The 44,311-nt window shown below is 36.9% G+C and carries 40 protein-coding genes; 14 read left to right on the top strand and 26 right to left on the bottom strand.

Translation table 11 applies throughout. The features are described 5' to 3' along the window. Nucleotides 1–117 precede the first annotated feature (117 nt). From M0Q51_11985 to M0Q51_11955, 7 genes are all read right to left on the bottom strand, one after another. On the bottom strand, nt 118–1,113 hold the full coding sequence (locus M0Q51_11985; protein ID MCK9400697.1) for an NUDIX domain-containing protein: 996 nt from the start codon (nt 1,111–1,113) through the stop codon (nt 118–120). After that, nucleotides 1,110–1,973, bottom strand: a complete 864-nt coding sequence (locus M0Q51_11980) for a class I SAM-dependent methyltransferase (GenBank protein ID MCK9400696.1) — start codon at nt 1,971–1,973, stop codon at nt 1,110–1,112. The genes M0Q51_11985 and M0Q51_11980 overlap by 4 nt, the downstream gene beginning before the upstream one ends. Before the next feature lie 108 nt (nt 1,974–2,081). Then, nucleotides 2,082–3,233 carry an ATP-binding protein gene (locus tag M0Q51_11975; protein ID MCK9400695.1) on the bottom strand — a complete coding sequence of 384 codons (1,152 nt, stop codon included), beginning with the start codon at nt 3,231–3,233 and terminating at the stop codon, nt 2,082–2,084. A 489-nt stretch (nt 3,234–3,722) separates the two neighbouring features. Beyond that, nucleotides 3,723–4,724 carry an insulinase family protein gene (locus tag M0Q51_11970; GenBank protein MCK9400694.1) on the bottom strand — a complete coding sequence of 334 codons (1,002 nt, stop codon included), beginning with the start codon at nt 4,722–4,724 and terminating at the stop codon, nt 3,723–3,725. Next, on the bottom strand, nt 4,690–6,420 hold the full coding sequence (locus M0Q51_11965) for an insulinase family protein (protein ID MCK9400693.1): 1,731 nt from the start codon (nt 6,418–6,420) through the stop codon (nt 4,690–4,692). Before M0Q51_11965 ends, M0Q51_11970 begins: the two co-directional genes overlap by 35 nt. Nucleotides 6,421–6,710: 290 nt before the next feature. Further along, nucleotides 6,711–7,646 carry an aldo/keto reductase gene (locus tag M0Q51_11960; protein MCK9400692.1) on the bottom strand — a complete coding sequence of 312 codons (936 nt, stop codon included), beginning with the start codon at nt 7,644–7,646 and terminating at the stop codon, nt 6,711–6,713. 398 nt (nt 7,647–8,044) lie between these two features. Then, nucleotides 8,045–8,509 carry a mobile mystery protein A gene (locus M0Q51_11955; GenBank protein MCK9400691.1) on the bottom strand — a complete coding sequence of 155 codons (465 nt, stop codon included), beginning with the start codon at nt 8,507–8,509 and terminating at the stop codon, nt 8,045–8,047. 360 nt (nt 8,510–8,869) lie between these two features. Between M0Q51_11955 and M0Q51_11950 the strand changes: the two genes are divergently transcribed. Next, nucleotides 8,870–10,267 (top strand): T9SS type A sorting domain-containing protein, encoded by a 1,398-nt coding sequence (locus M0Q51_11950; protein MCK9400690.1) that lies wholly within the window; start codon nt 8,870–8,872, stop codon nt 10,265–10,267. A gap of 360 nt (nt 10,268–10,627) precedes the next feature. Here M0Q51_11950 and M0Q51_11945 read toward each other — a convergent pair whose 3' ends face one another. From M0Q51_11945 to M0Q51_11935, 3 genes are read right to left on the bottom strand one after another with little or no spacing between them, the layout of a single operon-like run. Next, complete coding sequence (locus M0Q51_11945; GenBank protein ID MCK9400689.1) at nt 10,628–10,819, bottom strand: hypothetical protein; 192 nt, start codon at nt 10,817–10,819, stop codon at nt 10,628–10,630. 7 nt (nt 10,820–10,826) lie between these two features. Continuing rightward, the gene (locus tag M0Q51_11940) at nt 10,827–11,981 is read right to left on the bottom strand and encodes an RHS repeat-associated core domain-containing protein (protein MCK9400688.1); all 1,155 of its coding nucleotides are present in this window, start codon (nt 11,979–11,981) and stop codon (nt 10,827–10,829) included. A gap of 23 nt (nt 11,982–12,004) precedes the next feature. Next, nucleotides 12,005–12,559 (bottom strand): ORF6N domain-containing protein, encoded by a 555-nt coding sequence (locus M0Q51_11935; GenBank protein MCK9400687.1) that lies wholly within the window; start codon nt 12,557–12,559, stop codon nt 12,005–12,007. 727 nt (nt 12,560–13,286) lie between these two features. Between M0Q51_11935 and M0Q51_11930 the strand changes: the two genes are divergently transcribed. Continuing rightward, on the top strand, nt 13,287–13,733 hold the full coding sequence (locus M0Q51_11930) for a hypothetical protein (protein MCK9400686.1): 447 nt from the start codon (nt 13,287–13,289) through the stop codon (nt 13,731–13,733). Nucleotides 13,734–13,843: 110 nt separating this feature from the next. Here the strand turns inward: M0Q51_11930 and M0Q51_11925 are convergent, their stop codons facing one another. From M0Q51_11925 to M0Q51_11915, 3 genes are all read right to left on the bottom strand, one after another. Beyond that, the gene (locus M0Q51_11925) at nt 13,844–13,987 is read right to left on the bottom strand and encodes a hypothetical protein (protein ID MCK9400685.1); all 144 of its coding nucleotides are present in this window, start codon (nt 13,985–13,987) and stop codon (nt 13,844–13,846) included. Between the two features lie 95 nt (nt 13,988–14,082). Then, complete coding sequence (locus tag M0Q51_11920) at nt 14,083–14,226, bottom strand: hypothetical protein (protein ID MCK9400684.1); 144 nt, start codon at nt 14,224–14,226, stop codon at nt 14,083–14,085. A gap of 104 nt (nt 14,227–14,330) precedes the next feature. Continuing rightward, nucleotides 14,331–14,843: an ORF6N domain-containing protein gene (locus M0Q51_11915; GenBank protein ID MCK9400683.1), complete on the bottom strand. Its 513-nt coding sequence runs from the start codon at nt 14,841–14,843 to the stop codon at nt 14,331–14,333. A 291-nt stretch (nt 14,844–15,134) separates the two neighbouring features. On the opposite strand from M0Q51_11915, the gene M0Q51_11910 reads away from it, so the two are divergent. Then, complete coding sequence (locus tag M0Q51_11910) at nt 15,135–15,431, top strand: hypothetical protein (protein MCK9400682.1); 297 nt, start codon at nt 15,135–15,137, stop codon at nt 15,429–15,431. A gap of 7 nt (nt 15,432–15,438) precedes the next feature. Here the strand turns inward: M0Q51_11910 and M0Q51_11905 are convergent, their stop codons facing one another. From M0Q51_11905 to M0Q51_11895, 3 genes are all read right to left on the bottom strand, one after another. Beyond that, nucleotides 15,439–16,542 carry an aldehyde dehydrogenase family protein gene (locus tag M0Q51_11905; protein ID MCK9400681.1) on the bottom strand — a complete coding sequence of 368 codons (1,104 nt, stop codon included), beginning with the start codon at nt 16,540–16,542 and terminating at the stop codon, nt 15,439–15,441. A 133-nt stretch (nt 16,543–16,675) separates the two neighbouring features. Continuing rightward, complete coding sequence (locus M0Q51_11900; GenBank protein MCK9400680.1) at nt 16,676–17,716, bottom strand: toll/interleukin-1 receptor domain-containing protein; 1,041 nt, start codon at nt 17,714–17,716, stop codon at nt 16,676–16,678. Between the two features lie 197 nt (nt 17,717–17,913). Then, a complete protein-coding gene (locus M0Q51_11895) occupies nt 17,914–18,099 on the bottom strand; it encodes a hypothetical protein (protein MCK9400679.1) in 186 nt (61 codons plus the stop codon). Nucleotides 18,100–18,767: 668 nt separating this feature from the next. Between M0Q51_11895 and M0Q51_11890 the strand changes: the two genes are divergently transcribed. Next, nucleotides 18,768–19,508 (top strand): hypothetical protein, encoded by a 741-nt coding sequence (locus tag M0Q51_11890; GenBank protein ID MCK9400678.1) that lies wholly within the window; start codon nt 18,768–18,770, stop codon nt 19,506–19,508. Between the two features lie 446 nt (nt 19,509–19,954). On the opposite strand, the gene M0Q51_11885 is transcribed toward M0Q51_11890, so the two are convergent. The 3 genes from M0Q51_11885 to M0Q51_11875 all read right to left on the bottom strand — a co-directional run bounded on the left by M0Q51_11885 (nt 19,955) and on the right by M0Q51_11875 (nt 21,285). Beyond that, nucleotides 19,955–20,347, bottom strand: a complete 393-nt coding sequence (locus M0Q51_11885; protein ID MCK9400677.1) for an endonuclease domain-containing protein — start codon at nt 20,345–20,347, stop codon at nt 19,955–19,957. 406 nt (nt 20,348–20,753) lie between these two features. Further along, nucleotides 20,754–21,125, bottom strand: a complete 372-nt coding sequence (locus M0Q51_11880; GenBank protein ID MCK9400676.1) for a type II toxin-antitoxin system VapC family toxin — start codon at nt 21,123–21,125, stop codon at nt 20,754–20,756. Continuing rightward, nucleotides 21,112–21,285 (bottom strand): hypothetical protein, encoded by a 174-nt coding sequence (locus M0Q51_11875; protein ID MCK9400675.1) that lies wholly within the window; start codon nt 21,283–21,285, stop codon nt 21,112–21,114. Before M0Q51_11875 ends, M0Q51_11880 begins: the two co-directional genes overlap by 14 nt. A 621-nt stretch (nt 21,286–21,906) precedes the next feature. Here M0Q51_11875 and M0Q51_11870 point away from each other — a divergent pair. Further along, complete coding sequence (locus M0Q51_11870) at nt 21,907–22,875, top strand: beta-lactamase family protein (protein MCK9400674.1); 969 nt, start codon at nt 21,907–21,909, stop codon at nt 22,873–22,875. 345 nt (nt 22,876–23,220) lie between these two features. Here M0Q51_11870 and M0Q51_11865 read toward each other — a convergent pair whose 3' ends face one another. Continuing rightward, on the bottom strand, nt 23,221–23,613 hold the full coding sequence (locus tag M0Q51_11865) for an endonuclease domain-containing protein (protein MCK9400673.1): 393 nt from the start codon (nt 23,611–23,613) through the stop codon (nt 23,221–23,223). Between the two features lie 336 nt (nt 23,614–23,949). On the opposite strand from M0Q51_11865, the gene M0Q51_11860 reads away from it, so the two are divergent. Then, nucleotides 23,950–24,564 carry a DUF6448 family protein gene (locus tag M0Q51_11860; protein ID MCK9400672.1) on the top strand — a complete coding sequence of 205 codons (615 nt, stop codon included), beginning with the start codon at nt 23,950–23,952 and terminating at the stop codon, nt 24,562–24,564. Further along, the gene (locus M0Q51_11855; protein ID MCK9400671.1) at nt 24,561–25,175 is read left to right on the top strand and encodes a hemerythrin domain-containing protein; all 615 of its coding nucleotides are present in this window, start codon (nt 24,561–24,563) and stop codon (nt 25,173–25,175) included. Before M0Q51_11860 ends, M0Q51_11855 begins: the two co-directional genes overlap by 4 nt. Before the next feature lie 108 nt (nt 25,176–25,283). Here M0Q51_11855 and istB read toward each other — a convergent pair whose 3' ends face one another. From istB to M0Q51_11835, 4 genes are all read right to left on the bottom strand, one after another. Further along, nucleotides 25,284–26,045 (bottom strand): IS21-like element helper ATPase IstB, encoded by a 762-nt coding sequence (gene istB / locus M0Q51_11850; protein MCK9400670.1) that lies wholly within the window; start codon nt 26,043–26,045, stop codon nt 25,284–25,286. A 2-nt stretch (nt 26,046–26,047) separates the two neighbouring features. Continuing rightward, nucleotides 26,048–27,586: an IS21 family transposase gene (gene istA, locus M0Q51_11845; GenBank protein MCK9400669.1), complete on the bottom strand. Its 1,539-nt coding sequence runs from the start codon at nt 27,584–27,586 to the stop codon at nt 26,048–26,050. Between the two features lie 679 nt (nt 27,587–28,265). Further along, nucleotides 28,266–29,939 carry a pentapeptide repeat-containing protein gene (locus tag M0Q51_11840; GenBank protein MCK9400668.1) on the bottom strand — a complete coding sequence of 558 codons (1,674 nt, stop codon included), beginning with the start codon at nt 29,937–29,939 and terminating at the stop codon, nt 28,266–28,268. A gap of 74 nt (nt 29,940–30,013) precedes the next feature. Beyond that, nucleotides 30,014–31,141, bottom strand: coding sequence for a PIN domain-containing protein (locus M0Q51_11835; protein MCK9400667.1), 1,128 nt, complete (start codon nt 31,139–31,141; stop codon nt 30,014–30,016). 453 nt (nt 31,142–31,594) lie between these two features. Here M0Q51_11835 and M0Q51_11830 point away from each other — a divergent pair, with 453 nt between their 5' ends. Next, nucleotides 31,595–32,773 carry a site-specific DNA-methyltransferase gene (locus M0Q51_11830; GenBank protein ID MCK9400666.1) on the top strand — a complete coding sequence of 393 codons (1,179 nt, stop codon included), beginning with the start codon at nt 31,595–31,597 and terminating at the stop codon, nt 32,771–32,773. On the opposite strand, the gene M0Q51_11825 is transcribed toward M0Q51_11830, so the two are convergent. Both M0Q51_11825 and M0Q51_11820 read right to left on the bottom strand, forming a co-directional pair. Then, the gene (locus M0Q51_11825) at nt 32,759–35,236 is read right to left on the bottom strand and encodes a hypothetical protein (protein ID MCK9400665.1); all 2,478 of its coding nucleotides are present in this window, start codon (nt 35,234–35,236) and stop codon (nt 32,759–32,761) included. The genes M0Q51_11830 and M0Q51_11825 overlap by 15 nt on opposite strands. A 23-nt stretch (nt 35,237–35,259) precedes the next feature. Beyond that, a complete protein-coding gene (locus M0Q51_11820) occupies nt 35,260–35,502 on the bottom strand; it encodes a hypothetical protein (GenBank protein MCK9400664.1) in 243 nt (80 codons plus the stop codon). A gap of 621 nt (nt 35,503–36,123) precedes the next feature. On the opposite strand from M0Q51_11820, the gene M0Q51_11815 reads away from it, so the two are divergent. The 6 genes from M0Q51_11815 (at nt 36,124) to M0Q51_11790 (ending at nt 44,212) form a co-directional block, all read left to right on the top strand. Next, nucleotides 36,124–36,894, top strand: a complete 771-nt coding sequence (locus tag M0Q51_11815; GenBank protein ID MCK9400663.1) for a hypothetical protein — start codon at nt 36,124–36,126, stop codon at nt 36,892–36,894. A gap of 446 nt (nt 36,895–37,340) precedes the next feature. Then, complete coding sequence (locus tag M0Q51_11810; protein ID MCK9400662.1) at nt 37,341–39,818, top strand: DUF3987 domain-containing protein; 2,478 nt, start codon at nt 37,341–37,343, stop codon at nt 39,816–39,818. A 503-nt stretch (nt 39,819–40,321) separates the two neighbouring features. Then, nucleotides 40,322–40,882, top strand: coding sequence for a hypothetical protein (locus tag M0Q51_11805; protein ID MCK9400661.1), 561 nt, complete (start codon nt 40,322–40,324; stop codon nt 40,880–40,882). A gap of 75 nt (nt 40,883–40,957) precedes the next feature. Next, complete coding sequence (locus tag M0Q51_11800) at nt 40,958–41,332, top strand: hypothetical protein (GenBank protein ID MCK9400660.1); 375 nt, start codon at nt 40,958–40,960, stop codon at nt 41,330–41,332. Between the two features lie 588 nt (nt 41,333–41,920). Next, on the top strand, nt 41,921–43,480 hold the full coding sequence (locus M0Q51_11795; protein MCK9400659.1) for a recombinase family protein: 1,560 nt from the start codon (nt 41,921–41,923) through the stop codon (nt 43,478–43,480). 366 nt (nt 43,481–43,846) lie between these two features. Continuing rightward, nucleotides 43,847–44,212, top strand: a complete 366-nt coding sequence (locus M0Q51_11790) for a JAB domain-containing protein (GenBank protein ID MCK9400658.1) — start codon at nt 43,847–43,849, stop codon at nt 44,210–44,212. Nucleotides 44,213–44,311: the final 99 nt, after the last annotated feature.

Here is a 44,311-nt window from a genome sequence, read left to right as displayed (position 1 = left end):
GAAGTCCCCTCGTGTATCGATATAATGAAGAAAAAGAAGAAAGTATATAAATGATTATTAGGAGGATGAATGGCCGAACTTCGGGGAAGCTAACATCATCCTTCATTTCCCGGGATCTTATTCTTCTTCATAACCCTTTGTGACATAAAAAGAAGCCCGGTCAAAGAATAGAACCATCCTTCTTTCCAATTCGAGGGACATATAGATATCTATAGTCTTTGTCCAGACCTGGTGTGATAAAGCAAATTCCCATATATGCTTTCTGATGAGGCTTAGTGCGCTAAGCACTTCGCTTAGCTTGAAGCCTTCCTCCTTTCTTAGTTTTCCAAGGTTCCTGTAATAGTCCCTGATCTCCTGGTCGCCATAGGTACCCCCGAGCCATTTGCTGAACTGCCCGATGACTTTCATAAACCTCTCATAGGTCCTGTTTTCATCAGAATTACCATAAGTGGGAGTGGTCTTGTTGCTTTTTACATCGGCAAGCCATTGCCGGCCGATGGTTTCGGCATTTTTCTCAATGAGCCTGAGCAGTTTGTCGGAGAGATAATCTTCTCCTTTGGCCCCAGCAAACCCGGCTGACCTGGAAAATGAATCGATAATGGCCCAGTACTCTTGTTTTGAGCGTAAATAAGCCGAGATTGCTCTTGTATTTGATGCAAATGCCAATTCAGGCATTTTATTGAACGGGAAAAACCCGACCTCTACCGCATCATCTCCCGGGGCAATATTCCCGCCTATCTGCTCGGCCTCAAATGTGATAAAAATCAGGTCGCCGTACATTTTACTATAGCCGGAAACCACATCTGTCAGGTCGATAATTTTGCCATGTATTCCGGTTTCTTCCAGAAGTTCTCTCAGGGCGGCAGCTTCGATACTCTCGCCGGTTTCAGCGAAACCCATGGGCAGGCACCATTCCCCTTTATTGGGATCATGTTTTCTTTTTACGAGCAGCACATTCCGGTCATTAACGACAATAGAAGAGACAACCGGCAAAGGATTATCATAAAAGAATTTTTTACAATGCTCACAATAATCCCTGAGTACTTCACCTTCAGGCCTGATCTTCAAATGCTGGCCGCAATAGGGGCAAAATTTCCGTTTGGCAGGTTTCATTCTTTATTTATATTCAACGGCTTGGAACAGACAAATATGGTATCATCCTTTGTGATATGGAAGCATCCTTCCAGGTCGACCAGGTTTTTAACCGTATTCAATATTTTATCGGTAAGTTTTTTCTCATTACCTTTCCCGGAAGGAATGAAAAATGGTATCTTAAAACGGAAATATTCGACAAATTTGCCGAAATCCGAACGGTCGAATAATATTTCGCTGCGGAATTCTTTACGTCTTACAATCCTGAAGAAAGGGGAAAGCACATCATTACCGTTATAATCGCAAAACCGGTTGATCAGCATTTCATAAGGAAGCAGGCTATCGTATGAAAAATTCTCAGAAGCCAGGATTTCTTTGACAAGATAAGTAAGCTCCTTCATATGAGGGCAGGAATGTGTAATGACAACGAGCAGCCCATGGTCTTTCAGAATCCTGGAAATGTGATGGATATGCTCTGGAAAGAAATAAAGGGCATAACTGCAAAGGATCAGATCGTAGGTTCTTTCATTGAAGTCGTTAATGATGGAAATATCTTCAGAGATGAATTTACCTTTAATCCCGGCCTTTTCCGCTGTCGCAAGGTAATATTTCCTGTATTTTTCATGCAGGTCGATACCGGTTACTTCAGCTTTCCGGCTTAGCCTTCCGGCCAGTCCGCCAGTAAAAAAACCAAAACCGCATCCTATATCGAGGATCCTGGTGAAACCCGTAAAGTCAAGCCCCTTCAATGCCTCTTCCCTGACATCTAAATTGGTGGTCAGTTGGTCACGAATGATGCCGGAGACAAGCAGGTGTGATGAAACATCGCGGAACACCTCAGCCAGTTCACCTGTATGATTATTTGATAATTGATTGTGCATTTGATGGTTGCAGGTTGAATGCTATTGAATTTTATGTGGAAGATATCACAAATTAATGATATACCCGGGTGAAAAGAGATTTTGCTGCTCCCCGAAGTTGGGGAATATCTATATCTGATATAATACTTCTCCAAAATTCTCAGGGTTGACGGTCACGAATTCGGGGTTCGAATAAGCATCAATAAAATCAGCAGGCAGTTTGCCCTGTTTTTTAGGTGACCATTTGAACTCAAAGGCTCTGTATAGACCCTGGTTTTCCTCGATGTAATCGATTTCTTTCTGGCTATAAGTTCGCCAGAAAAATGACTGAATGGGTTGGAGATTATGATATCTAAGATATTTCATTCTTTCAGATACACAGAAGTTCTCCCATAATTTGCCATGATCATCCCTGTATTCAAGAGTATTAGTATTTTGGATCAGGATATTTCTTATTCCGATGTCCCAGAAATAAATCTTACGTGTTTTACCGACTTCGGTTCTCAGGTTCTTTCTCAATGCCTGTAACCTGAAGAGAATGAAATTATCTTCCAGAAGCTTTATATACCGCTGAATAACTGTCTGGTCAACCTGCAGTTTTCCAGCCAGTTCTGTAAAAGATACTTCACTGGAAACCTGGAAGGCCAGTAGTTTTAGCAAGTCAAGAATAATCTCAGGTTTTTTCAATTGTTGAAAAGTAAAAATATCTTTGAATAAATAACTTGAGGCTATTTCATTCAGGTTCTCCAAGGCTTGACGGTCATCCTCAAGAATAACCGAAGGGTAAGTACCGAAACGCATGATCCTGTTTACTGTACGCCTGGTATCCATTTTTGACTGACCAGCTGCAAGTTCTTCGAAAGTAAATGGATACAATTGGTAAACGATCTTTCTTCCGGTCAAAGGCTCGCTGACCTGACCTGAAAGTTCAAAACTTGAGGACCCAGTTGCAATTACTTGTAGATGAGGAAATTCATCATGAAGTATTTTCAAAACCATGCCGATATTCCTGATCCTTTGTGCCTCATCCAGGACGATCAATTGCAGGTTTTTTACGATGTTTTCAATGTTCCCGGCATTTTCATATGAAAAAACGGATTGTACATCAAGGTAATCGCAATTAAAGTATTCCTTGATCAGATCAGTTCCGGCAAGAATTTCCTTTACCAATGTAGTTTTGCCGACCTGCCTGGCTCCATATATGATGATGACTTTCCGGTTTTGCCCGGCAGAGGATATCCTGTCTATAATGCTTTTTTGTATGGTTCTCTGAATGATCATGCATTCATTTTGTACAAAGATACAAAATATAACAAGACACAAGTCATGTAATTTATTAAAAAAGCATGAGATAAATCATCTAATTCAAATCCTGGAACCTGATAGTAAATTTCTGGCCAGCAAATGATCCTTAATTATATCTGGCTAATGATTTTTCCAGTCCCCGCCGCAACAAATTGCCCACCTCATTCCATTGATATTAGCAATAATGAGGGTGGTCAGTTTAAATAATGGCTTTCAGTAGCCCTTTTTTACCTTCTTTACCGGCGTGAAAATGTATTATAAAGTTCACTGTATTTCATCCTGATAAGTAAAAAGTAAGAGTAATATATTTATTACTTATTTTCATAAAAAAACTAAGTAAGTGCAAAAATTTTCAGGCGATCTAAATTTTTTTTGAAGGAAACTGAATTAAGCTAAGGCGGGAATATCAAGGCTTTTGAAAGGTGGTAAAAAGAAAAAGCTGGTTAAAAAACCAGAATAATACAGTTATCTGAAAATATCTTCTTTACTTACTTCAATTACATTTCCGTAAGAACTCATCCAATCCGTCCCTATAATGCTCTTATCACCGATAATGGTTGTAATGGACGGTTTTTTATAAAACTGACCATTATAAAAATCCACAATTTCATCAAAATTCATTTTCTTATAAATTTCAACCCATTGCTTTCTGGGATCGGTGGTATAGTTTTTCTTGTAATAGCTTGCAACCGATTCAGAAACAGACCGGAATCCGGGCTTGTTGCTGTTGATGGATTGGATCAGCGATTTCCTGACCGTCTCGATCCGGTCACTCTTTTCAGGTGGAGTATTGATAATCTGGTGCATCACCTCAATGGCCTCCCTGGTTTTGTCAGCCTGTGTGCCCACATAGGCAGTAAAACTTGTTTTTTCATCGGGATAAAAAGGCCGGTAAATACTAGCCCCGCTTGAATAAGCTAACGACCTGAATTCCCTTATCTCCTGGAAAATGATGCTTTGCATTCCACCATCAAGGTATTCAGCGTATCCGTTCAAATATGGCTTATCATCTTCTTTAACCGGGTTTCCTGGTAAAAAGAAATAATTTTTACTTTGAATTGCATTTTTATCGTCAAGGAAATAAACAACAGGGCTGTCATATAATTTAAACTCAAACCTTGCCGGTGAATTGCTTTTAATATTGATATTATCCAACATCAACCCGGATTTTATTATTTCTTCCAATTCCGGTAACCCGATCATACCTGAATAGTGTATGTCGGCTTCATAGCTGATCGCTTTTTTAAGGGCACTTAACAGGGTATCGGACGTCAATTCTTTGACCTCTTTCACTGATAAACGGTTGAGGTAAGGAGACCGGTCACCATAAACAGCATACATGTATAAAGCCGAACCCAACGTTTCAGGGTCATCCAGTTCCACTTTTTCCTCAGCTTTAATAGCTTCATACAGATTCTTTAACTTGCTGTCATCAGGCTTCGGAGAATAGATAAGATCTGCAACCAACTTCAGTATAATACAAATGTGTTAATTTATTCAGGCCGGTAATTGTAACTTCATTGGATTTATTCCCGGGAGGTCCGAATTCTATAAAATCGGGCTCAGTTTCCGGTACCGGCATATTTTCAATTTTCTTAGCATATTCCGACTTCATTTCAGTTTTAGAAGAAGGAATGGGATCGAAAGGCGATTTTAGAGTTTTTGGTTTTTTCGGAAAGCCTGTTTTGGAATAGAAAACAAGTTCATTGCCGGTATAATATTTTTGGGCGGCTTTTACTACATCCTCCTTTGTGATAATTTTAATTTTATCCGGATAACCAAGTATTTTCTGCCAATCTCTTTCTTTGACGAAAGCCATTATCATCATATATCCACGACTGTACTGGTCTTCGAAATTTCTTTCGTAATTGACGATAATATCAGTTTTAACAGCTTCGAGCAATTCTTCATCAAAATTTCCGGCTTTAAGGTTTTCCAATTGATCATTAACCAGGTTTTCGGCTTTTTTCAGCGATTGGCCGATAATTTTGGGAATAAAGAAAACCATCTCTCCTCCGGCTTCAATATACCGCATGCCGGTGGCCCCTGCCTGCATTAATTTGTTGTCTACAACCAATTCATCTATAAGGCCTGTCTGGGATTGATTCGACAATAAACCATTAATCACATCAAGAACGGGTTCATCTTTATTCCCCAGGGGGACAGAACGGTATGACAGGATTCCGAACCTGACCGGTGTAAGTTTTTCCTGCACCAGGTTTCTGCCAGTTAAAGGTTGAATGGTGTAATCAGCAGGCATAGGAGGTATTTCACCGCTTCTCCATCCTCCAAAATATCTGCTGATCATCGGTTTAACCTCATCCGGATTGAAGTTACCGCTTAAAACAAGCGCCATATTGTTGGCTACATAATAGGTTTCAAAATACTCATTCATCTTTTTCATCGATGGGTTTTTCAGGTGCCCGGGGTAACCAATTATTGGTACACCATAAGGATGGTCAGGGTAAAAGGCTTTGCTGTAAATCTCAAAAGCAGTGGAAGACCTGTTGTCCTTGTACATGTTGTACTCTTCATACACAGTTTCAAGTTCAGATTGAAACAAACGGTAAACGGGATTGATGAAACGATTACTGTAAACATCGAGCCATTTTTCAACCTGGTTTGCAGGGAAAATATTGTAATATACGATCTCTTCATTACTGGTACCGGCATTCACGTTGGTTCCCCCCATTTCGCTCAGTATTTTCTCTGTTTCATTCGGTATGGCATATTCCGATGCCTTGACCGAGAGCCTGTTGATCTCCAGTTGAATACCTGCTCTTTCTTCTTCGCCGGCAGCTTCAGCTAATTTATCGTACAACCCGGCTATACTGTCGAGGTAAACTTTTTCCGACTGGTAGTCAACGGTACCTATCAGATCGGTTCCCTTGAACATGATATGTTCAAAATAATGCGCAATGCCTGTTGCATCAGCCGGGTCGCGCTTGCTTCCTCCTTTGACCGCCACAGCACCGATGACGCTGGGCAGAGAATGATCTTCATTAAGATAAACAGTCAGTCCGTTATCAAGCCGGTAAATTTCTGTCTCGAGAAGCGATTTTGCCTGCTGCCCGTTTGAAGCCAATGCCCAAACAAAGAGGAATGCAAATAATAAGAATGACCTTTTTTGGATTTGTGAAAATACCCTGCAATAGTTTTTCATGGCTTTTTGGTTTGATGTGAGCTTGGTAAGCTATAAAAATAAATAATTTGGAAGGAAAAAGCAAATATTTGAAACTACGAAACAACGATATTTGATACTCGATCCGCCAAGGGTCGGACAAGTATTCGAATTAAAGTACCATGGAACATCAAATATCATTTCGAATATCGTTAGATCGAATATTGTTCTTTCGAATATCAAAAAAGCCCGTTGGTTTTAACCACGGGTTTTTTTGATTCTCCCCTTACTTACGAAAGTTGCAACCGGATGCAAATCTTTCATCATTCATGTCATCCTGCAATTTCCGCCAGGTCTTCCTCCGTCAGATGAAAATCCCATGCCCTGCTGATCCCATCTACCTGTCCGGCACTTCTGCCACCCACAATAGCGGCCGTTACGGCAGGGTTTCGCAATGTCCATGCAATGGCCACTTCACCGGCCGAACGCCCATGTTTTTTACCAATGGATTTCAGCGTTTCAGCAAGTGCCAGGTTCCGGGTAAGGGCTGGTTCTTTAAAGTAACTGCTGTTTCTTCGCCAGTCGTCGGAGGGCATGGCGGCAATACGTTCACGGGTCATGGTGCCGGTAAGCAATCCCGACCCCATTGGTGAGTAAACAATCACCCCGATTCCATATTCTTTACAAAATGGCAGGATTTCTTTTTCATATTCCCGGTTTATTAGAGAGTAGGGAGGTTGTAACGATGATACCGGCGCAATTTCCTGGCATTGCCTGATCTGTTCAACATTGTAATTTGAAACACCTATAAAACGCACTTTCCCTTCCGATCGCAACTGTTCCATCATTTCCCAGGCTTCCTCCAGGTCCGCATCAACCGGCCAGTGCACCTGGTAAAGGTCAATCACATCGACATTCAACCGGCGCAGGCTTGCTTCACATTCCCTGCGGATCGATTCAGCCCTGATATTCTGGCTGGTCTTCCTTGAATCATCCCATACCAATCCGCATTTTGTGAAAATGTAGGGCTTTGGATTAAGGCCTTTAACTGCTTTTCCAACCAGTTCTTCGGAATGGCCAAGTCCATAAACTGCCGCAGTATCAATCCAGTTCATCCCGGTCTCTATGGCGCGATGTATGGCAGCGATGGCTTCGCCGTCGTCCTGTGGTCCCCATCCAAATGCCCAGTTGCCACCACCAATGGCCCATGACCCGAATCCGATCCGTGTGATCTTCATATCAGTATTGCCAAACTGTTTTGTTTCCATCTTATTGCGTTTTGTAATTTTTTTGCCAAGATAGAGAAAATTTATGGACATAGCTGATGATTTTGCTTATTGTCGCCGGATCAGAATGACCACTTTATCCTATTGAAAGATACTTAAAAGTAGCATATAATAAATTCACAGAAGAATAGGGTCTGCTACAATTCCAGGTAATAAGTATAATTTTTTTAGATAGTCTACTTCGGGTTGGGGATTTATCGGACCAGACTTTCCCTTGATAGAGGTGGGAAAGCTGGTTCGATTCCACTTCGGCTCCCCGAAGTTGGCTATTATCTAAATAAATGCAAGACCATCTTTAATCCTAAGAACGGGCAAATTCTAATAATGGCCTTCTTTTTCATCTTCATCAATAGGAGTTTGCCCTTCGATGTAATTTAGTTCTAATCCCATAGATATTTAGGCATTTTCTCCATTAATTCGGCAGTTTTATTGGTGACAGCTTTTTTTAACCGATCTTCTTTGTTTTCCTGGTCTTCCAGTTTCATAGTGTGCGATGTACGGGAAATTATTTCCAAAGCCAATTCAGATGCTCTTTTTTCAATCATTTTTTCAATACTTCCATCCAATGGGATAAATCCATAGACCAATTTCATATTAAGAGCGATGCCCGCTTCTGTTAATGACTTGATCGTTAGTGATCCATTCGCTTCTCTTTCCTCAATTTCTTTAACACTTTGGGGTGAAATTTTCAGTCTGTTCCCAAGTTGTCGGAGCGACATTTTCAATGTCACCCTGATGGTGTGTATCCATCCTTTTGGCGGAATAATGACAGTTTCAAGAGTCCTGAATTGTTGCAGTTTTCTGTCAACCTGTTCAATTAATAATTTTTGATTTGAATTTTCCATAAGGGTATAGCCTTAAAATATGATCACAAAATTAAGGATATAACCTGAATAAACAAAATAAAATTTGTGGGAGCCTCTATTTTACACGATTATCAACGGTTTCAAAAGGGATAGAAATAAAAAATCCGGCCAATTTGACCGGATTTTCCACTTCGGCTCCCCGAAGTTGGCTATTATCTAAATTTTTTTCAGGAGGTCAGGAGGTCAAGAGATTTTGAGGGTTTGGGGAAAATGAGTAGATTTGAGGAAACTGAAACCAAGATTTAGGATTAAATGATGGTGAAAGCATATAATATCTATTTTTTAACTTTATAGTAAATTTAGTTCCACTTTAGCTGACGTCACTTCCGAAACAAATCAATGAAAAAAATAGACTATATTCTTTATTTTCTGATATGTTTTAACCTTCCTGTGAATGCACAGTTAATTTGTTTTGATTTCCCGGCAGATGTTTTTTCAACACCAGGAGTTCCCACAACTATAACAGCAGCTGATTTTAACTGGGATAATTTTGATGACCTTGCTATAGGTCATTATAACGAGGAATTCATTTCTATTATGATAAATGACGGGACCGGACACTTCCCGGGCATCATAACCTATCCAATCGGCGGCAATGCAGGGACAATAGTGGCGGAGGATATAAATGTTGATGGCATCATAGATTTGCTCGTTATGGGAAGGTTTTACGATATTTATATATTCACCGGGAACGGTGACGGTAATTTCACATTAGCTTCAGTGCTTTGGACAGATTTTTGGTCCTCTGACGCTGAAATGATATATTTTGATGAGGATAACAACATTGATCTTGCCGTGATTGATCAAATCCACCACAAGGTAAGGATACTTTTGGGAAACGGAACAGGTTTTTTTCAGCTTAACTATATGTGCTCGACTTTTGGATATGTGCCCAGGCGAATGGCAAAGGGAGACTTCAATGAGGATGGAAATGATGACCTGGTGATTTGTAACGTGGGCATGCCGGAATACATAGGCTTCAATGTAGTATTATTTGAAGGCACCGGGGAGGGATCATTTCAATCACCGGTTATTCTTTATGATGAATATATTCCCGAATCGGTCGTATCCGGGGATTTTAACCTGGATGGGTACCAGGATATCATTTTCAAACAGTATGACCGGAATCTTGTCAAGTTATGGGGTAAAGGTGACGGGACTTTCCAGGAACCGGAGATCCAGGAAATTTCGGCAATATACTATGCAATTTACTTACATGAAGTTGACATTAACCTGGATGGAGCTCTTGACCTTGCAATGGGCTGTTACACTTTTAATATGCATATCAACGATGGCAGCGGATATTTCAGCGACACATTATACATCAATGAAAAGTCAAACAGCTATAGGATAGATGAGATCACCACGGGTAACTTTAATGGTGATGCGAAACCAGATGTAGTTTCAACGCACAGTAACTTCCCGGATTTGTCATACGGTTCGATAACGGTCTATTTGAATTGCCTGCCTGTCGGCATTCCGGATGACAAATTTCCGGATGATAGGATTGTTCTACACCCCAATCCCGGTAACGGATATCTGAGAATCTCATCAGACCCGTCCCTCGCTGATGCAGAAGTAACCGGGATATTCAATTGCCTTGGAATAGCCATAGATGAAAGTCAATATTCATTGTCAGGTCAATATCTTGACCTCTCTTCCCTAAAACCGGGACTTTATATTATCCATTTTATCAATGGGAATAATACAATATGCAAAAAGGTCATTATCAATTGAATAAAAGATCTTTCTCTGATTTTTTTTCTAACCTGGACATTAAAACACTGTGCTGTATATAAATCAATTACAAAAATGAAGTGTCAAACTCAGGAATTATATGGGGGAGCTGACAAATCGACTAATAATCCCGAAAATTCCATCAGATTCTGGCGTAAATCTGGCGTAAAACAAAAAACCACTTACATTTTTGCATGTAAGTGGTTGATTCTGGGAGCTCCCCGAAGTTGGATATTATCTAAATTTTGAAGGCTGGATGAAATGTTAAATAGCTGATATTTAGAACAATTCCTTTTTCCCGGAAGGGAAAGAGCTTGGAACTGAATAACGAAGTCGACTATTGTCTAATTTCTTTGGGATTTAAAATACTAACCAGATAATTAAACCTAATATGATAGCGGTAAAGATTATCCCAACAATGAAATTTTCCAAATCGTAAGAACCTCCCCATGTAGGATTCAAACGACCAGAAAGTTCATCTTTCAAATTTGTCTTACAACCTTTGAGTATCCATCTTACTATTCCTCCAATGTAAATTGCAGCAGAATACATAGTTAATTTATTTATCAAGTTCTTCCTTAGTTTTGTCCACAACACCTGTTCCGAAAGTGCCAACATTTAAACCATCTATAGCAGATTGATTGACTTTATTTGATTTGAAAAGCTCACTTGCCCTTTGTTGCCATCCTTTCCCGCTAAAAGTGATACCGCTTCTTTCAACAAACTGGTTAAATCCTTTAAGCGAATTTTCAGTAACCTTAACAACTTCTTTCGTTTTTGTCATCCCAAAAGATATTGCAGCAGGTCCTACATCAATAAAAGCATTCATTTTCTCTTGTGGAATAGCTTCAGTACCCCCTAAAGACTCTCCAGCTAATAATGTATAAGGGGAGTTAACAATAGAATAGGCAATATCTGCTCCAACCTTAAGAGCTCTTTCACCTAAATTTTCAGAGGGTGAATCCAACCACATTTCAAGATTAGTCGTATTATCTACTGGTGCTACCTCTCCAGGATCGCCCAATTCAGGAATATTATCAAGTGTTCCTGCTTCCAACATATTATAAACTTCCTTATTATCAGTGACATGGAAATAAAGTTTATTATCTTTATTAATCAATTGGGCTGTTTCACCATCGAACCATTTATAGTTCCCTTGAGAGTCTTGATAACCATCCACATTCATCCCATCCGGATCGATAAACCTGATTGGATTATTCATGCAGTAGGTGTAAGGAGACCATCTTCGTGATTTTTCCGCCATCGGATCAACACTATGCCACCTAGCCAGCACCGGGTCATAGAAACGGGCTCCGTAATCGTACCAGTCCAGATCGGCTTCGGTCTGCAGTTCCTTGGAGTTGTATTTGATCTGGTTGTCATTATCTCCGTATACAGGAATTTCCATGCCAAAGGGATAGTAGTCGGTGCCATTAATGGTGGAAGGAATTTCAGGATCAGAGGAAACTACTGATCTTACATTTCCAAGGTGGTCCTTGATGAAGTATTCGGCATAGAAAATTTCATCGTGATCATCCCATTTCAGCCTTCCTTCAGAGGTGAGGATGAAGTCAATGTGTTGGTCTTTGTAAACAAACATGCCGGAGTAGTCGGTGGTTTCCATCAGGCGGTTGTCTTCGTAATAGGTTTTCTGCAGTTTTGTACCATTAGCATCATAAAGATAATAAATCCTACGGTTGTTTTCTAATTCCATTTTAAGTTCTCAAAAAACCGTAGTCAGGTTTGAACATCCTGTTTAAAACCGATCCTTTTACGATTGGCCTGTTCATCCTGCTGCTGTTTATCCTGCTCAAGTTGTTTGAGGTACTCGAAGATCAGCAGTATCTTATTATCGTGTTCGGCAAGTATATGGTCGATTTGCCTGAAATTCTCAATGAAATCCTTATGAGCAAGGAGTATTTCCCGCATTTTTAAAAAGATTCTTACAATCCGGATATTCACCTGTACGGCTCTTTCACTGTTTAACACGCTGGCCAGCATTATAATTCCATATTCGGTAAATGCAAATGGAGGAATGCGTAAACCCATCTTTTCCCGATTGGAGGTGCCAAATTGACTCCTCCAATTGAACAGTTCTTTTTGGGATAATTCAAACATAAAATCAGGTGGGAAACGATTGATGTTTCTTCTCACAGCTCGTTTTAACTGTTTGGTTTCCACACCGTACAATTCTGCTAAGTCCATATCAAGCATCACGTTCATGTCACGGATCTGATAGATTTTGCTCAAGATCAGCTCATCTGGAATCAAAACGACATTATCTTCATTCATTTCAATTGGTTTTTATATTAATCGGATATTTCTCTAAATATACCCGATGAGTTGAGAAAAATTGGGAGATTTGAAGATTTGAAGATTTGAGGATTTGAACACTCTATGGCCGGAAATGGAAAATGGATTTTAAAGTCAACCGAAGTGAAAATTTTCCCCTTAAGAGGTCATCTGAAATGTAGCCTCTGTAACCGAAACCTTACAGGCTCTAAGTGCCGATCAAGAAGTGGTGAAATATATTTTTATTACCATTGCCAAAACGGATGCGCAGAAAGATACCGGGTTGATCATGCCCATGAAAGCCTGAAAAAGTATCTTAAATCCCTGACCATAAAACCTTCATTTATCCGGGCAAAGATGGAATCTCTCTCCTGGTCAGTGATATAATGGAATTTGAGAAGGAAGGGAATCAAAAAATCATTTTACTGGGTTTCAATTTTCAGTTTGTAGTCTGTCAAATTAAAAAAACGATCATTTTTTAAAAGATAAAAACATATCTTTACGAAGATTGTAAACAAAACAATTGTGTAACTTAATATAACACGATGCCCTTTCTCGCCTATTCACCTACCAATTGGACTGATTAAAGGACTTCAGGGATAGCGGGTATAAGGTAGTTGTGCGAAAGGCAGAGCGCCAAGTATTTTAGTTCAATGACCAGACAACTTACAAATATATAGTATAATAACAGTCAAACGGTTTACTCATTAATAATAGGAGGTTATATATGACTCAAACTTTCGCTGAAATCCTGCTTCTCGTCCCTTCAACCCTCTGCACTGGTTTTTTGATATTTATTGCAGGGGTGATCCAGCGAGTTATGAACGATCTGGACGAAGCCACGTTCCATCGTTTTTTGAAGCTGCTGGACAAACGTGCAATGAGGTCACTTTATGCCGTCGGTGTATCGTCCATTACATTTGTCGGCATGATACCTTATTGGATCTTCTACGGTTTCGATAATTGGTGGTTCTCAGCAGGACTTATCCTCTATACAGTGGCTTCGATCATAAGCAAGAGTTTTAACCTACCGATTTACAAGAGGATATTTGCCCTCGAAAGCAGTGATACGGATCGACTGAGTGAGGAGCGCCGGAAACTGCAGAGCGCAAACATATTGCGTGCAACGATTCAGTTTGCATCCATCATTCTAATGGTGATCGGGTTCTTTTAAGAATTTAAGAATGAAAATACTGAAATAGCACTCTGCCCATCGCACAACAGCCAGTTGCCGGGAGATGTTCGAGTACTCGCATCTCCCCAAATTGTCGGCGATTATTTAAATTATCTGATCAGGATCAATTTTCCCGAAGAAGTCTTGCCGTTAGCTGTCAGCCGGCAGAAGTAAAGACCTTCCGGAAGGCAGGACCGGGAGAAGGAAAGTTGGTAAAACAACAGAACTAGCAGAGTTATGATTATTTTCTTCATGGCTGTTTGATCTGGAAAATCGTTTACAGGCCTTAAAGATAACAAATTACAAAGGGATTAGCAACTTATAAATTTAGGAAAGATAGTCAGTGGGATCAGGGCATTTCCGGCAATAATCGAATGATCCCGACGTTGTGTTCATCATCGCTTCCCGAATCATAAGCTGATACTATGTAAATGAATCCGTCGCTGTCAATATCCATGGCTACAATAGGCCGTGCACCGGGTCCCACCGGCATCTGCCGCGGGCTTTTTTGCTGCTCCCCGAAGTTGGCTATTATCTGGATATTTTGATCGCCTTAAATTTCACATCCCTTTTTATCTACAATTATTTTTCCGTTTGTTATTCCTTTTTTGGAGTTTTGAATCCTATTGGCATAAGGGGTTGAGATTGTTTTTCATGCAGCGCATCAATCTTCTCCAATAAAAATTGAAATATCACATTCACCTTTTCATCCAGTTTCTGAATTTCAATTTTAAGTTCTTCATTCTCTTTCAAAAGAGACCGGTACCGGGCAAAGGCCCGCATAATCTCAATATTAATTTGTATAGCTTTTTCAGACCTTAAAACAGATGATAACATAGCCACGCCTTGTTCAGTAAAAACCAGCGGATTAACTGAGGAATGCTTTAATCCCCTCAACCGGTCACAATTTGTGACCAGTTCGATTTTTTCTTCCAAAGTTAACTCAAACATGAAATCCGCAGGAAAACGTTTGATGTTGCGTTTCACCTGTTGTTTCAGTACTTTAGTTGCAGTGCCGTAAAGAATAGCCAAATCTGCGTCGATCATCACCTTCATTCCTCTGAATTGGAATATCAATTGCTCATAAACAGGCTTTAGTAATTTAGTCATATATGATCTATTAAATTGTCATTAAAAAAGACACTTTAGTTATTTGTTTATCCGGAAAATTGAAAAATATACCCGGAAGGCTGTGAAAAATTTAATAGATAATATATTGGTCAGAAGAGATGATGGAGTAAAATCCAGCGAACCAAAGATTAGATCAATTCAGCGGAGGATAAATTTTTACAAGATCAGATTGATGCAGCCACTTACAAGAAAGCTAAGTCCAGATACCAGGCTGAAATTCTTACCCTGGAACAGGAACTGAAGAACCTGAAAGAATCTGAAACAGGTTACATGAAATATCTTAAGGAAGCCTTATCCCTCTTAGAAAACCTTGATTATCAATTTGAAAATGCCACATGGGAGGAAAGGCAGAAACTCCTGAAAATCCTTTTTCCTGATAAGCTGATCCACAAGAATAATCTGTTCATCAATCCTTCAAAGGATGGGATCTCGCTCCTGGTAGGGGATATTAAGGAATTTGAGAAAGAGGGTGCTTGCAATCAGGCCGGCTCTATTGATATGAAGGTGCTGAAGTTATTTCTTTTATCCCCAATTTTTCTAATACTTCTATTCTTTCCATTTTATTAATTTTTAATCATATAATATCATACCTATAATCTAAAGCAGGTGAAAAAGTCTCTTTTATAGTTCTCGGACTTATCCAGCGAATCAAATTAAATTCTCCTCCCGCTTTGTCATTTGTCCCTGAAGCACGGGAACCACCAAACGGTTGTAATCCGACAATTGCTCCTGTTGGTTTATCATTGATATAAAAGTTACCAGCTGCGTATCTGAGAAGTTCACAAATTCTTGCTGCAGCGATTCTGTCTCTGCTGAAGACTGCCCCTGTCAATCCATAAGGTGATGTTTGATCACATATCTTCACAGCTTCAATCATTTCATTGTCATTGTAAACCCACACAGTTAGAACAGGCCCAAAAATCTCCTCCTGCATTGTTTTGAAATTTGGATCTGTGGTTTCAATGACTGTTGGTTCAATGAAATATCCGAAGGATTTATCTCCGTTTCCTCCACAGATAATTTTAGCATCAACAGATTGCTTTGCAAACTCAAGATATTCCATAATATTATCGAAAGCCGCCTCATCAATAACAGCATTAATAAAATTATCCGAATCCATCACATCGCCCATTTTCATATCGCTACAAATATCTATTATCAGGCTTTTAATTTTTGGCCATAATGTTGACGGTACATACATTCTTGATGCTGCACTACATTTCTGTCCCTGGTATTCAAAAGCACCCCTTATAGCATTTACAGCTACTTCTTCTGGATCGGCAGAAGGATGAACAAAAATAAAATTCTTACCCCCAGTTTCGCCAACAAGCCGGGGATATGACCTATAATTGAAAAGATTTTCTGAAACCAGTCGCCATAATGTATTGAATGTGTCATTGGAGCCCGTAAAATGAATCCCAGCCAGGAAGCGATCAGAAATTAGCCTTTTTCCAATTAAAGAGCCTTTCCCGGGAATAAAATTAATAACACCTTCTGGTAATCCTGCTTCCATAAATACTTTCATCAGATAATAATTGGACAATACAGAAGTACTTGCGGGCTTCCAAATAGTGGTATTCCCCATCATTACAGGTGACATGTTTAAATTTGCCGCAATGGCTGTAAAGTTAAATGGGCTCACAGTAAATACAAACCCTTCCAATGGTCTGAATTCCATTTTATTCAGTTGATTAAAGAATGATTTTGGCTGAATTTCATAAATCTTTGAAGCAAAGTAAGCATTATATTCCGGAATTAGATGCAATCAACGTTTATACAAAATTCTTCATGCAACCTGTATTTATTCTCTATTAGCTTATGTTTCTATACATTTTATATATATAGCTAGCAGTTTGAGCAACTTCTTTATCCCATGCTGGCAATAATTTAGAAATATAATGAGTAATTGAGCTTTTTAAATTCATATGATTTTCAAACTGATTTAATAGCTTTGCACAAGTGCCTAAAGTAACCAATCTTATTTGCCTATGTGGATTCAATAGGCCTTCAACTAATACATTCTTTATTCTATTTAATTCATTTAAATTATAGTTATTATAAAATGATAATGCATGAATTGCTACAGAACAATATTCCTCTTTATCATCAAAATTTATATTTGAAAAAAGTTTTGTCAAAAAACTTTTATCTCCATCTTTTAATAACAAAGCTATTACTTTTGATGAAATAACTAGATTTTCATGATTAGCTAATCTTTGTAAATGTGGTTTTGCGTATTTATAATCAACAGAAAAACCTTCTAAACTATTAATTGTCATCATTTGAGTTTCAAAGTCTAAATTCTCTAAGTTTCCAAGAATTATATTTAGCGATTTAGAAGAACCTTCCGCTAGTAAAAAATAAAGTGCTTTTTTCTTTTCCTCATAAGTCCCGTTTTCAAAAATTAACTGATTCTCTTCTATCACATTCGTTTGACTAAGGGCTGGTAGTTTCAAGTCATTTTTTAATTGCTTAATTAATTCAACAAGTTCATTATTATCATTTTCTACAAGATTTACGTATTTTAATCCTTCTAAAGCAATAGGTATTTCACAATTTTTAATTAAAACAGGAATAATTCGTATTGAATTATGTTTTGCATTATTAAAAACGTGTGCAAGTTCTTTTCGCACCCAGATGCTTTCAACACTTTCTTTACTTAATATAATTAGAAAAGTACCAGACCCATCTATTCCTTTAGAAATCTTTTTAGCAATATCATCTCCAAAACGCATTATAAGTTGGTCAAACCAAATATCTGATATCCCAGCATCGATGAATTTCTTTACTATATTAGAAATAACATATTCCGAATCAATACTTGAATAACTAATAAATATTCTTTTTTTCATGGCTTTATTAATGAAAGTTGAAATGTAGGTAAATACAATGGTATATTAATACTTCCAAAATATTAGCATAAATATAATGATATTATTTCTCTAAGTGAGATGTTCTCTCAGATTTTTCCACAGTATTAGAGTGTATCTAATAAGTAATATTACCAATTTGGACGACTCCTTCAACAATGAATCCAAGGCTTAACGCATCATGCAGGCTGCCAAGGATCACGAAAGAGAAGGAAAAACTCCATCTGGACAGTGAACCACTCACTTAATTCCTTATCCACCAGCAGCCATTTGACCAGCTCTGTTAGTTCTTCTTTATCCATTTCGCCACCGTAATAGCGGTTAAACAGGATTTCTTTTTCAAGGATTGTTTTCTTTAAAACCACGCATTAAAATATTACCTTTACTGATAAACTTTTTGCTGATGATTTACAATATCGGGATTTATTGTATCCCTTCGGTCTGATAAGTCTTGACTCGTAACGCGAAATTAGTTTTATTTCCAGGAGATTTTATTTTAGATTCTGCGGAAGAAGTTCTTCAAGGCGTTGGAAAGAGTAAACCGGTATGCAGTTAAGGACTTTGACAAGCCAGCCGAGTGGATTGAATGCAAAGTCATGAAAATTCTTGGATATTTTCATTTTCCAAAAATAGACAGTGCTGATGAATTAACCAGTCCATGAAATAGTTAAAAGGTTTCTTGCCGTTAAAATTAGAAGTTATATCAGGTTTACAAATCTCTTTTTTAGATGAATTGATCTGACCCCATAACAGGATAATAGTCAGTTTAAATAAGGAAAGCAATCCGCTAAGAAACGATCACCTGCCACCTGGTATAATCTTATATCCAAGCCAAATTTTTCCTGAGAGCCTGGATTTTGAAAAAGTGGTCAATTTGACCGGATTCTCCAGTATCTGTCAAAACCACCCATTAAATTGATAATTTTACTGGTGAAAACTATGGTGAGGATTTACAATCGCCTTATATTAAATAAGTTTAAATCAATGATTTGAATTTGTAAGTATCTTTTATAATTTTGAAAAAAAAATTAATATGAATTTTAAGCCAATTGAAGAATTTTCGCTTAGACATTTGTTTTCGTCTGAGTTAGGTGAAAGTGTACTCAATATGAGTTATTTGGGCCCTGTAATGAATGGGCAGATTCCTCAAACTAGCCCAGATTGCTTGGTAATAGATCGAAATACCCAACCATTTTCAATAAAAAGGTGTGAGTTTAAATTTAAACCGAGTAGTGTCGGCGAATTTGCAATGAATGGTCAATTTCAACTCGCAATTATTTGGGATCTTGGACAAGGATTAGATTTACATGCTCTTGAAGTTGGTCTCTTGCAACAAAATGGATGTCAACAAATTAAAGTATTAAATCAGATTATTGAATTTAATCAGTTGCCTGATTATCAAGTTCCTGATGCTCATGCTGTGCAAAATTTACAAGATTTAGAAAGAATTTTAATAAATAATTCATTTGAAACTAATTATGTTGCTTATTTATTTGCACATGCTTATCCACAAGAGTTAAATTTAAAGAGAATTAAAGATCATTTGCGACAGAATTTCCCGGCATTTGCTGCATTGCCTGCTCGAGGTCAACATAATCAGATAATAAATTTATGGAACAGAGGAAATCCTATCATTAGACGCACTCATGGAGAGTATTACAGATGGCATGAAGGTAGAAATGTGGAACTGGCAAAACCCATTATTTCTATTGTAATACTTAGAAATTTTGGGAGAGCATTACCAAACTTAATTATTCTTCCACAGTTGAGATAATTTATAATGACTGTTTGCTTGCTCAGTGACTGATATTTCTTGCTTATCGGTTATAATTGTCTATATATTAATTAATTAATGAGTTAATATTCCCACGAATGCTGGAGATTCATTGTAGAGTTATTCTATCTTAAATCTTCCCGATAAGATTTTATTAAAATTTCTCCCCCAACCCGGTATCTTCATATGATTTAACCAATGAATGCCTTACCGGCTTGCTTCCTACCTTAAATCCCACCGGAATAAAAAGAGATCAAATCCTCTATTCCAGAAACAAAAGTATCTAAATCCGACCCCGGTCTTGACTCCAACTACACACAAAACACTTTCCGTCAATGGATTAAGTCAAAATCTATGAAAAAATTTGGATATTTTCATTTTTCCAAAAACCCCATTCAGCCCCCATTCCTAACCCTTCCCCCACCCGGGGGAAGGGGAAGTTCTTGCTATTTCTGATTAAGTTCTATTGCAATTCTTTTAATGACTTGTTCAAGGTTGTTTATTACCTCTTCATTTTTAAACCGAATTTCATTTATACCTAATTTTTTTATGATTTTCATCCTTTCATCATCCCTTTCTTTCTGATAAGCATCGTCGTGTACGTCTCCGTCAATTTCGATGATAAGCATGGCATGATAACAGAAGAAATCCACAACAAGATCCTTGACAGGGTGCTGCCTTCGAAACCTGAACCCATTGATCTTTCGATTCCTGATCTCTTTCCATAACAACCTTTCTGCCGGTGTCATCGATTTTCTCAAATCTCCGGCAATCCGCAGCATTTCCGGCCCAGCCCCGAAATAAATCGGATAATCTTCCTTTCCTCCAAGCTTGGCCATGATAATCCATTAATGAGCGAAGTTACTGAGAATCGTTGTTACTTCAAATTGCAAAGAAAATACTCCCTTCCCCCGGGTGGGGGAAGGGCCAGGAATAGGGGCTGAAAAAAGTATCTAAATCCAACCCCGGCCTTGACTCCAACTACATACAAATAGCTTTCCATCAACCAGTTCAATGAAAAACCATCAAAAAAATTGGATAATTTCATTTTTCCAAAAAACCAAGTATCTAAATTTTTTTTAATGGAAGATGAATTAAGCTAAGTCGGGAATATCAAGGCTTATAAAAGATATGAAAATGAAAAATCCGGCCTTTTTGACCGGTTTTTCCACCCCGGCTCCCCTAAGTTGGCTATTATCTAAATTTTAAAATTAAATAAAGAAACCACTTTATGGATAAAACTAATTATCGCTCATAAAAGATAAGATTCAGCTTATCCAGTTTTTTAAAATCTTGATCAGCAGTGATTAATGGTAGATCAAGATAAAGGGCAGTTGCAATGATGATACCATCAGGAAGTTTGAATTGCTGTTTCTTTTTCAAGTCAATCACAATGTCCTTTATTTCTTCGTTAATATCAATGATAATACATTGTTCGATAAATTCCTGAATGATCTTAATATCTTTCCTGGAATTTTTCGGATAACTTAATAATTCAAGTTGGGTAATGAATGAAATATAAAGCTGTTTGCCATTAAGCAGTTCTGCAAGGGTTTCATCGCCATTTAGCAGGTATAAAATGATGTTTGTGTCAACAAAGATCTTATTTCCATTCATTTCTCATCTCTTTTTGAATTAAAAGAGGTTCTTCTGCAAGTGAAATGACTCCGCAGTATTTATAAGCATCAATGCCACTTTTGCTTTTTTGATTTTTCAATCGTTCCAGCAGTGACCTGATCTTATTCTTATCAGCGCCGTATTTAAGGACCGTGACCATTATCATATAATTTTTACAAAGATACTTAAAAGTAGCAAATAATAAATTCACAGAAGGATAGGTGCATACGCCGACCAAGTTGACCAGTCTGCGCCAATTTAAATTGACCACCTTATATATCTGAGAATGTATCTTATAACTTGTCAGGAAATGAACGGCCTTGATTGGTCAAGGTAATCGGCCTGTGCAGATAGTTGAAAATCAGAATTGATATTGTAAGTTAGAGTCATTTTTAGAGAAGATTGATTGAGTATATAAAATCAGATATTAACATACATTAAATATTATGAATCAATTATGAGAAAAACCCGCTAAGCCATTATCTCCCCCAACCTGGTATCTTCAATATAGTTTGAGCTATGAATGCCTCAGCAGCTTGCCTCCGGCTCCAAAACCCACTGAAATAAAAAGTGATCAAAACCATTAACCAGAATTAAAAGTATCTAAATCCGACCCTGGTTTTTCTTCCATTTTTGTGAGGTTTTAAGCTGTAATTTTTTTTTAACCATACATTAAATGTTACCTTTACTGGTAAACGCTAAATTGAAAATAAACGCAATACATTTAGCCATAAGTTGTTAGGCAAAATGCAAAAAGACTCATCAATTAAACATAATAGAAATGAAACGACAAATTATTCTGACAACATTGCTAATTTCTATTTTCTTTAGCGCAAAGGCTCAAACTGATTCTGTAATAGATAGTTTATTAAATCAGTATGTTTTATCATCGACAAATAAGGATGCTGGAATACTTGTAGGTGTTATTGATTGTAATACTGATATTGTAAAAACATTTTCAAATGGAGCAATTGACAAGGGAAACGATTTACGTCTAGTGTGTCCAGGTTCAAAACCTGCAATTAGCTATTTAATTCTAAAAAATGGGTTAAATATTCAATCTACGATTGATAAATGGTTTCCATTAAATCAAGGTTATCAAAAGTCTGACAAAATCACAATAAAAATGTTGTTGTCAAATACCAGTGGAATAAAGGATTATGTTGGATTATTATTTAATTGTAAACAAGCAGGTAATGCTCAATTAACTATTGATACAGCTTATAAAAATAAAGAATTAGCATTTAATCCGGGGGATTCTGTATTGTATTCAAACACAGGATTTAATATAGCTGGAATTATTTTGGAAAAAGAAACCAAGAAAACGGTCAATGAATTATTGTTAGAACGTTTTAAAGGAATAGCACCTTCAATAAGAATGGATGATGGTAATGGTAATTATCCAAAAGGATATATGAATCCTTGGCCATATCATTATAGCTTATCAGCATATTCTGGTGGTATGATTGGGACAATTGAAGATTATTTAAGAATGATGGCCTTTATAAGTAAACAACCCGAATTTAACATAATGACAGATTGGGTTAGAGACGTAAAAGGATATAAATATGGTTTAGGTATATTTGGCGAGGAAAATACAATTAAGTATCCAGGTAATTCTGGAGCAAACCTATCTTGGTTAATAAAGATTGATTCGAAAATTATCTATATTCATACAGCAAATGATTTAGATAATGATAAATTTCAAGGATTCGTAAATGACGTGATTCCATTACTAATGAAACTATAATTTAAAGTTTTGTCATCTTAATTTCCAATTTAATAAGGGAAAGCAACCTGCTAAGAAACGATCTCCCCCAACCTGGTATCTTCATATGATTTAACCAATGAATGCCTTACCGGCTTGCTTCCAGCTTGAAAATCCACCGGAATAAGAAAGTGATCAAATCCCCTTACCAGAATCAAAAGTATCTAAATCCGACCCCGGCATTGACTCCAACTACACACAAAACACTTTTCATCAACGGATTAAGTGAAAAACCATAGAAAAATTTGGATATTTTCATTTTTCCAAAAACCCCATTCAGCCCCCATTCCTAACCCTTCCCCCACCCGGGGGAAGGGGAAGTTCTTGCTATTTCTGATTAAGTTCTATTGCAATTCTTTTAATGACTTGTTCAAGGTTGTTTATTACCTCTTCATTTTTAAACCGAATTTCATTTATACCTAATTTTTTTATGATTTTCATCCTTTCATCATCCCTTTCTTTCTGATAAGCATCGTCGTGTACGTCTCCGTCAATTTCGATGATAAGCATGGCATGATAACAGAAGAAATCCACAACAAAATCCTTGACAGGGTGCTGCCTTCGAAAACTGAACCCATTGATCTTTCGATTCCTGATCTCTTTCCATAACAACCTTTCTGCCGGTGTCATCGATTTTCTCAAATCTCCGGCAATCCGCAGTATTTCCGGCCCAGCCCCGAAATAAATCGGATAATCTTCCTGTCCTCCAAGCTTGGCCAAGATAATCCATTAATGAGCGAAGTTACTGAGAATCGTTGTTACTTCAAATTGCAAAGAAAATACTCCCTTCCCCCGGGTGGGGGAAGAGCCAGGAATGGGGGCTGAAAAAAGTATCTAAATCTAACCCCGGCCTTGACTCCAACTACATACAAATAGCTTTCCATCAACCAGTTCAATGAAAAATCATCAAATTTTTCTACCCCGACTCCCCGAAGTTGGCTATTATCTGAATTATCAATGTCCCGGGAAAAATGTTAAAGTTTGTAACATGTGTTACAGTATTTATTTTCAAGGCGATATACTTTTGAGTCGAAAATGGATTTAAAAACGATTATTATGAAAATCAAGATTATTGGAATCCTGATATTGGGTTTGTTATTAGGAATAAACGAAGCCCTTTATGCCCATTGCGATACAATGGATGGCCCATTAATTGCAGATGCAAAGCAAGCAATCGAGCAAAACAATGTGAACTATACCCTCAAATGGGTTCCAGCCGCACATGAAAAAGAAATCAAGGATGCATTTGACCTTATGATGAAAGTCAGAGGGTTCAGTACTGATGCTAAAGTACTGGCAGAAACATATTTTTTTGAAACGCTGGTCAGAATTCACAGAGCCGGAGAAGGAGTGCCTTTTACCGGAGTGAAACCATCAGGAATTCCCATTGATGAAAAAGTACTGGCTGCTGATAAATCAATTGAAGTAGGGAACTTATCACCACTGGAAGGAATGGTATCAAAAGACGACATGCCGGAATTAACAAAACGGTTTGATAAAGTGATGTCATTGAAGAAATTTGATGTCAATAATGTCGAAGCCGGAAGAGAATATATTGAAGCATATGTCCAGTTCTTCAAGTTCGCCGAAGGAGAGGTAGAAGGCCATGCTGCCGAAGGTCATGGATGCGATGGGCACTCCATAGCACCAGCTCAAGGTGATGCTCATTGAAATCCTTACGTTGGGCGATTGCAGACAAGCCTTTTTATAATCATATAAGAATAGGAAATAAAACTATGAATAAAGCAAGTGAAGATTTAATGCACGAACATGAGGCAATTTTGATTGTTCTTAACGTGATAGAAAGAATTGTTGAGAATATCCGTAAAAATGAAGAGGTAGATACTAAGGATATTGAGGATATGATAGATTTTCTAAAAGTATTTGCCGACAAATGCCATCATGGGAAAGAAGAGGGTTATTTCTTTCCTGCCCTTGAAAAAGTTGGAATACCTAACGAACGTGGACCGATAGGTGTTATGCTATCAGAACACCAACAAGGGCGTAATTTCATCAAACAGATGCAAGAAAGTATTGTTAATCATACAATCAATAAAAATGCATTTGTAGATGCAGCAATATCCTATGTTAATCTTCTTAGAAATCATATCGCAAAAGAAAACAACATATTATTTCCAATGGGTGACGCCAGGTTGTCAGAATCAGATCAAAATAGGTTATTAAATGATTTTGAAAACCATGAAAAAGCAGTAATCGGAGAAGGTAAGCATGAAGAACTTCATGTATTATTGGAAAAATTTCAGAAAAAGTATCTAAATTAAAATAGCTGGGAAATAGCTGTAAGCGGTAATTACAAATGCAGATTTTCGGTAAATAAGAATGCAAGTATTTCTGCATCGTTAATTTCCGATTTGCAAAGGAACAAAATATTAAAGAACGTTATTTTCAAAGATTGTTTTTCTGTTTTCCAGCCGGTAGGATTTACCGGATAATTTGACCACTTCGCACTTGAAAAGCAACCGGTCCAGGATTGCTGCGGCCAGCACTTCATCATCGAGTACTTTAACCCATTCATCCGGGCTCTTGTTGGTTGTGACGACAATAGAGGCATTCTGGTGAAGATGATCAATGAGATTAAACAAGGTTACTGATTGTTTGCGTTCGATGGGGAACATCATAATATCATCGATCACTAACAGATCTGCATTGAGCAGTACGGTATATTCACGGGCAGCTGATTTGGTAATATCTTTCATTTTCAGCAGATGGTCAAGCTGTTCCATTGTCCTGAAGCAGGCTTTATAACCCTTGAGCAAGGCTTCGTAACAAAGCCCGGCAGCGATGAAGGTTTTTCCTGTTCCGCTGGGTCCCATCAGGATAATGTTAAAGTTTTGTTCGAGCCAGATACATTCACGCAGTTGAGTTAATTGTTTTGGGGATATTCCACTGAGATGGTTTTCTTGCCACAGTTCCAGGTCATGATTGGCAGGCAACTTTGCGTTTCGAAGCCTTCGGGCAAGGTTCTGCCGGTTACGATGATCGATCTCAGCATTAAGTAACCCAAAGGCAAAGTCAAGATAACTGATCTGCTGTTGCTGGGCGCTGATGAGCAGATCATTCATGGCCCCACCCGCTCCGGCGAGTTTGAGTTGCCGTGCAAGGTTACACAGGCTTTCCGTTTTTGTTTCCATGGTCAAAGAATTTGTTTATAATCTGATATACTACTGGTTTGTGGCTGGATCCTATACTTGCTGTTTTGAAGGCGGTCTACCCCTTTATTCAATGTCTGGGGAGTTACAACTTGCTGTCTGATAGAAAGCAACACCGGTTCAAAATCAACGGCCCTGGGCAGGTTATTTTCAAGACAGTAAGCCAGGGTCTGGTCCATCTCTTCTTTTGTGTATTTTTTCCCTGCTGATGCAACCATGTTAATCTGGTCCCGCGCATAGCGGGGCATTTGCTTATGTATATTTTCGAGGTAACCTATGGCCTTTTCCTGATCGGTGAACAACCTCATCGCCTGAGCAATAAGTTCCTTTACCTTTTTGTTATGATCGCGTTTATGGTTGTTATTTCGGACTTGCTGGCCCTTCAACAGTGATATCTGATGCCGGACAATTTCCTCTCCGCCAGTATTGCAAATGATCAGGCAATCATCTTGCTGCCGGACAAGTACTTCTGTTCCTGGCTTTTGGAACGTATCATCGGGAACCGAGTAAGAACAGCCCTTAAAATGGATGACATTATCTTTTGTCACGTTGTATGCCGGATTATCCCGGGCAATGGCAAAGGGTTGTTTTAAAGGGATCAGATGCACGCTCTCCAGTTCCCATTCCAGCGCTGGTATGCTCAACGTAGTAGAATGCTCCTTGGCATTTGCAGTGCGACCCAGCCAATCGATCGCCTGGTCGTTCAGTACCGGAATACCATAATAAACCCGACCCCTCAGGAAGTTATACTTGATGTATTTTATGACGTTTTCTATTTTTCCTTTGCTTTGAGGGTCACTCTTGCGACAGAAACGCACTTTAAACGGACGACTTTGCAGGTAAGCCCGGAAAGCCTCTGTGAAGATCAGGTCGCCCTTGTTTTCATCCACCAGCAGCAATTTGTCCTGATCATAAACAAGCTCACCAGGATAGCCGCCAATGAATGCAAAAGCAGCTTCATGCGCCGCAATCGCTGTTTGGGTGGTAAATGGATGTTCATTGAAGCATACAAACTTGAAGCGTGAACGCGACAGGACCATGGCAAAGAAATAAACCTTTTTGCGCCGGCCATCCACGTCAGTCATATTATATTCGCCAAAGTCAACCTGGGCCTGCTTGCCGTAAGGCAACTGTTCAACCTGGCTATACGCTCTGGTGTCAAATGTTTTCAGCAACTGATGCTTGTTGCGAACATACAATACGAAGTTATAAACGGACTTGATGCTCACACGGGGAAAGGCCGGGTAGTATTCTTTCAACCAGTCGTGCACCTGCGCAGAAGAAGCCTCCAGGCAAAGTTCCAGCCGGCTCTTGACATAGCCCTCATAGGGTGCAAGTTTCTTGGTCCTGGTCGACAATTGCTGTTGAAAATCCAAATACTGTTGTTCGCTCATTGCTAAAAATTTTTTAACCGTTCGGGTGTCCATAACCAGGTATGAAGCAATCTGGGGCGGGGTCATTCCGTTTCGGCGCTGATGGTGTAACTCGTGATACATAATCCATTTGTGTTCAAATTTTTTCATAGCTGACTGGATTGGTTTAGAAACCAAAAGTCAGGTTTATTTGAGGTTTTTTAAGGGCAAATTGCCCATGGGCAATTTGCCCTTAAACCTCCAACTTTTCTTTTAAATGGGAACTTAACGAAGGGGAAGGACTTGCATTCTTATTTACCGAATACCTGCATCCTTATTTACCGATTTCTTGCATTCTTAATTGCCGAAATCTTGCATTGTTATTTACCGTTTACAATAGCATGCAAACAAAGGTTATTTGGACAGAGCTGATGATTTTACCATTCCCTGCCAGAACAAATTGACCACCACTTACCATTAATAGCATGGATGTCAGGGTGGTTAAATAACATCAGCTAAGGCTGGTCAATTTGGTCAGCGTATATCCCCCCGAAGTAGACTCTAAATCTTAATAATCCTTATCAATCAAGGGAAAGCTCTATTTGACACTGGATAATGTAAATTTTCTTCATATCTAAAAATCGAATTATCCAAATTTTGATTTTTAGATGAAGAACTTCTCTAAGTAACGAATATCAAGGGTTAGCGAAGGTCTAAAAACAAAAAATCCGGCCAATTTGACCGGATTTTCCACCTCGGCTCCCCGACCTTCGCTATTATCTAAATTTTGAAGGCTGGGTGAAATGGCCAAAGTTCGGGGAAGCTTACATTTTACTCTACAAATAATTGGTTATTTGGCTATCACAAAACCAGCCAAATAAGCTAAATGTATGATTCCAATAATAAAAACTATATATATTATTAAGGCCCCCCAAGGATATTTTCGGTATTTTACGTCCTCATGAACAATCCTCCAACTAAAGAAAACTATTGCAGTGTAAAAGATTGCAATTTTAAATCTCAATAAAAATGAAGTAAAAGAACTGATAGTCAATATCGGAATTTCATCACTTTTGACTCCAATATCGCGTGGAAGATATACCTTGCAAAAATATTTCATAAAACTAAAGAAAAGGATGAAGAAAAGTAAGAATGCAAATAATGTATTTCTAAATATTTTAGATCGATTATATCCAAAATTCCACCAATATTCGTAAATCCAAATTATAATCGAGGAAAATTTATTGTGCTCATGATGAATTTGGAATTTCTGAAATTCAATATCGAAATTTTCGGCACTTTCCTCCAAACCTTCATCTTTACATTTTTTTATAACTTGTTCATAAATACTTAATCTAACATCATATGGCAAGTTATTTTCAAAGGCTAACTCAAATTTTGATGGATCAATAATTACCTTACTAATATCTGTGTTATTAAGGAATATTTTGCATTTTAATAAAGGATTGTTGGAACGCATCCTCAAACTGTCAACTAGAGCATTATTAAAATCAATATTATTTCTTATTGAATCCAAATTCACATCAGAAAAAAAGATTGTATCAGGTAATTGAGCATACGAAAAATCAACGGATGAATGGAATGAAGAAGATCCAAAATATAAAGGTGCAAAAAAAATTGTACGAAAAAATGATACTTTTTTTGAAAAGATCACATGGTCAAATTTAACATTTTTATAAAACTTGGTGCCAGAAAAATAGGCACCATTGGAAAAAATTACATTTGAAAAATCAACATCATCAAAAAATGAATTCATCCAGAAGTGAACTTCTTTAAGGAATCTTGTATTGGGTGATGAAACCATGAAAGTTTGATTATGATAAATCCATGTTTTCGAAAATGGGGACTTTATCCATCTGTGAAAAGAAACAAAATATGGAGTAAAATTACATTTATTAAAAAATGTTGAATTAGTAAAATAAACATCACCTCCAAATGAAGTTCCCCTGAATTCCACTTGGTTACTAAAAGTATCATTTTCAAAATGCACAGCGCTTAAAAAATCGCAGCTATTAAATCCAGATGACTGTTTAAACTTTGTAGAATAGAAATACACTTCTTTATAAAACTTAGAGAAGTGAAAATAGGCATCCAATTGAAAAGTACTCTTTGTGAAATTTACAATCTTATGGAAGATAAATCTGTTAATAGATAGTTCCGCATTATATGGGAATTGCATTTTATAATTTTCAATTTCGCCAAATCCTAATTTTAATTTTGTTGTTAATAATTCCTTTTTACTACCAAAACCTCCGTTAAAGGTCCAACCTTCAAGCATGTCCTCTGAAATCCCCTTTCTTTTGAAATACTCATTATTAGGATGTGATGTAATTATGGGAAAGTCAATTTCTACTCCACTCCAAAAATCATCAACATTTTTAGTATAACGTATAGTATCATTAGCTTTCCATTTATCTCCAAATCTTACAATTGAATCAGGCTCTTGGCCGTGACTGAAATGATAGGTAATTACTAAAAATATAAAAAGAATGCAATATTTCATATTTTCTAACGGTATCAATTTGTGAATTGAAATTAAGAAAAAAAGAAAAAACAAATAAATCTTTCACTAATCAACTACCACAATCCAAAGTTTTCTAGTTCAACACAATATTCCAAATTTTCAAATCCCCTATAAGATGGTTTTTCACTTGGATTTTCAGGTGTATGAATTACATTGACATCGACTTCAAATGAAATTGTTTCAACTGCATTTTTTGATATAATCTGTTCCCCAATCCATTTATCAGTCTCATCATTATAATATCCCTTACTTCTATCAGCTATATCAACATCAATTGAAACCGTGGCTGTTGACTCAAGATGTATAGTTCCAGCTTCAGAATCCAAACCAATTTCTTCACCTTTGAATGGTAAATTTATTTCTATATTAATATCATTTATCTTAAGTACTTCATATGTAATAAGAGATTTTTTAGAGTATAAATCACTTACAATCAATTTTATTAGCTCGTTTTCCAAATCTTTTTGAATAATATTTTGCCTCATATTGACCGTACTCCAAGCCTTATCCCACCAATCCTTCGCAAGCTTCTGCCAATCTTGTTGTTCTTGTTCCTGGAATTGCTGAATATCATATTTTTTGCTTAGTTTCTCATTTATCTCTTCAATATTATTGATCATTATAAGATTTTCTGATTCATAAGAAGTAATATCTCCATCGTATGAAATTATAAAACCTTTTGATTTATGGTCTTTACAATACTTTTCATATGTTGATAGAATAAAAGCATCCGGAAACTCAAATTTTTTATTTGCTTCATTAAATGGTGCTTTCCCCTTAAAGTAGGAGTCAAAGATGGTTTTTACTGATGTATCTGATACAGGAATGGTCTTTATAAGGTTCTCTTGAAGAAAATCATCAAATCGCTTCTTTAAATCATTAAAATCTTCTTCTTTATCTTGACTTGGTTCTTTCAAATCAAAAATTGATTGGTACCGTGGGAAGTTTTTATAAATGCGACACTTAGATGAAATATGACTTATGTCCTTTTGAAATTCTATTGAAGCAGCATTAATATCTCTTTCCATTTTACTAATGAGTTCATTATAAACAATATCACAAATGATTAATTCAATATGCCCATGCTTACTGAATTGAGCTATCCTTGATAATGAATTGCCTAATAAGTAACCCTTTTTGACAAAGACTGAGGTATCCAGAAAAATAATGTTAGATTCCATAATATTAGCAATTTATTAAAGCCAGGTTTTAGTGGACAATTGAAAGCCGAAGATACGGAATAATTTAATTTCCAAACACATAGTATAATACCTATTACCTTCCCTTTCTTACTAAATATTCATTTAAATAGACTTCCCCGGTTTTATGCATGGTCCTTTCAATCCAATCATCAATTTCCTGTTTCTTGAAGAAACCCTACTCCAAGCTTATAATAGGGAATTTTACAAATATGAAGATTACTTACTGTTAAGACTGATATGCTAAGATACTTAGATAGTTATTTGGAGGTTAACCAGGTACCAGAAGTTGGCTATTATTATTTTTTTAAATACTACTTTAAGCAATGGTCAGATATTCAAATAGATATATACAAATGGGAATACTTATTAAGTTGAGGTAGGCTTCTTTACTTAACAAATTATTATAATTTTACTTCAAAATTCATATTGTTAATGCTCAGTGAGGTTCAGCATAATAGCCTATTAGACAGCTTACAGGATAGCACTTCTATAAAGGGTCTTACTCATAATTACTATAATTATCCCGCCAGGTTTTCACCTTTATTTGCCAAATCTGTTATTGAAACATTCTCCTCGCCAGGAGATACAGTCTTAGATCCTTTTATGGGAGGTGGAACTTCATTAGTTGAGGCTTTTGTTGCTGGAAGAAGGTCAGCCGGAAATGATATAAATCAATTATCATTTTTTCTTTCAAAGGTAAAGACAACTTTAATAAAAGATGAAGACCTTTATTTCATTATTAATTTCATTAAAGAAAAGACTGATAAATTAAAAATATATGATTCAGTGGTCTACGACGACTTCTGGGTGGATCATGGATATCACAGAAATTTAAATACTAAAGAATCCTGGCGGATAAGAAAAACGATAGCACAATTGATAAACTTTTCAGCTGAAATTAAGGATAGTAAATTGAATGGATTTTATCGATGTATTTTGTTAAAATCAGCACAATGGGCACTTGATAATAATCTGAAGATACCAAATGTAGAGCAGTTCAAAGAAAAATTATTATCTTCTTCTTATGAGATGGCTGAAGGAATGAAACAGCTATATAATCGAGTTATTGAAAAAGAATATTATACACCAACTCTCCTATACGGGTCTGCTGACAATATCAATAAGAAAATTATCGATGAATTTGTTCCTTTTAAGTTAATAGTCACTTCACCCCCATACCCGGGAGTTCACATGTTATATCATAGGTGGCAAATAAGGGGAAGAAAAGAAACTTCAGCACCTTATTGGATTTCAAGTACGGAAGATGGACATGGGGAAGCATATTATACTTTAGGAAGTAGGTCACAAAAAGGACATGAAAATTATTACAATTTATTATTTAGAACATATAAATCTTTAAGTGAGATTATTGATCGGAATACTGTTGTTGCTCAATTGGTAGCTTTTTCACAACCTAATTGGCAACTATCAAGGTTTTTAGAAGTGATGGAAGCGGCGGGATATAAAGAGATTATATTAAGAGATTCATCCAAGAAGGATGATGGAAGGATATGGAGAGAAGTCCCACATAGAAAGTGGTATATTTCTCAAAAAGCCTCATTAAATACAGCAAAAGAAGTCCTATTACTGCATACTTTAAGAAACATCTGAAGAGTAATCTGAAACAGCATATTCTTCCATTTCTGGCGATCCTAAAGAGTCTATTAAAGGCAATAGAATTGGAGCCAAGGCTTTGCTAACTTCGAAAACTTTTTGCTCTATGGATTCATCCTCAGATTCTTCAATTTCTTCTTTAGCTGGGGTATCTTCCTTTAGTTTAAAATACTGTATCAAACCCAGACCAACTAAAACCAAACTATATTTAAATCTGGCTTTAATTAATTCAGGTTCTTCTTTAACCTGTTTAAGTTCATGCTTTAAATATATATTGTCCATATTTATGAAATAATCATAAATACTTGAATCTCCTGAACTTTCTGTTGTCAAACCGCCGTCAATAATTTTTAAAGCCGAGAATTTATCAAAACCATATTTTTCCCATTCATGCTCGTATACTGGTATTGGTTTTGGAAAATCACCCTTAGATTCAATTTCTCTTTCGTTTCCTGGTTTATCTATAGGAGGTTTTCTACGTGGATTTGGATCAGTTGGATTGGTTTTAGCTTCTCTTAAAATATTAATAGTGAATTTATTAATGAAAGGATTTACTATTCTTGTAAAATCTTTGACAAGACACTTAAAATTTAACTTATCACCTACTTCTACATTTTCTGGCCAAGATAAATTCAACACAGCAATGCCGCTTTGAAGGTTCATTCGATAATTTTTAACTGGTAATTCATTTCCATTCTCAACAAGAAATACTTCATTGCTACCAGGATCTATATTTCGATCAAAATAATCATTTTCGGCATCAGTTTCAAAAATAATTCTACAACGCATATTAATATGGCATTGTTTCTCAAGCACATCCTTTTTTGATTTGTCTTTTAATTTAAAAAATGTCGGATAATTTTTACCATGAAATTCAACTTCTTCTGCCTGGACTTCCTTGGTTTTAAATGGATTTGATAACCTGGTACCGGGAAGAAACAAATTAGTAAATATCTGGTGTTTATTAAGTAATTTTTTTAATACATCTTCAAGTGGCTTATCTTTTCCTACTTTCGATTCAATAAGTTGCCGTCGTCTCTTTTCACGTAAATCTTTTAATAATTGATTATTTTTTATTTCATCTTCAAGTTGTTCTTCGATTTTATATCTGAGTTCACTACTACTAAGCCTATCCCTGCTATTCATAAATAAATCTTCAATCGCTCTTGCACTCATTTTACTGCAATCGACTACTATAAGCAACGAGTCAGCTAAATATGCATATCCTTTTCTGTTAAAAAATTCTTGTTGTAATACACCTTGTGTTTGACCATTGACGGCAAAAAGAATTCCTTCACTTTGTTTATAGGCCTTGGACTTATCAAATTTAAATGCATAAATTTTCCCAGTGATTTCTTCACCGTCTACTTTCATAAAAAATGTGGAAGGAAATTTATCTTCCAAATTTGACTGCTTATCATCTTCTAAGCGAACCTGTATTCCTGTTAACGTTGTCTCGAAACTACCTTCATGACCTCTATAATCTCTGCATTCATATAACCTTATTGGTAAAGCTGGATTTTCTAATAACAAATCAAGTTTACTTAATAAACCAGATGTCCGGAAAATATGTGTTCGACTTGATAGTTTGTAATTATATAGTTTAATAAGTGTTCCGTATTTTGATGGTCGGCCATAAGGTTTTTTATAATTTGTTGGGAAAATTGGCAATTCGTTGGAAGTAAATCGAATTATTCGACCTTTATTAGGATTTATTTGCGCAGCAATAGGAGCCAAATACGTATAAGCAGAATTTCGTCTACCTCCTGAGGGACTTTCTCTTCGAACGATTGTGAATCCCCAAGAATAATCATCACTTTCATTCCCTCCCTTAATTAGAGCAGGATTTCTTCTTGTTAAAATTAACTGAAGATTATGTATACCACAAAATTTCAATGCACCAGTCCCTCCCATATTAAATCTCCCTTGAACAAATTGGGTTCTAAGTTTATTTGATTTGGACAGAGATAAAAAAGTATCTGGTACAGCATCCGGACTTTGTCCCTCTCCGTTATCTGAAATTGTGATTGATGGGTATCCCGATTGTGGAGTTTCGCCTGTGATCGCGACTGTAATATTTTTAGCAATTTCAGTTCTTTTTGAACTTGACCATTCTGAAATTAGGCCTGTGTATTGTCTTTCGGGATTATCATCAAAGTACTTTGCTACTGCTTCTTTAATGCTTTTGGGTGCATTATTGTCTTCTGGATTTATACCTTCTTCTCTGCATTTATTTATAAGTAATGCATCAATTGAATTAATAATCTTTTCAACAAGTGCAGCCTCAGGCAATCTTTGCTGATTTCCGATTGTACTAAAATTATTTTCATTATCATCGTAAAATCTCCATAATCTTGGATCATCCCAATATCCATGTTGTTTCAAGATAACAATTACTTCTTCTTCGTTGTCACAGTTAATTAATTGTAGGCATAAGTCTTTAGTTTCTTGATTATTCATCTTAGCTTTTTTAAAATAAATATCTATAAATCAAGTTTAAAAACTGACTTATCTGATTCTCCACCTTCAAATTTATTCTTTATTTCTTTTAACTTTTTATCTAGTTCAAAGAATATCTTTTTCACATCCTTATCAGAATACTCATAATTTCTTCTATTCGCACAGTTTCCTAAACTGTCCAAATATTTTAAAACATAGTTTACTCTTTTTTCTGCAATTTTTACGAAGCGTATTCTTTTCTCGCTTTGCTGTTCATTACTTTCCATTTCATTTAATTTTTTTGTTTAGCAAAGGTAAGAAATGGAATAACAACTGTCAAGATATATATTGAATAAATATTAACAATATGTACAAAATATGGATTACAATAATTAATCATAATTAATTAGTTTATGCTCATAAAATAGTGATATAAATTATGATATATATCTAATATATATCATAAGAAATGCAAAAATAATTAGCATCTAATTGCCAAAATATCCTATTTCCAAGGTTTTTAATATAATTTCTTGATTATTGTTTCAAATCCTAAAATCATATAAATCATATAAATCATAAACCTTCTATATTTTATATAAAAATCAGGATATTTTAATAAAGAATTAATAATCAATAAATTAAATAGAATTTAAAGGAAATTGTACATCATTCATTAAGAAATGATCAATCCTGATATTAACTGACTCCCTTTAAGGTGATTATATATTTTAAAGAATAAAAATGAAGAATCATGCTTAATTGAAAGCAAGGAATGTAATATCTTTAATGATTAAGATTGATTTTTTATAAAATATTCAAAAACATAGAGTTAAAGAAAATCAAAAATATATATATGGTTTAGGATTTATAGGCTTTTTATGATTTGTATTCAAAAAGAAGTGATTATGAAAAATTCAAGGAAAACTAAAGAAGAAATACATTGGCCTTCAGAAGAAACAATGTATACTGATCCCTTTGATATTAAATTCAATGAATTTATTAAAGTAAAGAAAATAGTCCCCAAAACGAAAATTTGCAAGGAGATCAAAGCTGTTGCTTACCATGAAGCCGGTCATACAGTCTATGCTGCCATATTAGGTATGGATTTTTGCAGAGTTACTATCATTCCAGACAAGGAAAAGGGGAGTGCTGGGAGCATAGATGTAGAGAATGAATATGGAGGTACGGACTACTTTATTGAGACTGATGAACCTGAATTATCCTGGAATGCTATAAAATGTGACATGGCTGGAATAATCAGTCAAGCTTTTGTAACAGGAAAGTTTGAATGGGAAAGAGCAGGTACTGATAGCGGGAGATCATTGAATATTGCATTCTCAAGTAGAATGGACTTTGATTTAGAGAAGTTTCCTATGCAAAGACTCTGGGATGAAACAATAGCTTTTTTTGAAGATGATGAAAATTGGGAGAAAGTAGAGATCATTGCTCAAAAGCTTTTAAAGAAAAAAACGCTGATTTTTGATGAAGTCTTTAAATTGCTACATCTGGAAAGACCGATCAGAAGCAGGGAATTATTTGAGCAAAGAATGAAAGGGATTAAACCTGAAGTAGTAAAAGTGACTAAGGAGATGATTGACCAAGCAGATAGGAAGCTTCAAGAGCTAATTGATTCCGGAATTTTGGATGAAAATGGAAACCTTATAGAGGGTAAATAGCTTAGGTTAAATTCTGCCAAATGGTTATTTATTAACCTGTTATGTTAAAAAATTCTTTCCGTGATGTTTTTCTATAAGCTGAAAATCTGAACTAAAAAACCTAAAAGCAAAAAAAATATTCAAAAAATTTGCATTGGCTTTTTACCGATGACTAAATTAGCAATTGATAAATGTTCTTTGATCATATTGAATTGAAAACAAGAGCCAGGTGTAAAATCCCTGGCCACTTAATACAATCAAGCAGGTAGAGCTTGTAATCTACTGTCGTAATAAATACGGTTCGTCCTGAATCGTATGAAAAATTGTAATCCTCCCTCTTGACATTTCAGTCATTCGGAGAAATCGTAAATAAACGCAACTGAATCCGGTATCAACCAGCTTATGATTCAGGCTTAATCGTAGTGATTTACGTTTTTCGACGCTGGATTATCTAAAAAATTAAATTTATGTCAATTTCAAAAGATGAGATTCTCGAAATGACTCAGGGCGGGATTCTCTTTTACAAATTAATCATCTCTGGTCTTGTACTTATAAGCGATAATCGCTGTAAAAGTACCTACAATCCTTTTTATAAGGACGGAAAACCAAGCTTAAGCATCTACTTAAAAGATGAAAAATGGCGTTTTTGGGATCACGGAGATTCCGAATATCACGGTGATGTATTCGTATTTGCCGGATTTTACTACAAACTTGACTTCAAAACCCAATTCCCTGAGATTCTCGAACGCATGTTCGAGGACTTGACAAAAGCGATTGAACAGGGAACTATCAGCGCCGCTGAGCCAGGAACCATCATTGCCCCTGCAATCGAACCTGTCCGGCAAGATTCCGACAAGTCCTTCACACTCATTGAACGAAAATTTAAAAAAGAGGATTTGGAGTATTTCGGACAGTTCGGAATTACAATTGAAATCCTGAATGAGTACAATGTAGTTTCGATAGATGGCTACACTGCCAATAAATCTTCAGGAGAACCCTATACCTTTTATAAAAGCCGCTTTCAAAAGCTGTTTGCCTACAAAGGCAACGGTTTCGCGAAGATTTATTGTCCGAAGCCAAAGTCATTTCTCTATGTCGGCAGCAAGCCTCAGGATTATTACTTTGGTTGGGATCAAATCGATCAGGGCGATGGGCATAATTTTGTACTGGATTATGTTATCATCACCGGCGGTGAAAAGGATGTCATGACACTCCGGAGCCTGGGGTACTATAATGTGATCTCACTCAACTCAGAAACAGCTTCCATCGATGCCAAATTTGCTGAAAGTCTGAATTATCACACTTTTAACAGGGTAGCAGTCCTTTACGACCTTGATGAGACAGGACAGAAGGCCTCTCGTGAACTGGCAGACAAGTTCGGTTTCCGTCAGGTAATTTTACCGGAAAGTCTGAAGCAAGCGGGAGGTAAGGATGTTTCTGATTACGTTGCGCTGAAACTAGATATTGATCAGCTAAAAGCTCTTATTCAACCGGCCATCGATGAGGATGAAGGTGAGCCGCCCGGGCAGGAAGAGGAGGAAGAACCTCCTGAAAGCGCCGAAGTCCAGGATGAACTAAATGCGAGCCAGGTTCAGTCAATAGCTGATTATGCAGATAATCCTGACAATCCAATGCCTTACTTCCCTGAACATATTTACGAAATGCTGCCCGATCTGTTGAAAGAAAGTTGCGAGCTTTTTGATGACCGTCGGCAAAAAGATATGTACCTTATTAGTTCTATAGCGGTTCTCAGCGGATGTTTCCCCATGATAAAGGGTTTATATGATGATATGGAAACATGTTGTAATATTTACTCCATGATCGTTGCACCTCCAGCGTCCGGGAAAGCTGTTATGAACTGGGCCCGGAAGCTGGGATTAAAAATGCATCAGTATTTTTGGGATGAATATAAGTGGATGCTAAAAAAGAGAGCTGAAGAAATAGAAAAGCATGAGGCTGACCCAAAATACGAGATGGATTTACCTGAAAAAGTACGTAAAACCCTTTTCATTCCAGCAGATAGTAGTGTGGCTGGCATGCTTCAGTTGATGAATGACAACAATGGTTACGGTGTCATCTTCGATAACGAGGCTGATGTGGTCAACCGGATGTTTGTAACTGAATGGGGTCATTACAGTACGATTTTAAGAAAAGCCTATCATGGTGAATCTTTAAGTGTAAACAGAAAGCAAAAAGATGAATATTTTGAAATTGAATTCCCGGTTCTTTCTGTTGCACTGAGTGGTACTAAAGATCAGCTGATTAATTTGGTGCAGGAGGTTGATAACGGATTATTCAGTCGGATAATTTTCTACAAATTTCAGAATATACCCAAATGGCGGGATCCATGGAGGCGTAAAGAAGGCTTACAGGAAAAATTTCTGGTATTCAGCAACAGAGTGTTGCAGATTTATGTCTTGTTGCCAAAAAATGTCAAATTTGAGTTAAATCCAGATCAAAAGTCGGAGTTTAATTCATATTTTGAAAAGTGGACGCAGGAAATAAATGATGAAAGAGAGGGCTCCGGAGCTGAAATCCTTTTTCGGATCGGATTAGTGACATTCAGGATATCAATGCTTTTATCCTTGTTACGGATGGAAGATAATATTCCGGAATCTGATACTGAAATAACGATCAATTGTGATCTGAAGGATTTTTATATCGCCCTTGAAATAGCCAAAGTCCTTAAGGTGCATTCATTTGAAATTTACAACGAATTGGCCGGCTATTCAAGCAAATTACTGAAATTCAGTAAGTTGATCCGCACGTACTATCAAGAACTGCCTATGATTTTTACTCGAAACGATGCAGACAATATAGCTGAGAAGTTGGATATCAAGATTTCAACTGCTGAAAAATGGCTGGAGAAATTCGTAGCCGAGAAAATCATCGAAAGAACCAAATTCGGTCAGTATTCAAAAGGCCAACCTCGTAAGTACAAGTAATCAATTCCAAGGGGGAGACAACTGAGCAAATAAACCGGAAAGCAAGTCCGACAGCAATTAAACTTGTTTTCCGGTATCAATGGCCAGCCTCCCCCTTTTCGTTCCTTTACGCTTCTTTTAGCCCATTAAAACAAGAAGATAACCATAAGGTACTACAAGCCATTCCAGGAATAAATTAGCCCGTTTATAGAAGCCAACAAGGAAATTAAAAGACTTCATCAGGGCGGTTAATATCCCGGTTCCAAAAAAGCATTTAATTGAAGTTGATATTGGTCTGATTTGTGTATTTTTGTTCTGACTGGAAACAGTTTACGTTCTTTATATATGATATGATGCATTAGCGTTTATCTGTGTCTTAAGAAACCGCCAATTTTAAATAGCACACAAGGAATAAATAGCTACTGCTCACACAACGGGTGTGGGCATGGCTTACTTTGTGTGCGGGGCCTTGGCGGTTCCTTTAAGACGGGTATGTCCATGTTCCACACCTAATTTTTTATACCATGAAAAAAAGTACAACCAATGAAATTGATTTTGTCCAGCTTTACTCTTTAGAAAACTACCTGTTCGATGTTGTAAATTCCCGATTCCAAAAAGAGGGATACCTGAATGCCTTTGACCTCTTTTGTGTTATCATTTGGAAAGCCAATCGTTCAAAATCCACTATTGCCAAGAGGTTACTGAAGAAAGAGCATAAGAGCCTGGAGGAAGCTTGTAAAGAACTCACTTCGCAGATTCATCAGGCTCCAACAGAGAAAGAAAAGATGAAAGTATTGATGGATGAATGGGGATTCTTACTGCCCATGTCCACAGCCATCTTGACTGTCTTGTACCCAGACAGTTTCACCGTTTACGATACCAGGGTTTGCCAGATGCTTGGAAAATATCATACCCTGAAGGATATTTCAAATCTGGATAAACTCTGGGAAACCTATCAGGAGTTCATAAAAGATGTGAAGAAAGCCACACCCGGAATAAAAAGTTTACGGGATAAAGACCGGTTTCTATGGGGAAAATCTTTTCATGACCAATTAAAAAAAGATATAGAGAAACAATTTTCCTAAGGAGCAATTATTTAATATTATCCAATCATCTGAAAAACAGTAAGATGAAGATAATAAATTGTAAAACCTAATTGTATGAAAAAGATCGTAAGAAGTAATGTTATTTTTATTTTATTGATTGTTTTTGTTTCAACAGGTTGTGTCAATGCACCTGTTATCGTAAAACCAAAAGTTGAAGGAAAATATGTTAAAGTAAAAGATAATGGCCGAGGAAGCAGTTTAAACCTTCTGAATATTAATTTGATTAAAGAAGTCAATTTTGGTGAAAAGATTTGCCGATTTGATTATTTTGGTACCACTATGGGCGGTAAATATACGATTGATGGAAATTACGTTTATATTGAAGTTGGTTATGATATAGGAACGCTTGCAATGGAAATAGTTGGTAGTGACACCTTAGAAGGAGAAGGCTGGATCTCAGGAACTTTTATAAAACAAAAGCCAAAATAAGTTGAATAGAGTATATTATTCCTCAAAATGAAATTTACAAAATCATCAGGGTTAAAAGCAAGTGAGAAATTCAGTTTTAACCAAGTTAGAAAGGTGTGCTGCAATGATCTCCCCCTGACTGGTATAAAGGTATAGCTGAAAGAAAAAATTGCTTAGAGCAAAGAAATTCAGCCTCTTACAACAAAATGTCTAAAAATTTGGTAGCCTCGACGCATTTTCTTAAATTTGTGTAGTTATTGGCTTAATTGTAAAAAAAGGCTACTTTCCTGAAATTAGCAAGTTTCCAAGTTCATTGGAAGCGAAATTGTCTTAAAATTTTCTTGTTTGTTAATTGGCACAAATTATTTAATTTCAGCCAGTTAGAGATCGTAAACGGGTTGTTAAATAACAGCCAGGCCACATGGTTTCACCCTCTGCACCTATCAGGACAGATGCAGCCAATGGCTTAACAAATGATCTCTGACTATGAATTAAAGAAGCTTCTACAAGAAGGAAAAGAATCGTACAACGAACAAAAATTGGAAAAGATGATCGAGCTAATCAAATCCCTTTGTCACCTGGATTACGAATTTCAGAAAAGGAGAAAATATGATAAATAACTCCATACGAAAAGCGATAATCTACACTAGGGTTTCCACTGACGAACAGGCTGAACATGGCTTCTCCCTAGCACATCAGGAGGAGTCTTTGGAGAAATATTGTGAGTTCCACAACATCACGATTGTAAAACATTTCCAGGAAGAAGGAGCTTCGGGCAAGGATTTTAACCGCCCGGCTTTCATTCAATTGTTGGAATTTGTCAGAAAAAACAAGAAAGAAGTTGATGCCCTGGTTTTTACAAGATGGGATCGGTTTTCAAGGAGCAATCTGGAAACCTTGAAAATGGAGCTTGAATTAAGGAAACTGGGGATCAAATTGGTTTCCACTGAACAAGCCATTGATGACTCATCACCAGAGCATAAATTAATGCTAACTATCTATAATTCAATAGCTGAGATCGAAAGGGATAAAATTTCCATCAGGACAAAAGAAGGTATGAGAAGAGCCAGCAAGGAAGGCTACTTCACTAATAATCCGCCAGTTGGCTATAAAAGGGTAAGGATAAATGCTGAAAAGCCTTCTTTGGAGCCCGATGATAGAGCACCTTTAATCAGACAAATTTTTGAAGATTATGCTACCGGAGCCTATACCGTGGAAGACATCAGGGTAAAGTACTGGAAAAGAGGCATTAAACGGTGTTATGACGGAATGCAATGGCTCTTGATGAACATCACCTACACCGGAAGAATACGGATTCATGCCTGGAAAGATGAAGAAGAGGTGATTGTTCACGGCTTTCATCCTCCTGTAGTCCCAGATGAACTTTTTGAAAAGGTTCAGCGAGTCTTGTTTGGCAAAAAATGGAAGGTTGACTTCAAAGTGAACCGGAATGAAGCCCTGCCCTTAAGGGGACACCTGGTTTGTTGTCAATGCAAAAGATCATTGACAGGAAGTTCAAGTAAAGCCAGAAACGGCGGTAAATACGTTTATTATCACTGCCAAGATGCTTGTAATGAACGGTTTAGAGCCGATGAAGCACACCAGCAGCTAAGGGAATACCTTAAATCCATGACCATCAAACCGGAGGTGAAAAAAGCCTATCTGAAATACATGGAGCAGGTTTTCAACATGAAAGAGGGAAGCCGGGAACAGGAAATAAAAGTCCTTCAGCATCGCATCCAGAAAACCAGGGAGTTAAAGAATGGGCTGGAAGACAAATTCATCCAGGATTTAATTGACAAAGAAACCTACAAGGATGCAAAGGGAAGATATGAAGGAGAAATGAAGGATCTGGAGGAAGAACTAAAGATGCTTAAGGAATCCACTACCAGCTACATGAGGTATCTGAAAGAGTCCTTGTCCCTGCTTGAAAACCTGGAATATCATTACGAGCATGCTAACTGGGAAGAGAAACAGAAACTTTTGAAAATCCTGTTTCCGGAGAAGCTGATCTTCAAAAATGGTCAGTTCATCAATCCCAGCAAAGATGGAATCTCTTTACTGATTAGTGATTTAAAGGAATTTATAAAAGAGGGTGCTATCAGTCAGACCGTCAAACATGATAAGGAGGTGCTGAAGAAGCTGGGGCGGACAACGAAAGATAATTAATTATAACATTTAAAATTGTAAAATCCATTTGTGAAAACCAAAATCTTAATAGCTGTACATCAAATCTTTGGATTATTTTTATTAGGTGATTGTAAAAAACGGGGTACTGCACAAGAAAATAAGTTATTAATAACAGACTTACACTCTCCCATTAAGTTAATGCTCAGTAGCTAAGGTTGTTACAAACGTTTCAGCATTATAAGTACGAAAAGATTGATAGTTCAGCTATGACACTTTTTCGTTATGGCTAAAAAAAATACAAAAACTGAGAGTTTACATGTTCTGACACTCTTCGATGAGTATCACAATCTATTATTAGCAAGTGAGATAACTGTCAACTACAGGCACAAGATTAAGCCGAGCTTGATGCCAAAGCTAGCCTGTTCTAAGGATTCTGCTGACGTTCTACGCACGATATGGTCTGACCGACTTGAGCACGTTGAAGAGTTTGTAGTCATCTGTCTCAACAGAGCTAATCGAATGTTAGGTTGGGCTAAGGTATCTTCTGGAGGCTTAAGCGGGACGGTAGCTGATCCAAAGGTTATATTCCAAATCGCACTGAAGAGCAATGCTTCCAGCATCATCCTAGCACACAACCACCCAAGTGGTAACCTACAACCAAGCGAACAGGACATTCGCTTAACGAGGAAGAACAAGGAAGCGGGTTTGGTGCTGGACCTTCAAGTCCTTGATCACATCATACTAACTAGTGTCACGTCACAATTAATATGACGTAATCAAAAAAAATTGTATCTTAGCCAAAAAAAGGCTATGAACACTTACAAAGTTACTCTTACACAGGAAGAACGAGATCAATTGACCGAAATTACC

It is taken from the genome of Bacteroidales bacterium, from assembly GCA_023229505.1.
Lineage (GTDB): Bacteria > Bacteroidota > Bacteroidia > Bacteroidales > JAGOPY01 > JAGOPY01.
The sequence above is the reverse complement of the archived record's forward strand: the minus strand, read 5'-3'. Positions and strand labels throughout refer to the sequence as shown.

Coding starts and splice junctions, on each gene's coding strand:
- M0Q51_11985 (MCK9400697.1), bottom strand. CDS start 1,113: ATGAAACCTGCCAAACGGAAATTTTGCCCCTATTGCGGCCAGCATTTG.
- M0Q51_11980 (MCK9400696.1), bottom strand. CDS start 1,973: ATGCACAATCAATTATCAAATAATCATACAGGTGAACTGGCTGAGGTG.
- M0Q51_11975 (MCK9400695.1), bottom strand. CDS start 3,233: ATGATCATTCAGAGAACCATACAAAAAAGCATTATAGACAGGATATCC.
- M0Q51_11965 (MCK9400693.1), bottom strand. CDS start 6,420: ATGAAAAACTATTGCAGGGTATTTTCACAAATCCAAAAAAGGTCATTC.
- M0Q51_11960 (MCK9400692.1), bottom strand. CDS start 7,646: ATGGAAACAAAACAGTTTGGCAATACTGATATGAAGATCACACGGATC.
- M0Q51_11955 (MCK9400691.1), bottom strand. CDS start 8,509: ATGGAAAATTCAAATCAAAAATTATTAATTGAACAGGTTGACAGAAAA.
- M0Q51_11950 (MCK9400690.1), top strand. CDS start 8,870: ATGAAAAAAATAGACTATATTCTTTATTTTCTGATATGTTTTAACCTT.
- M0Q51_11945 (MCK9400689.1), bottom strand. CDS start 10,819: ATGTATTCTGCTGCAATTTACATTGGAGGAATAGTAAGATGGATACTC.
- M0Q51_11940 (MCK9400688.1), bottom strand. CDS start 11,981: ATGGAATTAGAAAACAACCGTAGGATTTATTATCTTTATGATGCTAAT.
- M0Q51_11935 (MCK9400687.1), bottom strand. CDS start 12,559: ATGAATGAAGATAATGTCGTTTTGATTCCAGATGAGCTGATCTTGAGC.
- M0Q51_11930 (MCK9400686.1), top strand. CDS start 13,287: ATGACTCAAACTTTCGCTGAAATCCTGCTTCTCGTCCCTTCAACCCTC.
- M0Q51_11925 (MCK9400685.1), bottom strand. CDS start 13,987: ATGAAGAAAATAATCATAACTCTGCTAGTTCTGTTGTTTTACCAACTT.
- M0Q51_11920 (MCK9400684.1), bottom strand. CDS start 14,226: ATGCCGGTGGGACCCGGTGCACGGCCTATTGTAGCCATGGATATTGAC.
- M0Q51_11915 (MCK9400683.1), bottom strand. CDS start 14,843: ATGACTAAATTACTAAAGCCTGTTTATGAGCAATTGATATTCCAATTC.
- M0Q51_11910 (MCK9400682.1), top strand. CDS start 15,135: ATGAAATATCTTAAGGAAGCCTTATCCCTCTTAGAAAACCTTGATTAT.
- M0Q51_11905 (MCK9400681.1), bottom strand. CDS start 16,542: ATGGAATTCAGACCATTGGAAGGGTTTGTATTTACTGTGAGCCCATTT.
- M0Q51_11900 (MCK9400680.1), bottom strand. CDS start 17,716: ATGAAAAAAAGAATATTTATTAGTTATTCAAGTATTGATTCGGAATAT.
- M0Q51_11890 (MCK9400678.1), top strand. CDS start 18,768: ATGAATTTTAAGCCAATTGAAGAATTTTCGCTTAGACATTTGTTTTCG.
- M0Q51_11885 (MCK9400677.1), bottom strand. CDS start 20,347: ATGGCCAAGCTTGGAGGAAAGGAAGATTATCCGATTTATTTCGGGGCT.
- M0Q51_11880 (MCK9400676.1), bottom strand. CDS start 21,125: ATGAATGGAAATAAGATCTTTGTTGACACAAACATCATTTTATACCTG.
- M0Q51_11875 (MCK9400675.1), bottom strand. CDS start 21,285: ATGGTCACGGTCCTTAAATACGGCGCTGATAAGAATAAGATCAGGTCA.
- M0Q51_11870 (MCK9400674.1), top strand. CDS start 21,907: ATGAAACGACAAATTATTCTGACAACATTGCTAATTTCTATTTTCTTT.
- M0Q51_11860 (MCK9400672.1), top strand. CDS start 23,950: ATGAAAATCAAGATTATTGGAATCCTGATATTGGGTTTGTTATTAGGA.
- istB (MCK9400670.1), bottom strand. CDS start 26,045: ATGGAAACAAAAACGGAAAGCCTGTGTAACCTTGCACGGCAACTCAAA.
- istA (MCK9400669.1), bottom strand. CDS start 27,586: ATGAAAAAATTTGAACACAAATGGATTATGTATCACGAGTTACACCAT.
- M0Q51_11840 (MCK9400668.1), bottom strand. CDS start 29,939: ATGAAATATTGCATTCTTTTTATATTTTTAGTAATTACCTATCATTTC.
- M0Q51_11835 (MCK9400667.1), bottom strand. CDS start 31,141: ATGGAATCTAACATTATTTTTCTGGATACCTCAGTCTTTGTCAAAAAG.
- M0Q51_11830 (MCK9400666.1), top strand. CDS start 31,595: ATGCTCAGTGAGGTTCAGCATAATAGCCTATTAGACAGCTTACAGGAT.
- M0Q51_11825 (MCK9400665.1), bottom strand. CDS start 35,236: ATGAATAATCAAGAAACTAAAGACTTATGCCTACAATTAATTAACTGT.
- M0Q51_11820 (MCK9400664.1), bottom strand. CDS start 35,502: ATGGAAAGTAATGAACAGCAAAGCGAGAAAAGAATACGCTTCGTAAAA.
- M0Q51_11815 (MCK9400663.1), top strand. CDS start 36,124: ATGAAAAATTCAAGGAAAACTAAAGAAGAAATACATTGGCCTTCAGAA.
- M0Q51_11810 (MCK9400662.1), top strand. CDS start 37,341: ATGTCAATTTCAAAAGATGAGATTCTCGAAATGACTCAGGGCGGGATT.
- M0Q51_11805 (MCK9400661.1), top strand. CDS start 40,322: ATGAAAAAAAGTACAACCAATGAAATTGATTTTGTCCAGCTTTACTCT.
- M0Q51_11800 (MCK9400660.1), top strand. CDS start 40,958: ATGAAAAAGATCGTAAGAAGTAATGTTATTTTTATTTTATTGATTGTT.
- M0Q51_11795 (MCK9400659.1), top strand. CDS start 41,921: ATGATAAATAACTCCATACGAAAAGCGATAATCTACACTAGGGTTTCC.
- M0Q51_11790 (MCK9400658.1), top strand. CDS start 43,847: ATGCCAAAGCTAGCCTGTTCTAAGGATTCTGCTGACGTTCTACGCACG.